At 60.5% G+C, this 57,671-nt stretch carries 46 protein-coding genes and 1 pseudogene (2 of these 47 only partly in view); 29 read left to right on the top strand and 18 right to left on the bottom strand.

What is annotated here, in order from left to right; genetic code table 11:
• The 5 genes from ACF6ZU_RS12410 to ACF6ZU_RS12430 form a co-directional block, all read left to right on the top strand.
• Nucleotides 1–3,744, top strand: partial view of a dermonecrotic toxin domain-containing protein gene (locus ACF6ZU_RS12410; protein WP_392892768.1) — the 3' portion only. Its footprint begins 864 nt before the window's first position; only the last 3,744 of its 4,608 coding nucleotides appear in the window; the start codon falls outside the window, past its left edge; its stop codon occupies nt 3,742–3,744.
• Nucleotides 3,745–3,839: 95 nt separating this feature from the next.
• The gene (locus tag ACF6ZU_RS12415; protein ID WP_392892770.1) at nt 3,840–4,832 is read left to right on the top strand and encodes an AraC family transcriptional regulator; all 993 of its coding nucleotides are present in this window, start codon (nt 3,840–3,842) and stop codon (nt 4,830–4,832) included.
• Nucleotides 4,833–5,102: 270 nt separating this feature from the next.
• Nucleotides 5,103–6,140, top strand: coding sequence for a histone deacetylase family protein (locus tag ACF6ZU_RS12420; protein ID WP_392892771.1), 1,038 nt, complete (start codon nt 5,103–5,105; stop codon nt 6,138–6,140).
• A gap of 5 nt (nt 6,141–6,145) precedes the next feature.
• Nucleotides 6,146–7,246, top strand: coding sequence for a polyamine ABC transporter substrate-binding protein (locus ACF6ZU_RS12425; protein ID WP_392892773.1), 1,101 nt, complete (start codon nt 6,146–6,148; stop codon nt 7,244–7,246).
• Between the two features lie 258 nt (nt 7,247–7,504).
• The gene (locus ACF6ZU_RS12430; RefSeq protein WP_392892775.1) at nt 7,505–12,091 is read left to right on the top strand and encodes a dermonecrotic toxin domain-containing protein; all 4,587 of its coding nucleotides are present in this window, start codon (nt 7,505–7,507) and stop codon (nt 12,089–12,091) included.
• An 8-nt stretch (nt 12,092–12,099) separates the two neighbouring features.
• Here ACF6ZU_RS12430 and ACF6ZU_RS12435 read toward each other — a convergent pair whose 3' ends face one another.
• Entirely contained in the window at nt 12,100–13,650 is a 1,551-nt protein-coding gene (locus ACF6ZU_RS12435; protein WP_392892776.1) for a PLP-dependent aminotransferase family protein, read from the bottom strand.
• Nucleotides 13,651–13,742: 92 nt separating this feature from the next.
• Between ACF6ZU_RS12435 and ACF6ZU_RS12440 the strand changes: the two genes are divergently transcribed.
• From ACF6ZU_RS12440 to ACF6ZU_RS12455, 4 genes are all read left to right on the top strand, one after another.
• Nucleotides 13,743–14,366, top strand: a complete 624-nt coding sequence (locus tag ACF6ZU_RS12440; protein ID WP_392892778.1) for an FMN-binding negative transcriptional regulator — start codon at nt 13,743–13,745, stop codon at nt 14,364–14,366.
• Between the two features lie 9 nt (nt 14,367–14,375).
• The gene (locus ACF6ZU_RS12445) at nt 14,376–14,822 is read left to right on the top strand and encodes a GNAT family N-acetyltransferase (protein ID WP_392892780.1); all 447 of its coding nucleotides are present in this window, start codon (nt 14,376–14,378) and stop codon (nt 14,820–14,822) included.
• 17 nt (nt 14,823–14,839) lie between these two features.
• A complete protein-coding gene (locus ACF6ZU_RS12450; RefSeq protein ID WP_392892782.1) occupies nt 14,840–15,511 on the top strand; it encodes a GNAT family N-acetyltransferase in 672 nt (223 codons plus the stop codon).
• Nucleotides 15,512–15,848: 337 nt separating this feature from the next.
• Nucleotides 15,849–17,834 (top strand): autotransporter domain-containing protein, encoded by a 1,986-nt coding sequence (locus ACF6ZU_RS12455; RefSeq protein WP_392892784.1) that lies wholly within the window; start codon nt 15,849–15,851, stop codon nt 17,832–17,834.
• Nucleotides 17,835–18,025: 191 nt separating this feature from the next.
• Here ACF6ZU_RS12455 and oadA read toward each other — a convergent pair whose 3' ends face one another.
• A complete protein-coding gene (gene oadA, locus ACF6ZU_RS12460) occupies nt 18,026–19,834 on the bottom strand; it encodes a sodium-extruding oxaloacetate decarboxylase subunit alpha (RefSeq protein WP_392892786.1) in 1,809 nt (602 codons plus the stop codon).
• A gap of 11 nt (nt 19,835–19,845) precedes the next feature.
• Nucleotides 19,846–21,261 (bottom strand): acetyl-CoA carboxylase biotin carboxylase subunit, encoded by a 1,416-nt coding sequence (locus ACF6ZU_RS12465; protein WP_392892788.1) that lies wholly within the window; start codon nt 21,259–21,261, stop codon nt 19,846–19,848.
• 190 nt (nt 21,262–21,451) lie between these two features.
• On the opposite strand from ACF6ZU_RS12465, the gene ACF6ZU_RS12470 reads away from it, so the two are divergent.
• Entirely contained in the window at nt 21,452–22,414 is a 963-nt protein-coding gene (locus ACF6ZU_RS12470) for a LysR family transcriptional regulator (RefSeq protein WP_392892790.1), read from the top strand.
• On the opposite strand, the gene ACF6ZU_RS12475 is transcribed toward ACF6ZU_RS12470, so the two are convergent.
• Complete coding sequence (locus ACF6ZU_RS12475; protein WP_008030742.1) at nt 22,356–22,565, bottom strand: PA3496 family putative envelope integrity protein; 210 nt, start codon at nt 22,563–22,565, stop codon at nt 22,356–22,358. The two genes, ACF6ZU_RS12470 and ACF6ZU_RS12475, sit on opposite strands and share 59 nt — an antisense overlap.
• Nucleotides 22,566–22,764: 199 nt before the next feature.
• Nucleotides 22,765–23,631 carry a transcriptional regulator HexR gene (hexR, locus tag ACF6ZU_RS12480; RefSeq protein WP_008027445.1) on the bottom strand — a complete coding sequence of 289 codons (867 nt, stop codon included), beginning with the start codon at nt 23,629–23,631 and terminating at the stop codon, nt 22,765–22,767.
• A 349-nt stretch (nt 23,632–23,980) separates the two neighbouring features.
• Here hexR and ACF6ZU_RS12485 point away from each other — a divergent pair, with 349 nt between their 5' ends.
• A complete protein-coding gene (locus tag ACF6ZU_RS12485) occupies nt 23,981–24,295 on the top strand; it encodes a hypothetical protein (protein WP_392892793.1) in 315 nt (104 codons plus the stop codon).
• A gap of 69 nt (nt 24,296–24,364) precedes the next feature.
• Here ACF6ZU_RS12485 and ACF6ZU_RS12490 read toward each other — a convergent pair whose 3' ends face one another.
• Nucleotides 24,365–27,232: an EAL domain-containing protein gene (locus ACF6ZU_RS12490; RefSeq protein WP_392892795.1), complete on the bottom strand. Its 2,868-nt coding sequence runs from the start codon at nt 27,230–27,232 to the stop codon at nt 24,365–24,367.
• Nucleotides 27,233–27,490: 258 nt separating this feature from the next.
• Between ACF6ZU_RS12490 and uvrD the strand changes: the two genes are divergently transcribed.
• The 4 genes from uvrD (at nt 27,491) to ACF6ZU_RS12510 (ending at nt 31,850) form a co-directional block, all read left to right on the top strand.
• Nucleotides 27,491–29,674, top strand: coding sequence for a DNA helicase II (gene uvrD / locus ACF6ZU_RS12495; RefSeq protein ID WP_392892797.1), 2,184 nt, complete (start codon nt 27,491–27,493; stop codon nt 29,672–29,674).
• 141 nt (nt 29,675–29,815) lie between these two features.
• On the top strand, nt 29,816–30,256 hold the full coding sequence (locus tag ACF6ZU_RS12500) for an EamA family transporter (RefSeq protein WP_392892799.1): 441 nt from the start codon (nt 29,816–29,818) through the stop codon (nt 30,254–30,256).
• A 178-nt stretch (nt 30,257–30,434) separates the two neighbouring features.
• A complete protein-coding gene (locus tag ACF6ZU_RS12505) occupies nt 30,435–31,307 on the top strand; it encodes a Tim44 domain-containing protein (protein ID WP_392892801.1) in 873 nt (290 codons plus the stop codon).
• Between the two features lie 135 nt (nt 31,308–31,442).
• Nucleotides 31,443–31,850 (top strand): SMI1/KNR4 family protein, encoded by a 408-nt coding sequence (locus tag ACF6ZU_RS12510; protein WP_003187120.1) that lies wholly within the window; start codon nt 31,443–31,445, stop codon nt 31,848–31,850.
• Nucleotides 31,851–31,871: 21 nt separating this feature from the next.
• Here ACF6ZU_RS12510 and ACF6ZU_RS12515 read toward each other — a convergent pair whose 3' ends face one another.
• Complete coding sequence (locus tag ACF6ZU_RS12515) at nt 31,872–33,635, bottom strand: cation:proton antiporter (protein WP_392892804.1); 1,764 nt, start codon at nt 33,633–33,635, stop codon at nt 31,872–31,874.
• A 285-nt stretch (nt 33,636–33,920) separates the two neighbouring features.
• Here ACF6ZU_RS12515 and ACF6ZU_RS12520 point away from each other — a divergent pair, with 285 nt between their 5' ends.
• Nucleotides 33,921–34,403: an acyl-CoA thioesterase gene (locus ACF6ZU_RS12520; protein WP_219094686.1), complete on the top strand. Its 483-nt coding sequence runs from the start codon at nt 33,921–33,923 to the stop codon at nt 34,401–34,403.
• 118 nt (nt 34,404–34,521) lie between these two features.
• Here ACF6ZU_RS12520 and pdxY read toward each other — a convergent pair whose 3' ends face one another.
• A complete protein-coding gene (gene pdxY / locus ACF6ZU_RS12525; RefSeq protein ID WP_392892807.1) occupies nt 34,522–35,394 on the bottom strand; it encodes a pyridoxal kinase PdxY in 873 nt (290 codons plus the stop codon).
• 120 nt (nt 35,395–35,514) lie between these two features.
• Here pdxY and ACF6ZU_RS12530 point away from each other — a divergent pair, with 120 nt between their 5' ends.
• Complete coding sequence (locus tag ACF6ZU_RS12530; protein ID WP_392893794.1) at nt 35,515–35,928, top strand: DUF3301 domain-containing protein; 414 nt, start codon at nt 35,515–35,517, stop codon at nt 35,926–35,928.
• Here ACF6ZU_RS12530 and ACF6ZU_RS12535 read toward each other — a convergent pair.
• Nucleotides 35,925–36,890, bottom strand: a complete 966-nt coding sequence (locus tag ACF6ZU_RS12535; protein WP_392892808.1) for a CobW family GTP-binding protein — start codon at nt 36,888–36,890, stop codon at nt 35,925–35,927. The two genes, ACF6ZU_RS12530 and ACF6ZU_RS12535, sit on opposite strands and share 4 nt — an antisense overlap.
• Nucleotides 36,891–36,917: 27 nt before the next feature.
• Here ACF6ZU_RS12535 and ACF6ZU_RS12540 point away from each other — a divergent pair, with 27 nt between their 5' ends.
• Nucleotides 36,918–37,274, top strand: a complete 357-nt coding sequence (locus ACF6ZU_RS12540; RefSeq protein WP_392892809.1) for an NADH:ubiquinone oxidoreductase — start codon at nt 36,918–36,920, stop codon at nt 37,272–37,274.
• 4 nt (nt 37,275–37,278) lie between these two features.
• Here ACF6ZU_RS12540 and ACF6ZU_RS12545 read toward each other — a convergent pair whose 3' ends face one another.
• Complete coding sequence (locus tag ACF6ZU_RS12545) at nt 37,279–37,929, bottom strand: DUF1826 domain-containing protein (protein WP_392892811.1); 651 nt, start codon at nt 37,927–37,929, stop codon at nt 37,279–37,281.
• A complete protein-coding gene (gene zigA / locus ACF6ZU_RS12550; RefSeq protein ID WP_392892813.1) occupies nt 37,929–39,137 on the bottom strand; it encodes a zinc metallochaperone GTPase ZigA in 1,209 nt (402 codons plus the stop codon). Before zigA ends, ACF6ZU_RS12545 begins: the two co-directional genes overlap by 1 nt.
• Before the next feature lie 143 nt (nt 39,138–39,280).
• Here zigA and ACF6ZU_RS12555 point away from each other — a divergent pair, with 143 nt between their 5' ends.
• Complete coding sequence (locus tag ACF6ZU_RS12555) at nt 39,281–39,658, top strand: glutamine synthetase (protein WP_392892815.1); 378 nt, start codon at nt 39,281–39,283, stop codon at nt 39,656–39,658.
• Here ACF6ZU_RS12555 and ACF6ZU_RS12560 read toward each other — a convergent pair.
• Nucleotides 39,655–40,851: an N-acetylmuramoyl-L-alanine amidase gene (locus tag ACF6ZU_RS12560; protein ID WP_392892817.1), complete on the bottom strand. Its 1,197-nt coding sequence runs from the start codon at nt 40,849–40,851 to the stop codon at nt 39,655–39,657. The genes ACF6ZU_RS12555 and ACF6ZU_RS12560 overlap by 4 nt on opposite strands.
• 85 nt (nt 40,852–40,936) lie before the next feature.
• On the opposite strand from ACF6ZU_RS12560, the gene folE2 reads away from it, so the two are divergent.
• From folE2 to ACF6ZU_RS12595, 7 genes are read left to right on the top strand one after another with little or no spacing between them, the layout of a single operon-like run.
• The gene (gene folE2 / locus ACF6ZU_RS12565) at nt 40,937–41,833 is read left to right on the top strand and encodes a GTP cyclohydrolase FolE2 (protein WP_392892819.1); all 897 of its coding nucleotides are present in this window, start codon (nt 40,937–40,939) and stop codon (nt 41,831–41,833) included.
• Nucleotides 41,830–42,498 (top strand): metal ABC transporter ATP-binding protein, encoded by a 669-nt coding sequence (locus tag ACF6ZU_RS12570; RefSeq protein WP_392892821.1) that lies wholly within the window; start codon nt 41,830–41,832, stop codon nt 42,496–42,498. The genes folE2 and ACF6ZU_RS12570 overlap by 4 nt, the downstream gene beginning before the upstream one ends.
• Nucleotides 42,498–43,364 carry a metal ABC transporter permease gene (locus ACF6ZU_RS12575; protein WP_392892823.1) on the top strand — a complete coding sequence of 289 codons (867 nt, stop codon included), beginning with the start codon at nt 42,498–42,500 and terminating at the stop codon, nt 43,362–43,364. The genes ACF6ZU_RS12570 and ACF6ZU_RS12575 overlap by 1 nt, the downstream gene beginning before the upstream one ends.
• An 11-nt stretch (nt 43,365–43,375) precedes the next feature.
• Nucleotides 43,376–44,251, top strand: a complete 876-nt coding sequence (locus ACF6ZU_RS12580) for a metal ABC transporter substrate-binding protein (protein WP_392892826.1) — start codon at nt 43,376–43,378, stop codon at nt 44,249–44,251.
• Nucleotides 44,248–44,808 carry a carbonate dehydratase gene (locus ACF6ZU_RS12585; RefSeq protein ID WP_392892828.1) on the top strand — a complete coding sequence of 187 codons (561 nt, stop codon included), beginning with the start codon at nt 44,248–44,250 and terminating at the stop codon, nt 44,806–44,808. Before ACF6ZU_RS12580 ends, ACF6ZU_RS12585 begins: the two co-directional genes overlap by 4 nt.
• Before the next feature lie 2 nt (nt 44,809–44,810).
• On the top strand, nt 44,811–46,148 hold the full coding sequence (locus ACF6ZU_RS12590) for a dihydroorotase (RefSeq protein WP_392892830.1): 1,338 nt from the start codon (nt 44,811–44,813) through the stop codon (nt 46,146–46,148).
• A 17-nt stretch (nt 46,149–46,165) separates the two neighbouring features.
• Nucleotides 46,166–47,071: a His/Gly/Thr/Pro-type tRNA ligase C-terminal domain-containing protein gene (locus ACF6ZU_RS12595; protein ID WP_392892832.1), complete on the top strand. Its 906-nt coding sequence runs from the start codon at nt 46,166–46,168 to the stop codon at nt 47,069–47,071.
• Between the two features lie 65 nt (nt 47,072–47,136).
• Here ACF6ZU_RS12595 and ACF6ZU_RS12600 read toward each other — a convergent pair whose 3' ends face one another.
• Nucleotides 47,137–47,658: a DUF3617 domain-containing protein gene (locus ACF6ZU_RS12600; RefSeq protein WP_392892834.1), complete on the bottom strand. Its 522-nt coding sequence runs from the start codon at nt 47,656–47,658 to the stop codon at nt 47,137–47,139.
• 39 nt (nt 47,659–47,697) lie between these two features.
• Between ACF6ZU_RS12600 and ACF6ZU_RS12605 the strand changes: the two are divergent.
• Both ACF6ZU_RS12605 and cls read left to right on the top strand, forming a co-directional pair.
• Nucleotides 47,698–47,766: pseudogene (locus ACF6ZU_RS12605) on the top strand (hypothetical protein); the annotation flags it as partial.
• 23 nt (nt 47,767–47,789) lie between these two features.
• Nucleotides 47,790–49,229: a cardiolipin synthase gene (gene cls, locus ACF6ZU_RS12610; RefSeq protein WP_392892837.1), complete on the top strand. Its 1,440-nt coding sequence runs from the start codon at nt 47,790–47,792 to the stop codon at nt 49,227–49,229.
• On the opposite strand, the gene cfaB is transcribed toward cls, so the two are convergent.
• From cfaB to hflK (ACF6ZU_RS12635), 5 genes are all read right to left on the bottom strand, one after another.
• Nucleotides 49,226–50,410: a C17 cyclopropane fatty acid synthase CfaB gene (cfaB, locus tag ACF6ZU_RS12615; protein ID WP_392892839.1), complete on the bottom strand. Its 1,185-nt coding sequence runs from the start codon at nt 50,408–50,410 to the stop codon at nt 49,226–49,228. The genes cls and cfaB overlap by 4 nt on opposite strands.
• Nucleotides 50,411–50,598: 188 nt before the next feature.
• Nucleotides 50,599–52,509, bottom strand: coding sequence for a heavy metal translocating P-type ATPase (locus ACF6ZU_RS12620; RefSeq protein ID WP_392892840.1), 1,911 nt, complete (start codon nt 52,507–52,509; stop codon nt 50,599–50,601).
• The gene (gene hflK / locus ACF6ZU_RS12625; RefSeq protein WP_392892842.1) at nt 52,506–53,564 is read right to left on the bottom strand and encodes a protease modulator HflK; all 1,059 of its coding nucleotides are present in this window, start codon (nt 53,562–53,564) and stop codon (nt 52,506–52,508) included. The genes ACF6ZU_RS12620 and hflK (ACF6ZU_RS12625) overlap by 4 nt, the downstream gene beginning before the upstream one ends.
• The gene (gene hflC / locus ACF6ZU_RS12630; RefSeq protein WP_392892843.1) at nt 53,561–54,601 is read right to left on the bottom strand and encodes a protease modulator HflC; all 1,041 of its coding nucleotides are present in this window, start codon (nt 54,599–54,601) and stop codon (nt 53,561–53,563) included. The genes hflK (ACF6ZU_RS12625) and hflC overlap by 4 nt, the downstream gene beginning before the upstream one ends.
• Nucleotides 54,598–56,556: a protease modulator HflK gene (gene hflK / locus ACF6ZU_RS12635; protein ID WP_392892845.1), complete on the bottom strand. Its 1,959-nt coding sequence runs from the start codon at nt 56,554–56,556 to the stop codon at nt 54,598–54,600. Before hflK (ACF6ZU_RS12635) ends, hflC begins: the two co-directional genes overlap by 4 nt.
• Before the next feature lie 215 nt (nt 56,557–56,771).
• On the opposite strand from hflK (ACF6ZU_RS12635), the gene lpdA reads away from it, so the two are divergent.
• On the top strand, nt 56,772–57,671 hold the 5' portion of the coding sequence (gene lpdA / locus ACF6ZU_RS12640; RefSeq protein ID WP_392892847.1) for a dihydrolipoyl dehydrogenase. The gene runs 501 nt beyond the window's last position; only the first 900 of its 1,401 coding nucleotides appear in the window; it begins with the start codon at nt 56,772–56,774; the stop codon falls past the right edge of the window.

A 57,671-nucleotide genomic window follows, 5' to 3' on the forward strand; every position in this document is an offset into this window, starting at 1 on the left:
TATCAGGCTTGCGCATTGATATCGATCCAGATCGATGTCATCGGCGCTCTTGATTTCGTCGGCCTGAGGCACACCCGACCGAAAAAACCGCTCCTCACCCCTGAAGTAGGTGTTACCAGCACACCCGCAGGTCCTGGACTGGAGTGGTTTAAAGACGCATTGCCTGACTGGCTCGGTTCGGCTTCCATTCCGGACATGAATAACTATGCCCGACACTTGAAGGACTTGGCGGTACTGCACAGCCAGAACGCGGGAAAGACCTATCTGGAAGGCATCCCGCCTATCGAGCAGTACGCACTAGACGCCATGAAAGCCAAAATGGACAAAGACCATCCAGACGCCACAAAGCCGGAGCTGTCCGCCGTGGAAATCCGCGTTCGCAGCCTTGTCGTTTGGGGAACATTTGTCGTCCCGGGCAAGTTCGACATTTCCAGATTCAGTGCAGCCGATCTCGCCTTGCAGAACCTCATTGCACTCCCGTCCGGAGACAAGTCCATTCATGCCACCGACGGTAAACAACTACCCGCGTGGATGACCGTAGAGTATGTGGAAGAGCTCGTAAGCGAAGCGGATATCGGCAGTGCCTACCCGACATTGATCAAGAACAAGTTGCTTGATGACGCAACAGAGTCGGCTCGCCGAAAAGACTTGTACACCCAACATCTGCGAATCCAGTTACCGCTGCTGGCCTTGCAGTGCAAGATTCGCGAGCAGGCCGGGATCGACGCACGCGGGTACCGCTATGTCGTCGCGGTGATGGAGCCTGTGGTCGCCGATCGGGTCGTAGAAGGACAGACCATCGTTATTCGTCCATTGGCTTTCGCTCCGCTACGCCGAAAAGATGGCTCCAAGGATGTGGTTGCCAACATGTTCGTGATCGGTCCTCAGGATCCGGCTGCCGGCCCATGCCTGTTGTATCGCCCGATGCTCGACCAGCCGTTGACCCAATACCCCTCACCCTCCAACCTCCTGTATGCCATACAGCAGTCCGCCAGCCTGCGGGAGTCTGTTCTGGCATGGTTGCCGGACGACGCTCGCAGTGACTACGCCGCCTACGTATTCCCAGATTCTCTGCCATCGCCTTGGGCAGCTATCAGGTTTCTGGTCGACAGCACTGCGCTCACGACGATGACCGGGCCAATCGCCTTGGGACAAGACGCCCTGAAGGGCGATCTGTTCGCAGCCCTGTTCAAGGCCAACACGGATGCATTGGTTGAGCTCGCCAATCGCCAATCGGTATCGAACGCAGAAAACCGTTGGGCCAGTTTCAAACGGGCCGGCTGGATGGTGTTCAACGCTGTCTTGCCTTTTTTGGGGCGCACCGTGGGTATTGGCGCCTGGATCTGGCAAGTGTTGGACCAGCTGCAAGCGCTGCATGACGCGCATGAGCGAGAAGACAAACAGGCGCAATGGGCAGCTTTCGCCGACGTATTGCTGAATCTCGGTATGGCGATCACGCTGCATATCGCGACCCATGGTCCATCAGGCAAACCCCTGGCGAACGATGAGCCGATGAATGTACGACCCGAGGTACCCGAGACAGTGAAGGTCAGTGTCACGCAACTGGCCAGCAGCACCCTCCATGAGGCATCCAGCTTCCAGCGAGCCCTGAATATAAGTGGCGCGGTGAATAGAACTCCCGACAGTCTGGGAACGGTACTGGATCGCTTTAAAATTACCCCGCCGGAGGGGCTTGGCAGCGCTCATAGCAAGGAAGGAATCCATAAGCATCTCTACGGACTCAACCAGAAGTGGTATGCGCCCGTAGGACAGCGATGGTTCGAGGTCTCTGTGGATGACAGCGGCAACGTCGCAATCATTGACTCCAGCCAACCCACACGATGGGGTCCTGCCCTGATCAACAACGCGAAGGGCGAATGGTTTGTCGATACACGCCTGCGCCTGCGCGGTGGTGGATGGCCAAGTGTGTCCAGGTCGGCACAGGCTCAAGCAACCGTCAAAGCCAACGAAATGCGTACAAAACTGACTGCATTCGAGAGCCGCAAGGCGATCATGCAGGCGGAGTTGCAACAGGCACACCAGGCGATGACTGATGCCCCTACCGCGACGGCTGAGGCCAAGCGCCAACTGTACCTTCAGAAGCTGGAGTCTCAGCGAGCCGAGTACGCCGCAGCGCTCGGTGATCTCAAATCACTGCATGCCTTTTCGCCAACGGCGGATTATCAGCAAAAGTCGCTTGGCTACCTGAATGCTCAACTGGAACTGATCCATGCCGGCATCCGCGAAGCCCTCACCACCTTCACCCCCAAAATGCGAACTGTTCTGAACCAAATCGAGCGTCAGGCTGAAGCTCCCCAAGATCGGCACTTCGAAGATGCTCAGCAAATACGTGAAATGAGCCAGGACATGATCACCCGCCTGGGGAGCATCGAATCTCGGGTCGCCGAACTCAGAGACTTTGAAAAAGAAGGGATGCGCTTGATCCAGCAGACCCGACAACGCCTGCCCTCGTACACGGTCGATGATCTCAAGGCACTCCAGATAACAATCTCGCGCAATCTGTGCCTGCCCGAACATACCGTCGCTACAATGACAAACGCGTGGTCCACGCTGGACAGGATCGTCGATAGCGCCGACATGGCCGTTCAAGTCTTGCTAACCACCCTGGACGAACGCAGTGTCTATCGCCTCGAAGAACGAATCGACACCCTCAACAATCTGATCGAACAATTCAACGTCATCGACGAACGTTTGACGGATTTCAACAGTATGCACTCCGGGGTTGTCCTTGAAGCACCGGTCACGCACCTGCGCCAACAGCTCAATGGCTTCAAAAACCGCGCCGCGCGCAACCTGATTACCGTGCTCGAAGAGAGAGATGCAATACGCGCTCGCCCCTCCCTTCCCGTGCCACCGCCAAGGCCAAAAAACAAATTCATCCGGACACGTTACAACGGGGTGCTCATCGGCCAGGCACGCCTTACCCCGCAAGGGTTGGAAACTGATCTGGTCGACATCACTTCTCCGCTCACTCAAAAGGTCATCGCAACCTTCCATCGCAAAAACTCGGATCACTGGGTTAAACACGTAGAAGATGTCTCGACCGTAAACGTTACGCCGGATCTGGATGCCAGTATCGGCCAAGGCCAGACACTGCTCGATGAATTACCTGCGTTCAACGCGCGCATGGTCGAACAAACGAAACAACCAGGACGCTCCCCCTTCGGTATCGAATACCTGTTTCACCAGCACGCCATGGAGCTGGAACAGGCCAGTAGCGCAATCGAGCACGCGTTGACCGGCAAAAATGCCACAGAGAGCAGTTCGACCTCGGCCGTCGGAGTAAATAAAGCGCTTCAGGTCGCCGTAGAAAAGATCTACCAGCAAGCCACCAGCAGCATGCTGACGCTGATTAAAGACCAACCGCCGACCCTCTCAGGCATTGAGTGGCTAAAAAACAGACAAGAAATAAAAATTGCGAAAACCATTAATCGGCGTCGCCTGAAGGGGGGCAAGACTCGTTATCTGGATGAATACGCAATTCGTGATCAGAAAAGCGGGAAAGATCTCTGGTATGCACATTTTCTGTATTCGACTGACTGGGTGCCAGCCAAGGCCTTTCTCTATGGACGCTTGAAAACCCCGAAGGAGCAAAGCCTGGGACTTGACGCAGACAGCCCCAAAGGACTGCATGCTGCACAACAACTTGCCTACTACCGCAGCATGATTGGCTTCGAACAGGCTCAGACGTTGTTTTTCGAGCTAAAAAAACAGCCACTATGAACATGAGGCAACATCTGGCGCCTTTGCCACCGTAAGGGCGCTGATTCACGGCACGCTACTTGCTCGATCCCGATCAAACGATTGCGGATATCCCCATGCTCCATTCCCACCTCACCACCCTTAACGCCGTTTCTCTGGTGCTCAACACGTTCAAGGCCGAGGGCCTGTCGAGCGAAGCGCTACTGGCCGGCAGTGGCATCAGCGCGGCGGACCTGAGCCGGGCCGACACGCGCATCACCACCAACCAGGAAATGCAGGTGTGCGCCAACGCGGTAGCGCTCAAGCGTGACATCGGCCTGGAGCTGGGCCGGCGCATGCACGTTTCCTGCTACGGCATGCTCGGTTATGCGCTGCTCACCAGTGCCACCTTCGGTGACGCTTTGCGCTTGGCGATGCGCTATCCGGCGCTGTTGGGAACACTTTTCGAGCTGAGCCTGGAGGACGACGGCGAGCGCACCTGGTTCGTCGCTGCCGATTACCGGGAGAGCCCGGCGATGGCGGTGTTCAATGCCGAATTCTGCCTGGTGTCGTTGAAAATCATCTGCGACGACCTGCTCGGGCATCCGCTGCCGCTGCTCGCCGCACGCTTCGAACACGCCGCCCCCGATTATGAGGCGACCTACGCCGAACACTTCGACTGCCCGCTGCACTTCGGCGCGCGGGACAACGCTTTCGCCTTCGACAAACAGTGGCTCGACCAACCCTTGCCACTGGCGGACGTCATCACTCATCAGGCCATGGCCGAGCGCTGCCGCAAGCAGAACCTCGAGTTCACCGGGCGTCAGGCGTGGCTGGGGCGGATTCGCCAGTTGCTCAGCGCGCAACTCAACGCGGCACCGGGCCTCGAAGGGCTGGCCGAGCAGATGAATTGCTCGGCGCGGACCCTGCGCCGGCACCTCAAGGATCTGGGCTGCAGTTATCAGGAGCTGCTCGACGAACTGCGCTTCGAACAGGCCAAGCAAATGCTGTGCGAGGATCAGCTGCCGATCTACCGCATCGCCGAAGCGCTGGGCTTCAGCGAAACCGCGAGTTTCCGTCATGCGTTTGTGCGCTGGAGCGGCGTGGCGCCCAGCCAGTTCCGCCCATGACACCTCCTTTGTAGGAGCCGGCTTGCTGCGGGCGGCGTTCCGACGATCCAGTCGACGCGGTCTGTCTGACATACCGAGTTGCCTGGATCGCCAGCAAGCCGGCTCCTACAGGTCCGTGCCCTGCTTAGGGGCATTGCGGTGTCATAAAGGGGCGAATTTCGGTCAATTGTTTTGGCCATATAAATCCCCTTTTGGCCTTTCCTGCCGTTTTCCAAAACCCCGCGCGCCGCAAGACTGTGTTCAACCGAATCAGCCTGCGGAGAACAAGAAATGCTGACGATCTACTCGGATGATCACCACCTGCACCACGGCCGTTGTGAATTGATCGACGGGCAACTCAAGCCCTGCTTCGAAATGCCCTCGCGCGCCGACCATGTGCTGGCGCGGGTGCAAAACCAGAACCTCGGCCCGGTAGAAGGGCCGAAGGATTTCGGCCTCGACCCGATCGCGCGCATCCACAGCCGCGACTACCTCGACTTCTTCAAAGGCGCCTGGGCCCGTTGGACCGAATTCAACACCGACGGCGACTTGCTGCCCTACACCTGGCCAGCCCGCACCCTGCGCCGCATCAAACCCACCAGCCTGCACGGCGAACTGGGTTACTACAGCTTCGACGGCGGCGCCCCGATCACCGCCGGTACCTGGCAAGCGGCGTACAGCGCAGCCCAGGTGGCGCTCACCGCCCAGGCGGAAATTCAGCGCGGCGCGCGCAGTGCCTTCGCGTTGTGCCGTCCACCGGGACACCACGCCGCCAGCGACTTGATGGGTGGTTATTGCTACCTCAACAACGCCGCCATCGCCGCTCAGGCGTTCCTCGATCAGGGCCACAAAAAAGTCGCGATCCTCGACGTCGATTACCACCACGGCAACGGCACCCAGTCGATTTTCTACGCGCGCAACGACGTGCTGTTCACCTCGATCCACGGCCATCCGGAAGCCGAATTTCCGTTCTTCCTCGGTTACGACGACGAACCGGGCGAAGGCGCGGGTGAAGGCTTCAACTTCAACTATCCGCTGCCCGCCGGCAGTGGCTGGGATACCTGGAGCGCCGCCCTGGAACAAGCCTGCAAAGAGATCGAAAAATACGGCGCCGATATCGTTGTCGTTTCCCTCGGTGTCGATACGTTCAAGGACGATCCGATCTCCCAGTTCAAGCTCGACAGCCCGGACTACCTGGCGATGGGCGAACGCATCGCCCAACTCGGCCTGCCGACGCTGTTCGTGATGGAAGGCGGTTACGCGGTCGAAGAAATCGGCATCAACGCCGTGAACGTGCTTGAAGGTTTTGAAAGCGCTCAAGGGAAATAACAACAATGAACAGACTCAAGCGTTTTATCGTTCCGGCCCTGAGCGCAGTCGTGCTCAGCGGCGCGGCACACGCTGAAGAACGAACGTTGCGCGTCTACAACTGGTTCGACTACATCACCCCCAAAGCGCTGGAAGACTTCAAGGCGCAGAACACCCAGACCAAACTGGTCTACGACATTTTCGACACCAACGAAGCCCTGGAAGCCAAGCTGCTGACCGGCAACTCCGGTTACGACGTGGTGGTGCCGTCCAATGTGTTCCTCGCCAAGCAGATCGAAGCCGGGGTGTTCCAGCCGCTGGATCGCAGCAAGTTGCCGAACTGGAATCACCTCGATCCCAAGCTGATGAAGCTGATCGAAGCCAACGACCCGGGCAACAAGTTCGCCGTGCCGTACATGTACGGCACCATCCTGATCGGCTTCAACCCGGACAAGGTCAAGGCCGCGCTGGGCGCCGACGCGCCGGTGGACAGCTGGGACCTGATCTTCAAGGAAGAGAACATCAGCAAGCTCAAGCAGTGCGGCGTCGCCCTGCTCGACTCGCCGTCGGAGATCCTGCCGCTGGCCCTGCAACACCTCGGCCTGGACCCGAACAGCAAGAAGCCCGAGGACTACGCAAAGGCTGAAGCGCTGTTGATGAAGATCCGGCCGTACGTCACCTACTTCCACTCGTCCAAGTACATGGCTGACATCGCCAACGGCGACATCTGTGTCGCCATCGGTTACTCCGGCAGCTTCTCCCAGGCCGCCAACCGCGCCAAGGAAGCCAAGAACGGAGTGACCGTCGACATGCGCCTGCCGAAGGAAGGTGCGCCGATCTGGTTCGACATGCTCTCGATTCCGAAGGGCGCGAAGGACACAGAGGACGCCTACACCTTCATCAACTACCTGCTGCAACCGCAGGTGATCGCGCCGGTCAGCGACTTCGTCGGCTACCCGAACCCGAACAAGGACGCCACGGCGCTGGTCGATCCGGCGATCCGCAACAACCCGAACCTGTACCCGACCGAAGCGGCGATGGCCACGCTCTATACCCTGCAACCATTGCCGCGCGATGCCGAGCGTGCGCGGACCCGGGCGTGGACCAAGATCAAATCCGGGACCTGATTCTGCCGCTGTTCGCACGCCACTGTAGGAGCGAGCTTGCTCGAGATGGACTCGAGAGCGACGCGTTTATTCAGAAAACACGCGTTATCGTTAACGTCCATCGCGAGCAAGCTCGCTCCTACAGTGAGGCATTACCCCGATCGCGGGTGCTTTTCGCCCGCGATATCTATGTACCACCGAACACACCGGACCGCCCTCTACCTTGCCTCTACCCGGCGCACACCCGAGCGCCTCAACGGTTAGAGAAGGAAACGGCTCATGTCCGAAAGCTCCACACCCAGCGCTGTCGATGTACTGACCCAGCTGGTAACCGGCCCGTCACTTACAGACGCGGCTTCGAAAGCATTGCGCCTTGCGCTGAAAAAACTGTACCCGAACCTGGAAATCGACCCGCAACTGACCATGGTGGTGACGCCCAACTGGGCGATCAAAGACGATCAAGTCATTCCCGATTTCCCTCAGGTCGAATCGCTCACCGATATCCTGGTGCGCGTCGGTTTGTCCGGCACCACCGTCACCCTCATCGAGGGCGAGCACTTTCTGACTTTGCAACCGGCCATCGAGCCGGCGACCCAACTGCCCGTCAAGATCGACGCCATCGCACTCCTGATCAACGAACTCGCACCGCTGATGTTCGTGGCGTATCAGGAACAACAGATCGATTACTGGAGCGGCCCCACCCGCGCCGGAGACCCACGCTGGTATCAGCTGTCGGACTCATTACGCGGCCTGTGGAACGTCGATCAGAGCCTGGGCTGGGACGCGGATCAGCAGGCAATGGCCAGGGCCGTCTACACCAAGCCCGACAAGCAACAGCGCCACCCTACGGACAAGTACAAAACCCGCGCCTGTCTCATCGACATCGATCAGCTGGACGGCGCTGTGCGTACGCACCTCAATGTGCTCGACATCGCCGTACTGATTGGCTCACTGGGCGACCGGACGCTGATCTTGACGCACTCGGTCACCCACGGTTTCCAGCGTTTCGATTCGCTCGATGCGCTGGGCGAAGCATTGGCGCAAGCACGCCTTACCCGCACGCCTGGCAGCAGCCTGAACTGGCGACTGCTCGAACCGGAAGGCAACTTCTTCGATCATCAAGCCTGCACACTGATTGCCCTGGAAGCGGATGCCATCGGTGCGATCAATTTTTTCCAGGGCTCGGCCAAGGCCGACCTCTACCCTCACCTCGGAACGGCCGGTCAGAGCGAAGAGCCACCCGCGCGACTGAAGCCCCATTTCGATCGAATGCAACCTTTGCTGCCGCCTTGGCTGGACTCGGCCTCCCCCACTGACCAGTCCAGTTACAGTCGACACCTGATGGACCTGACGGTCGTGCAGCACCAAAACGCCGGTAAAACCTTCCAGGACGATATCCTCGACATCCATGCATTTACCCTGGATGCGCTGGCGAAACAGATGCGCAAGGAGCACCCACAAGCGAGCACTGTGAAGCTCGACAGGATCGAGATCAGCATCACCAGCCTGGTGGTCTGGGGCACCTTCGTTTTACCGGGCCAGACCGACACCCTGACGTTATCGCTCACCGAGCTGGCCCTGCAAAACCTGGCCGGTTTGCCGAGCGGCATCAAGACCGTGCGCTACACGGACGATTCCCCCGTACCCGCCTGGATGACCGCGGACTACCTGGAAAAACTGGTGACCACGGTCGACATTGGTGCTACCTATCCCGCGATGCTCAAAGACCGTTTGCTTGATGACCCGACAAAAGCGCGTGAGCTCAAGCGGCTCTACACCGCGCAGCTGTCGGTGGAACTGCCGCTGCTGGCCTTGCAATACAAAATCCGCGGTCAAAGAGGGCTTGATGACCAGGGCTATCGCTACGTGGTCGCCGCGTTCGGCGCCGGCACGTCGGATCGGCAGGTGGACGGGCAAGAAATCGTCATCCGTCCATTGGCCTTCATCCCCCCGTATCGTACGGATACCACGCCTGATCAAGTCGCCAACATGTTTGTCATCGGGCCGCGCCAGGCAGATAAAGGCCCGTGCGTGTTGTACCGCCCCTTACTCAATCCGCCGCTGCTGCAATACCCGTCGGAAAGTAACCTGCTGTACGCGATCCAGCACTCCAGGTCACTCAGGGAATCGGTACTGGCCTGGTTGCCGGACAAAGCACGTTTCAACTACAGCCAGTACGTCTTTCCTACACAGTTTCCGTCGATCTGGATCGTGCCGCAGTTGCTGGTTGACCCGGCCATCGCACTCGATATGCGCGGACCTGTTTCATTGTCTGCCAGCGCCATTGAGAAGGACGTACCGGACACACTGTTTGACGCGACCGTTCAAGCCATGATTACCCAGGCGGATCGCCAGTCGGTATCTAACACAGAGGCGCGCTGGGCGACGCTCAAACACGGTGGCTGGCTGATGTTCAACGCGGCGCTGCCGTTCCTGGGACGCACTGTCGGCGCAGCCGCGTGGATCTGGCAGATGATGGACGATTTGCAGGCGCTCAGCGATTCAGGGAATGAGGCGCCCGCCAAGCTCGATTGGTCGGCGCTGACCGACCTGTTGATGGCGCTGGGCATGGTGCTCGCTCACCGCGCGGCGACTCGCGTACCCACGCGGCGCACTTCATCGGCACCACTGGAAACGGTTGACTCGCTCCTGGAAAAAATTCCGGAGAAGGTTGTTCCCGAAACGATCAAAGTCGTGCGCTTGCCGGACATTTCAAGCAGTGAACTTCCAGCCTCCCACGAAACATCGCTCAACGCGATCAACGCCTTGAATCGCTCGCGCCCAGGCATGGCATCGGTACTGGACAGTCTGAAAATCCCCAAGCCCGAAGCCTTGGGCAAACCGGCGACCGAGGGCGCTCATCAGCACCTCTATGCCCATGAAAACAAGTGGTACGCGCCTGTGGGTGAGCGCTGGTTCGAGGTAGAGATCAATGCGGGCGAGCAGGTACAAATCATCGATTCACGCCAGCAACCTTCGCGCATAGGACCGCTATTGATCCGCACCGCCGGCGGCCAATGGGTCATTGATCTTCGATTGCGCCTGCGCGGTGGCGGGCTAAGCAGTCGACGCAAGAAAATGCAGCAGGAAAACCGCGCAAAACTGAGCGAAAAGAGGGCCGCGCTCACCGCGTTCGATGATAAACAGAACGACATGCAACAGCAGCGCGCAGCGTCCCGCAAACTCATGCTCGACGCGCTCCCGGAGAACGCAGTCACTGCGCGTAAACAGTTCCTGGACACGCTCGATGAACAATTCAAAGAATATGAAGAACACATTCAGCAACTCAAGGCCCTGAACATCCTGGAGCCCATCCCCAATTACCGCACGGCGATGATCGATCGCTTGTCGCTGCAACTGTTTCTGAGGCAGTCGTGGCTCGATGTTTCTTCGGCGGAATTTGGTAGCAGCCTGCGCGCAACCATGGCGTTGCTCGACGAAGAAACCCCGACCCCCGCCGCAGAGCGGATCCCGGCCTTCGAAAAAATGACCGATCTGACCCAAGGCATCATCGAGAAGGTCGAGTCCGCCCAGTCACGCTTCAAAGAACTTGGTTTGCTGGGCAAGGAAGCCGTGGAGGTCAGCCAGTACTACAGGAAAAAGCTTCCCGCCTACTCGATGCATGATCTCAAACTGCTGCAAATCACCTTGGCGCATGAACTGTGCCTCAAGGCCGGCCCGGCAGAAGCGCTGGCAGAACCGCGGCGAACCCTCGAAACCCTGGTCAACGACGCGGCGCTGAACGTCCAGAGCGCTCAGACGCTGAGCACTGACGAAAGCCTGATCAATCTCGACGAGCGGATTGAGACGATGAGCAATCTGGCGGAGCAGTTTGCGGTGATTGACCAACGCTTTTTCGACTTCGTCGATGAGTACCCTGATCAGCTCGTCTCGGAGCGTCTTGATCAGGTACGCGCTCGCGTCACTGAGTTCAGCCAGGACACGGTTGACCAACTGGCGAATCTGCTTCGAGAGCGACGACTTCTCGAACCCGCCCCCGGCCCCGCCAAGCCGGCGGCGCCGCTGCCCAAAAAGGTCATCAAGACCCGGTACAAGGGCACACTGATAGGCGAACCGCGCAAGGATGCCAAAGGTCAACACACTGATCTGGTCGATATAAAAGCGCCGCTGACGGGAAAGGTCATTGCCACGTTTCATGAAAAAACTCCGGGGGTATGGCTCGTTCGGGACACGCCGAAAGCGCCACCGATCGAGGTAAAACCTGACCTGACCAAAAGCGTTGAATCCGGTCAGGGTTTGCTCAACGGTCTGGGCGCTTTCCAGCGGCGCATCGACGCTCACGTCAAGCGGGCGCAGCGCATTCCGGTGGAGATCGAAGAGATTTACCGACAGCAGGGCGCTCGCCTGCGCGATGCCGGGGAGGCCATTGATCAAGCCTTGATCGCGCGCAATCTCACCGATGATCCCGAGACAGGGGCCGGGACTTTGAGCAAAAACCTCGACACCGCCGCTACCGCAATCTATGCAAAAGGTCACGAGATTCGCGTACAGATGATCAAGCAACAGCCGCCGACGGCGGCCCGGGTCGAATGGCTCAAAAGCAAAAAAGAAGTCGAGATTCTGAAAAAGGGCACACGACGCCGGCTCAAAGGTCCTTCCAGGGATTATCTGGACGAGTACGAAGTGATCGACCACACAACCCGCAAGGTGCTGTGGTATGCCCACTTCCACTACGCCGATGCCAGCGCCGCCGTTGAAACATTCATCGCGGCACATTTGAAAACCACGACGCAAAGGTTGTTAGGCGGGGCGTTCGATGTGCGCGGCAACAGCGACCAAGAGCTCATTGCCATTTATCGCAGCGAGATCAGTCGTGCCCTGGCCAGCAGCGTGTTCTTTTCATAGCGCAACGTTCAAACCCGCCACACCTGCCGCAAACGTGCCAGGGCCGACTCGATCGCCGGCTCCGGCACCGCGGCAAAACCCAGCACCAGGCCGGCGCGCTGGTCGATTGGCGTGGTGGAGTCACGCAACCAGTAACTGCTCAGGCCATTGACTTCGACACCTACGCTGTCTGCCTGCTCGATCAGCTGTTGTTCGCGGGCCACGCTGTCCACCGCCACCGTCATGTGCAGCCCGGCGGAAACGGCAGGCAGGTTGCCCACGCCGGGGATAACCGTGGGCCAACCGCTCAGCAAGCAATTGCGACGACTCAGGGCGGCACGACGCATGCGGCGGATATGGCGCTGAAAGTGTCCGGCGGCGATGAATTCGGCCATCACCACTTGAGTGCTGACTTCAGAATGCCGGACATCCACCGCTCGACGCTGGGAGAAGGCCTGCACCAGTGCCGGCGGCAAGACCAGATAACCCAGGCGCAACGCCGGGAAAGCGACTTTGCCAAAGGTCCCGACGTACAGAACCCGTCCCTGCCGATCAAGCGCCGCCAGCGGTGCCAATGGCGCGCCGCTGTAACGGTACTCGCCATCGTAGTCATCCTCGACGATCCAGCCCTGGGTGCGCTCGGCCCAGGCGAGTAATTCCAGGCGTCGCGCCAGGCTCATGACCACCCCGGTCGGGTACTGATGGGACGGCGTGACATACGCGAGACGGCAATCGCTGAGCGCAGCCAGTTCTGAGCAGTCGATGCCCTCACTGTCCACCGTGACGCCGTGCAAGCGGGCACCCGCGACGGCGAACGCATGACCCGCCGCCCGATACCCCGGATTCTCGATCGCCACCCCGTCGCCCGGCTCCACCAGCAGCTGTGCACAAAGGCTGATTCCCTGTTGCGCGCCGCTGGTGATCACTATTTGTTCAGCGCTGCATTGCATGCCCCGCGAACTGCGCAAATAAGCCGCGATCAGCCCGCGCAAGCGCAGGTCGCCCGCCGGATCGCCGTAACACAGCTGCTGCAAATCCGGTTTGCGCCAGAAAGCCGCGTTCAGCTTGGCCCACACCTCGAAAGGAAACAGATCGAACGCCGGAACACCGACACGAAAAGCACGCGGAGGCCCCACCGGAGGAGTCGCCAAATGGTTCTTCTCGACCCGCTCCAAAGCACCGCTGTGGATAACTTTACTGGATGGAAGCACAGGTAAATCCAGCCAATTTGTGGATAAGGCTGTGGGTAACCCTGTTGACAAGCCTGTGGATATTTTTGTGGATAGTTTTTTTGCTGCTGGCGTGGTTTTCGGCAATTGCGCGACATAGGTCCCGTCGCCGACCCGCCCTTCGATAAAGCCTTCGGCATAGAGCTGATCGTAGGCCCGCACCACACTGTTGCGGGAAATCGCCAGTGCCGCCGCCAGATCGCGACTGGCCGGCAATCGCGTGCCGCCGGCCAATCGACCGTCGAGCACCCTCAGGCGCAACGCCTGATAGAGCTGGCGACTCAGGCCTTGACGGCGATCAAGTTCGATACCCGCCGGGTTGAACGACAAGGAAAGCGGCGCATCCGTCATGACAATGGACCTATGAAATTGGTCGGTAATGGCTCTTACAACAGACCAATAGCCTGCCTACGATGCAGGCATTCGCCAAGGAATATTTCGTCATGTACACGCCCCGCGCCTTTGCCATCGATGAGTTGTCCCAACTGCACGAACTGATCCTCGCCACCCGCCTCGCCATTTTGGTGACCCACGGCGAACACGGTTTGCAAGCCAGCCATGTGCCCGTGCTGCTCCATCGTGAACAGGGCCAGAACGGCACGCTGTACGGGCATCTGGCCAAGGCCAATCCGCAGTGGAAAGACCTGCGCGACGGCGCCGAAGCCTTGCTGATTTTTTCCGGTGCCGATGCCTACGTCAGCCCGGGCTTTTACCCGAGCAAGGCCGAGCACGGCAAAGTCGTCCCGACCTGGAACTACGTCGCCGTACACGCCTATGGTCGCGCCGAAACCTTCAGCGATGGCGGACGGCTGCTCGACATCGTCAGCACGCTGACGGATCGCCATGAGAGTGGCCGCGCCCAGCCGTGGACAGTGACTGATGCACCCACCGACTACATCGACGGCATGCTCAAGGCCATCGTCGGGTTTGCCGTGCCGATCGAGCGCCTGGAAGGCAAACGCAAACTCAGCCAGAACCGCAGCGCCGCAGACATCGCCGGTGTGCGCGAGGGGCTTGCCGCCAGCCCAGATGCGCAGGACCAGGCCCTCGCCCACTTGATGCGTTAAGGAATAAACATGAGCCCGATTGAAATCCGCCAGGTCACTGCCGACGATTACTCCGCATGGTTGCCGTTGTGGCACGCCTACCTGCGCTTCTACAAAACCGAATTGCCCGAGGCGGTGACGGACAGCACCTGGCAGCGCATGCTCGATGCCAACGAGCCAACCCACGCCGCTCTGGCCTGGGCCGATGGCAAAGCCGTGGGCATGGTGCATTTCATCTACCATCGCTCGAACTGGGCCATCGAAAATTCCTGCTACCTGCAAGACCTGCTGGTGGCGCCTGAAACCCGCGGCACCGGCGTCGGCCGCCAACTGATCGAATTCGTCTACGCCATGGCCAAGGCCGACGGTTGCAACAAGGTCCACTGGCTGACCCACGAAACCAACGCCACGGCGATCCAGCTCTACGAGCGCATCGCCGAACGCCCCGGTTTCATCCAGTTTCGCAAAGCTATCTAAGGTTCAAGGAGAACGACATGACCACTTCACTCGCAGACTGGAAAGGCGTCCCGGCGCCCACGGTTCAAACCCTCGAAGGGCGTTTCATCCGCCTGGAAAAACTCGACCCGGCACGTCATGGCGACGACCTGTTCAACGCCCTGCAAGGCCCCGGCGCCGACCCGAAACTCTGGGACTACCTGCCTTACGGTCCTTTCCCGGAGCGCAGCGCTTTCAATGACTGGCTGAACAACCACGCGGCCAACAGCGACCCGTATTTCTTCAGCGTGATCGACCGCGCCAGCGGCGAGGTGCAAGGCATCCTCAGCCTGATGTCGATCGTCCCGTCCCAGGGCCGCATCGAAATCGGCCACGTGACGTTTGGCGCGCCGATGCAGCGCTCGCCGAAAAGCACCGAAGCCGTGTATCTGCTGGCGAAAGAGTCGTTCGCGCTGGGCTATCGGCGTCTGGAATGGAAGTGCAACAACGGCAACGCCCGCTCCAAGTACGCGGCCGAGCGCCTGGGCTTCAGTTTTGAAGGCGTGTTCCGCCAGCACATGGTGGTGAAGGGACAGAACCGGGATACCGCGTGGTATTCGATTCTGGATTCGGAATGGCCGGTGGTTGGGGCGGGTTTTGAGCGGTGGCTGGCTGATGAGAATCAGTCGGGGTCGGGGCAGGTGAAGACGCTGGCGGAGTGCCGCGGGTAATCAGCGGCGTCGATACGGACGCCATCGCTGGCAAGCCAGCTCCTACGGGGTTTTGTAATCGACCCGATCCTATGTGGGAGCGAGCCTGCTCGCGAATGGCTTCACCCCGATTCTTGCGTAGACAAGGCTTGGGGGTTGTGTGAAATGTCCTCTCTTCAAGATGCGCTGTAGGGAAAAGCATCACTGCCACATCGGCAAAAATCATGACTGTCCCGCCACCAGCCTTTTTTCCACAAAACCATCCGACGCTACCCGCGCTGTGCAGCGGACCCGGCTGACATCCACGAAATCAGCCGCCTTTTAGAGTTTGGCCTCCTGTCAAAAGAGGCCACATTCGATGCCCGTTCAACACACATACCGACCCAAACATCTTGCCCTGGCGATAGCGATTACGGTCGGCTGCGCAGAGATTTCACTTGCTGAAACGCCTGCCGAGCCGCTTGCAGCAACAGACGAGTTGATTACCCGACTCGACGCTTTCATCAGCCGCGCAGACATCCAGCGAACGCCCATCAATAAAGCAACCGATTGGACCGCTTTGAAGCTGGACGAGCGCGATGATTTGGTCTCGGTGGCTAATAAAGGGGTCTCGAAAAAGTTAGCGGATGGCGGTGACGGCATGAACGTCTTACAGCTCAACGCTGCCAACGGAGGCTCCCTCGCCGATACCCGGAATTTCCGCATGCTGGAGGTTAAACAAGGTCGTTGGACAGCCAGTGGTGCCGGTGATTTTAACGATGGTGCGGTCGTACGCCCAGGCGCAGCGCTGATCAACAACGGTTCGATTGACGGCCATGTCTTTGTGGATGAAGGGGGCGTTTTCAGTGGAAAGGGAACGGTCGGTTCCCTGAACGTGCATGGGCAGCTTGTCGTCGATCGTTCGGTGGGAGCGCCAAGGGTAACGGGTGATTTGAGACTTTCCAGCACTGGCGTTCTGGCCTATGAGGCCAACGCCGATGGCCGTGGAGAAACGATAAAGGTCGATGGCGTTGCCAGCCTTGGCGATGCGACCCTGAAAATCGTCGCGGCCGGTGATTTTCCGCAGACCCGGCAATACACCCTTATCGAAGCGGGTAGTGTTGAGGGTCGTTTCGGCGCCATCGAAAATAGTCTCGCGTTCATGACACCTGAGTTGAGTTACGACGACCCGCAAGCCGTCAGCCTGACCTACACGCGGAACGAGGTGCCTCTGGACGACTTGGCAACCACTGAAAGCGCCAAGAATCTCGCCGCCAGTATTCAGGAGCCAGCGGCAAACCCGATCGATCCAATACCAGCCATCACACCCAATACCGCCGTCTCCGCCCTGCTCGGCTCTGACCGGGAAACCGCAACCTACGCCCTCGAAATTCTCGCCGGCGACAGCAACGGCAGCCTGGGTAAGGCGACTTTGAACAGCGACGCGCCGATGAGCGCCAGCCTGCTCTCGGCCATGCGCCAACTCGATTACACCGGCATTTCAAACAGTCAGTACGGCGCACCTCGTCTCGCGGCCGGCAGTGATGCCACGGGCAGAGTCTGGCTGCAGGCACTTGGGCACAGCGGAAAACTGAGTCGCGACTTTGATCCCTTGCAAACATCCACCCAAGGTCTGCTGTTGGGCGCCGACTGGCAAATCGATGAGCAATGGCGTCTGGGCGTGATGAGCGGCCAGTCACGTACGCGTCAGAAAAGCCGCGAACTCGACGGTAATCTGGACAGTTGGCACTTGGGCGCATACGCCCTGCGCCAGAATGGCCCGATGTCGTTGCGCCTGGGCGCCACGCACAACGCTCACGACGGAAGCAGCGCGCGCCGCGTGGAGTTTTCTGGGTTCAAGGATCGCCCCAAGGGCAATTACGACGCCAGTACCCAACAGGCCTTTGCCGAAGTCGGCTACAACCTTGGCCGCGCCAACACCAGCATCGAGCCGTTTGCCAGTGTTGGATACCAACGCTATCAGCGCGACAGTTTCACGGAAAAAGGGGGCGATGCATCCCTGAAGGTCCACGCTCAATCCGAGGAAAACTTCAGCAGCACCTTCGGCGTGCGCCTGGCGAAACTCAATGCGCTGGATAACGGAATGCGACTGACACCCCGGTTCAGCGCGGGCTGGAAACACACCTACGGCAAGGTCTACACCGAAACCCGGCAACGCCTGGTCACCGGCGGCAACGACTACAGCGTTTACAGTGCTCCGATGGATCGGGACAAACTGATGGTTGATGCGGGTGCGGACCTCAGGGTTTCCGCACGGAACACGCTGGGCCTGGGACTGACAGGGGAAGTGGGCAGCGATAGCCGCAGCCATGGCGTTATGGGCCAGTGGCAAATGACGTTCTGACCCACCACCGTACCTGTAGGAGTGAGCCTGCTCGCGATGCGGTGTATTAATCACCATCCATGTCAACTGACACACCGCAATCGCGAGCAGGCTCACTCCTACATGGGTCCGTGACGCCTTGAACAACGGGCAAAAAAAAAGGGGAGCACATGCCCCCCCGAGGTTTAAAGCGTTGTATCGCGGCTGTTAACTCAGCCTTCGATCTCGATCAGGATTTCGCCCGGATTCACACGATCGCCCTTGGCCACGTGGATCGCGGTGACCTTGCCGGCGATGGCGGCCTGGACTTCGGTTTCCATTTTCATCGCCTCGGTGATCAGCACGGCCTGGCCGGCTTTCACTTCGTCGCCTTCCTTGACCAGCACGTCGACGATATTGCCCGGCATGGTGGTGCTGACGTGGCCCGGTGCAGTGGCTTGCTTGCGCTTGCTGCTGCCGCCGCCGACGAATTCGTTGAGTGGTTCGAACACCACTTCTTCCGGCATGCCGTCGATGGACAGGTAGAAGTGACGCTTGCCTTCAGCCTTGACGCCGACACCGGTGATGTCGACGCGGTAGGTTTCGCCGTGGACGTCGATGACGAACTCGGTCGGCACGCCTTCGCCACCGGCAGAGGCCGCGCCGCCCGCTTCAGGAATCGGCAACAGCACTTCTGGAGTCAGCGTGCCGGCAGCGCGCTCCTCGAGGAATTTGCGGCCGATGTCCGGGAACATCGCGTAAGTCAGCACGTCTTCTTCCGACTTGGCCACGGCGCCGATTTCAGCACGCAGCTTGGTCATTTCCGGCTTGAGCAGGTCAGCTGGACGGACGTCGATCACTTCTTCGCTGCCGATCGCCTGGCGACGCAGTTTTTCGTTCACGGTGCCCGGCGCCTTGCCGTAGCCGCCTTGCAGGTAGAGCTTCACTTCGTTGGTGATGGTCTTGTAGCGCTCGCCGGCCAACACGTTGAAGAACGCCTGGGTGCCGACGATCTGCGAAGTCGGGGTCACCAGCGGCGGGAAGCCGAGGTCTTCACGAACGCGCGGGATCTCCGCCAGCACTTCGCTCATGCGATTCAGAGCGCCCTGCTCTTTGAGCTGATTGGCCAGGTTGGAGATCATGCCGCCCGGCACCTGGTTAACTTGCACGCGGGTGTCGACGGCGGTGAATTCGCTTTCGAACTGGTGGTACTTCTTGCGCACGGCGTAAAAGTACAGGCCGATCTCTTGCAGCAGTTCCAGGTTCAGGCCGGTATCGAACTCGGTGCCTTTAAGGGCCGCGACCATCGATTCGGTGCCCGGGTGGCTGGTACCCGATGCAAAGCTGGAGATGGCGGTGTCGATGTGGTCGGCACCGTTTTCGATGGCCTTGAGCTGGCACATCGCGGCCAGGCCAGCGGTGTCGTGGGAGTGGATGAACACCGGCAGCGACTGCTCGGCTTTCAAGGCCCGGACCAGTTCGCCGGTGGCGTATGGAGTCAGCAGGCCGGCCATGTCCTTGATCGCCACCGAGTCGCAACCCATGGCTTCCATTTGCTTGGCTTGTGCCACGAACGCGTCGATGGTGTGCACCGGGCTGGTGGTGTAGGCGATGGTGCCCTGGGCGTGTTTGCCCGCCGCTTTCACCGCTTCGATGGCCACGCGCAGGTTACGCACGTCGTTCATCGCGTCGAAGATACGGAACACGTCGATGCCGTTGACCGCGGCCTTGGCCACGAAGGCCTTGACCACGTCATCGCTGTAATGGCGGTAGCCCAGCAGGTTCTGGCCACGCAGGAGCATTTGCAGGCGAGTGTTAGGCAGTGCGGCGCGCAGCTGGCGCAGACGCTCCCACGGGTCTTCTTTCAGGAAGCGCACGCAGGCGTCGAAGGTCGCGCCGCCCCAGCATTCCAGCGACCAGTAGCCGACTTTGTCGAGCTTGTCGCAGATCGGCAGCATGTCTTCGGTGCGCATGCGGGTGGCGAGCAGCGATTGGTGGGCGTCGCGCAGGATTGTGTCGGTAACGTGGATTTTCTTGGTCATTGGAATATTCCTCACAGGCCTGCGTGGGCGGCGATGGCGGCGGCGATGGCCAGGGCCAGCTCTTCGGGTTTGCGCTTGATCGAGTAGTTGGTCAGTTCAGGATGGCTTTCAACGAAGCTGGTGTTGAACTGGCCGCTACGAAATTCCGGGTTACGCAGGATTTCCTGGTAGTACGCGGCGGTGGTCTTGACCCCTTGCAGACGCATGTCGTCGAGGGCACGCAAGCCACGGTCCATCGCCTCTTCCCAGGTCAGCGCCCACACCACCAGCTTCAGACACATGGAGTCGTAATACGGCGGAATGGTGTAGCCGGTATAGATCGCCGTGTCGGTACGCACGCCGGGACCGCCGGGCGCGTAGTAACGGGTGATCTTGCCGAAGCTCGGCAGGAAGTTGTTTTTCGGGTCTTCGGCGTTGATCCGGAACTGCAGCGCAAAGCCACGGTGCTGGATGTCTTCCTGCTTCACCGAAAGCGGCAGGCCGGACGCGATGCGGATCTGCTCGCGCACGATGTCGATGCCGGTGATTTCTTCGGTGATGGTGTGTTCCACCTGCACCCGGGTGTTCATCTCCATGAAGTACACCTCGCCCTCGGCGAGCAGGAACTCCACGGTGCCGGCGTTCTCGTAGCCCACGGCCTTGGCTGCGCGCACCGACAGGTCGCCGATGTAGGCGCGCTGTTCCGGGGTCAGTTGAGGGCTCGGGGCGATCTCGATGAGCTTCTGGTTGCGACGCTGGATCGAGCAGTCACGCTCGAACAGGTGCACCACGTTGCCGAAGCTGTCGCCGAGGATCTGCGCTTCGATGTGCTTGGGATTGACGATGCATTTTTCGAGGAACACTTCCGCCGAACCGAACGCCTTGGTGGCTTCGGAAATCACGCGCGGGAATGCCTGTTCGAGTTCTTCGCGGCTGTTGCAGCGACGGATACCGCGACCGCCGCCACCGGAGGTGGCCTTGAGCATCACCGGGTAACCGATGCGGTCGCCTTCGGTCAGCGCTTCGGCGATGTCCGCGACGTTGCCTTCGGTACCCGGGGTGACCGGCACGCCAGCCTTGATCATGCTGCGGCGGGCTTCGGTCTTGTCGCCCATGCGGCGAATCACTTCCGCCGCCGGGCCAATGAATTTGATACCGCGTTCTGCGCAGATGTCTGCCAGCTCGGCGTTTTCCGAGAGGAACCCGTAGCCAGGGTGCAAGGCATCGCAGCCGGTTTCCACGGCCAGGTTCACCAGCTTGCGCGGGTTCAGGTAACCGGCGAGCGGGTCAGCACCGATGCTGTGGGCTTCGTCCGCACGCTTCACGTGCAAGGCATGGCGGTCGGCGTCGGAATAGACCGCGACCGAGCGAATGCCCATCTCGGCGCAGGCGCGCACGATTCGCACGGCAATCTCACCACGGTTGGCGATCAGGATCTTTGTTATCACTTGGAGTTTCCCTTGAGCCGGTGGTACCCACGACCTGCTAGACCAGGTCGACGCGTGACCAAATGTTTCAATTTGGTCGCAGCTCCACACTAGCCCCCGCAAGGGATTAACAAAAATGATTAATTATTGGGTCAGGCATAAGTAAAGACTTATAGTTGAGGCATCAGTCGGCGGCGGGAGCTTCTAGATAATGCGTAAGTCATTGATGCGTATGACATTGCGTCAATTGCAGATCTTCAATGAGGTCTGTGATTTGCGTTCCTACAGCCGTGCGGCGGACGAAATGTCGCTCACGCAACCTGCCGTGAGCCTGCAGATTCGTCAACTTGAGGAGCTGATTGGTCAGCCTTTGTTCGATTACGTCGGCAAAAAGCTCTACATGACCGAAGCGGCTGAAGCGCTTCAGCGGGCGAGCCGGGACATTTTCGGCCGCCTGGAAAACCTCGACATGCAGCTGTCGGACATGCAGGGATCGCTGCAAGGCCAGCTGAAACTGGCGGTGGAATCCAGCGCCAAATACTTCGTGCCGCACCTGTTTGCCGCGTTCAAGCGCCAGCATCCGGAGGTGAACCTGCAACTGACCGTGGTCAATCGTGGTCAAGTGATTCGCCGTCTCTCGGACAACCGCGACGACCTGGTGATCATGTCCATGGTGCCGCAGGACATGGGGCTGGAGTTCTTGCCGTTCCTCAACAACCCGATTGTGGCCGTGGCGCCGCCGGATCACCCGCTGTGCCACATGGGTCCGCTGCGCTTGCAGGATCTGGAGCCTTACACGCTGCTACTGCGCGAGCCCGGTTCGGGAACGCGGCTGGCGTGCGAAGAGTACTTCAAGGAAAAGCGCGTGCACTTCAACCAGACCCAGGAAGTTTCCTCGGCCGAAGCCCAGCGTGAATGCGTGCTGGCGGGTCTGGGCGTCGCGCTGTTGACGCGCCACGCCCTGAACCTGGAGTTGGCGACCGGTGGCTTGATCGAATTACCGGTCGAAGAGCTGCCGCTGTTTCGCAGTTGGTGCCTGGTACAGGCCAAGGCCAAACGGCTGTCGCCGGTGGCTCACGCATTCCTTGCGTTTATCCGCAGCGAACGGGTGCAGATCAGCGCCCTGGTTGAGCGTTTCGACGGGAAGTTGCGGGAGCAGCCTGCCAGTAGTTGAGTTCCAGTTCCGGAAAATCACCGATCTCGGCCAGCAGCTGGCGGCGCTCGCAGCGATCTTCGATGGCGCGACGAAATTCCATGCGGCGCTGGTCTTCTTGTTGACGACGGGTTTTGACGGCGCTGTTGCGTTCTTCGTAGGGCTGGGCCATTTCGAGTCTCCCAAGTCGATTACGGGAGTTACAGAATGGGCGCGAGGGATGACGGTTTAGCGGCTTGTGCGTTACAGCCAGATGAAAGTTGGGGTATTTAACGTCGCTTTCGCGAGCAAGCTCGCTCCCAAAGGAAAACGCGGTCAACTGTGGGAGCGAGCCTGCTCGCGATTAAGGTCGGAACGACCTTACGACGACCTCAGTCGTCCAGGGCTTTCACCGATTTGGGCGACAACCGCAAGCTACGCAGACTGCGCTTGACGCTCTTGAGGTGGTTGACCAGGCTCGGACCGCGCGCCATGGCCACGCCCATCGCCAACACGTCGATCACCACCAGGTGGGCGATGCGTGAGGTCAGCGGCGTATAGATTTCGGTGTCTTCATGCACATCGATCGCAAGGTTGACGGTCGACAGCTCGGCCAGCGGTGTCTGGCTCGGGCACAGGGTGATCAGCGAGGCGCCGCTCTCGCGCACCAGGTTAGCGGTGATCAACAAGTCCTTGGAACGCCCGGACTGGGAAATGCAGATCGCCACATCGGTCGGCTTCAGAGTAACTGCCGACATCGCCTGCATGTGCGGGTCGGAATACGCCGCCGCCGTCAGCAGCAAACGGAAGAATTTGTGCTGCGCATCCGCCGCCACTGCACCCGAGGCGCCAAAGCCGTAGAACTCGACACGCTGGGCCTGGGACATGAGCGACACCGCGCGCTGCAGCTCCACCGGATCGAGCTTCTCGCGAACCTCCATCAGGGTGTGCAGGGTGGTGTCGAAGATTTTCAGGCTGTAGTCGGCGACCGAGTCATCCTCATGGATCGCGAATTGGCCGAAACTCGCACCGGCCGCCAGGCTCTGCGCCAGCTTCAGTTTCAGGTCCTGAAACCCGGAACAACCGATGGCGCGGCAGAAGCGCACGATGGTCGGCTCGCTGATGCCCACGCTGTGGGCAAGGTCGGCCATGGAGCTGTGCATCACCGCCGCCGGGTCAAGCAGCACGTGGTCGGCGACCTTGAGCTCCGACTTGCGTAACAGGTGGCGTGACTGGGCGATGTGTTGCAGCAGATTCAAGGGGCTGGACTCTTTGTTATTGGCAGGCGCCGGGGATGTAGCAAGCTTGTAGTTATACTACAAGAATTGGCTTTTTGCCTGCTCAATGCGTAACCGAATCCCTCGCTTTCAGGCGTGTGCGGTCCATGTAGCACCGATTATCGAACCGTCAGCACCACACAAAGCACACCACCATCAATAACAACAACTAATGACCGATCATTAAAAGTCGGAAAAATTGGTTATCAGCACTACAAAGCAATCAAATAGCAAAATTACATTTAGAACCAACGTGCTTCTCCCGCAAACAAGTTGATCTGGATATATTGATCGGGCAGGACGCAATCAACTTAATCAAAGGATCTACACTATGAGCATTAAAACAAAAAACTGGACCGCACAAATCGACCGCATGCCACATGCCCAGTCTTTCCGCACCTTCGGCATCGTAACCGTTGCAAATTCCGGTGTTACCCCTACTCTGGTTAAAACAGAACAGCAGGACAAATCTTATGACCTGCGGCTGGAGTTGAAACTTGAAACTTCCAGCGAAGTAGCGCTTCAAGTCGAAACCGACAAATTTGTTGAATATAAAGAACTGGGTGATTCTCAGGTCACCGGCGTCAGCATCTTTTATAAAGACAAGCTGCTGCACCGCATTGATAAAGTTCTGATCACGCACTAACAAGTCATTAATGCGTTTGGAGTTCCCATCAGGCACTGCAGTGCCTGGCGGGAGCTCCTCTGCTCGTCTTCAATCGATATTTTGCCCGCGTAGTAGCGTGGCCAGCCTCTGCGCCTCTATTGGCCGGCTGATCAGATACCCTTGCACTTCATCGCAACGCTCCACCTTCAAGAACTCAAGCTGTTCCTGATGCTCCACCCCTTCCGCCACCACCTTCAATGACAACCCGTGAGCCATCGCAATGATCGCCCGGGTAATTGACGCATCGACAGTGCCCTCCCCCAGACCGCGGATGAACGCCTGATCGATCTTCACGTAATCCACGGGGATGCGCTTGAGGTAACTCAGGGACGAATAGCCGGTGCCGAAATCGTCGATGGCCAGTTTCACCCCAAGATCACGCAACTGCTGGAAGGTAGCGATGATGTGTTCGACGCTGTCGAGCAACTGGCTTTCCGTGAGCTCCAGCTCAAGGTAGTGCGGCGCCAGGCCGGTTTCTTCCAGTACTTGGCGCACCAGACTGACCAGCTTGCCCTGGCGCAATTGATGCACCGACAAATTGACCGAAACCCGGATCGGTTCCAGCCCCTGGCGCTGCCATTCGCACGCCTGCCAGCACGCCTGACGCAAGACGAACTCACCGATCGGGCCGATCAGCCCGGTTTCCTCGGCCAGGCCAATGAAGTCCCCCGGCGGCACGCTGCCCATGGTCGGGTGATCCCAGCGCACCAACGCCTCAGCAGCGTTGAGTCGGCCTGTGGCGAGGCACAGCTTGGGTTGGTAAAACACCTTCAGCTGCTTTTCTTCGATGGCTTTGCGCAGCTGGTTTTCCAGCTGCAAACGCTCCAGCGTGCTGGCTTGCAGGCTCTCGGTGTAGAACTGGAAATTATTGCCGCCCAAGTGCTTGGCATGCTGCATGGCCATGTTCGACTGGCTCACCAGCGCGGAAATCTCCCGCGCATTGTCCGGCAGCATGCTGATGCCCATGGACGCACTGACCACCAGTTCGTGCCCTTCGACGGTCACCGGCACGCGCAATTTGGTCGACAGGCGCGTGGCCACCCGCGCCAGGCTCGACAGGCTGCCGTAGGCATCGAACAGCACCGCGAACTCATCCCCGGACAATCGCGCGATGGTGTCCGCCTCCGGCAGCGCATTGACCAGGCGCCGGGCCATTTTCTGCAACAGCTGGTCGGCAATTTCATGGCCGAGGCTGTCGTTGAGCAACTTGAAGCGGTCGAGGTTGATGTGCAACAACGCCAGGCTGCGGCCGCCCTGGCGCACACGCTGATGCGCCTCCCGCATGCGCTCGCGGAACAGCGAGCGGTTGGCCAGGCCCGTCAGCTCATCGTAATGCGTCAGGTAGCGCATGCGTTCTTCCGACTCGCGCCGCGCCGACAGATCGGCGAAGAAGCCCACGATATGACTGACATTTCCCCGGGTATCGCGCACGGCGTTCAATTGCAGCCATTGCGGATAGAGTTCGCCGTTCTTGCGGGTTTCCACCAGCTCGCCCTGCCAGCTGCCGTGTTGCTCCAGTGCCTGATGAATCGCGCCGTAGTGCCGACGGGCATCGCGGCTGCACGGCAACTCCACGACGTTGCGACCGAGCATGTCGTCGATGTCATAACCGGTTAAGCGGCTGAACGCCTGGTTGACCGCGATGAGGGCGTAGTTCGGGTCGAAAATCATGATGCCTTCGCTGGCGGCCTCGAACACCGTGGCCGCCAGTTGCTGCTGGGCTTCAAGACTCTTGCTGGCGCTGATGTCGCGACGGGTGCCGACCATGCGGATCACCCGACCGCTGTCGCTGCGCTCAACCGCGCGCCCCCGGTCTTCGATCCAGACCCAATGGCCATCGCCGTGACGCACGCGGTATTCGATCTGGTAATCCTCGCTGCGCCCCTTCAAATGCTCGACCAGCGCCCGCTTCAACGACGGCAGGTCTTCGGGGTGCAAACGCGGCTTGAGATGGCCGAGCATTGCCGTGACGAACTCCGGGTCGAGGCCGAACAACTCCTGGAGTTGTGTGTGGTGAACCTCGTCGGTTTGCAGGTTCCAGTCCCACAACCCCAGCTCACTGGCTTTCAATGCCAGCGCCAGGCGCGCTTCGCTTTTGCTCAAGGCCTGGTTGGCGGCGTCGAGCTCCAGGCTGCGCTGGGCGACGCGGCTTTCCAGGCCGATCTGGATTTCACGCAATTCGTCTTCGGCACGACGTCGCTGGTCGATTTCCCTGGCCAGTTCGTGATTCAACTGATCGCTGCAGCTTTGGGCTTTCTGCAAATGCTCGATCAAGGATTGATTCTGGAAGCGGCGCAGCAGCCCGCGATCGATCAGCCGATTGACCTGCCAGGCAACCACGCTCAACGCCCCCAGCAGAATCAGCCCGAACCAGCCCCATCCCTGCTCTTGCGCGTCACCGCCCCAAAACAGATAGGCGATGGCCGGCAGCAGGCACGGCAAGGTAAAGGACAGGAACGCGGGCAGGCTGACGGCATAGGCAACGCTGGCCGACAGGGCCGCCGCGCCAATCAGGCCGAACACCCAGGCTTGCTGGATGAAATTGTCGGCGGGCACCAGGGCTATGCCGGCGCCGGCCAGGGTCAGGCCGGTCATGGCCGAACCGAGCAGAAACATGCGACGCCAGACCGGGTGGGCCTGGCGATTGGGAATCGCCGAGTCGAAAGCGGCAACCTGAATCACCCGCAACGCCACCAGCGACAGCAACCATACCAGCCAGACGCTGACGAGGAAGTAGCGCTGTGGGCTCCAGAGCAATCCTGCGCACACCAGGCCATTGATCAGCATGAACAGCGTGGGCAGCAGCGAGCCTTGGTAAAGCAGGCGCGTGCGCTCGACCGCCATTTCCTGGGCGTACTGTTTGCGGATAACCCGAGGCTCCACAGTGGGGCCCGACAGGTCGGTGCTGAGGGTCATAGGCAATGTTCTTGTTCTTATAATGATGAGCATGAGCCCGAAACGTGGACGGAGCATACACAAGCCAATGCCCTTACCAAACTGCTCCAGATCATAAATTCGACAAAAGCCAGCAGGCCCTTTGCCCCCCGAAAACCCTGCAAGCGAGCCCCGCCAACGGCTGCAGCCAGTGACCGACCGGTCGTCCTGCGCGTAACTTTCATCGGCTAATGCAAAGCGGGGTTTGCCCGGTGTGGCGCGGCCCCCTAGAATGCCCCGATGCGCGATGACCTCTCCCTTCTGCTGAACTCCCTCAACGATGCCCAACGCCAGGCCGTAGCTGCCTCCGTGGGTCGTCAGTTGGTCCTGGCCGGTGCTGGTTCCGGTAAAACCCGAGTGCTGGTGCACCGTATCGCCTGGTTGATCCAGGTCGAGAACGCCTCGCCCCACTCGATCCTGTCGGTGACTTTCACCAACAAGGCCGCAGCCGAGATGCGCCATCGCATCGAGCAGCTGATGGGGATCAACCCGGCGGGCATGTGGGTCGGCACCTTCCACGGCCTGGCGCACCGCTTGCTGCGGGCGCACTGGCAGGAAGCCGGCCTGAGCCAGACCTTCCAGATTCTCGACAGCGACGATCAGCAACGGCTGGTCAAGCGGGTGATCCGCGAGCTGGGCCTGGACGAGCAACGCTGGCCGGCCCGTCAGGCCCAGTGGTTCATCAACGGGCAGAAAGACGAAGGTTTGCGTCCGCAACACATTCAAGCCAGCGGCGACCTGTTCCTGGCGACCATGCGCAGCATTTATGAAGCCTATGAGGCCGCGTGCCTGCGCGCTGGCGTGATCGACTTCTCCGAACTGCTGCTGCGCGCCCTCGACCTGTGGCGCGATCACCCGGGACTGCTGGCGCACTATCAGAAGCGCTTCCGGCATATTCTGGTGGACGAGTTCCAGGACACCAACGCCGTGCAGTACGCCTGGTTGCGCCTGTTGGCCAAGGGCGGCGACAGCCTGATGGTGGTGGGCGACGACGATCAGTCGATCTACGGCTGGCGTGGCGCGAAAATCGAGAACATCTATCAGTATTCCGACGACTTCCCGGACGCCGAGACCATTCGCCTGGAGCAGAACTACCGCTCCACCGCCGGGATCCTCAAGGCTGCCAACGCCCTGATCGCCAACAACACCGGGCGCATGGGCAAGGAGTTGTGGACCGACGGCGGCGATGGCGAAGCGATCAACCTGTACGCCGCGTTCAACGAACACGACGAAGCACGCTACGTGGTGGAAACCATCGAAAGCGCGCTGAAAACCGGCCTGGCACGCAGCGATATCGCGATTTTGTACCGCTCCAACGCCCAATCGCGCGTTTTGGAAGAAGCTTTGCTGCGCGAGCGCATTCCGTACCGCATCTATGGCGGCCAGCGCTTCTTCGAGCGGGCAGAAATCAAGAACGCCATGGCTTACCTGCGTTTGCTGGAAGGCCGTGGCAACGATGCGGCACTGGAGCGGGTGATCAACGTTCCCGCTCGCGGCATCGGTGAAAAAACCGTCGAAGCGATCCGCGACCACGCACGCCACAGTGATGTGTCGATGTGGGAAGCGATGCGCCTGCTGGTCGCCAATAAAGGCCTGACCGGTCGTGCCGCCGGCGCACTGGGCGCGTTTATCGAGCTGATCGAGAACCTCGCCGCCAAGTGCATGGACATGCCGCTGCACCTGATGACCCAGACCGTCATCGAGCAGTCCGGACTGATCGCCTACCACGAAGCGGAAAAAGGCGAGAAAGGCCAGGCCCGGGTAGAAAACCTTGAGGAACTGGTCAGCGCCGCGCGCAACTTCGAGAACAGCGAAGAAGACGAAGACCTGACGCCACTGGCGGCATTCCTCGGTCACGCCTCGCTGGAGGCCGGGGATACCCAGGCTGATGAGCACGAAGACAGCATTCAGCTGATGACCCTGCACAGCGCCAAGGGCCTGGAATTCCCTTACGTGTTCCTGGTGGGCATGGAAGAGGGCCTGTTCCCGCACAAGATGAGCCTGGAAGAACCCGGTCGGCTTGAGGAAGAGCGGCGCCTGGCCTATGTCGGCATCACCCGGGCCATGCAGAACCTGGTGATGACCTATGCTGAAACCCGACGCCTGTACGGCAGCGAAACCTACAACAAGGTCTCGCGTTTCGTACGTGAAGTGCCGAAAGGCCTGATTCAGGAAGTACGGCTTTCCAACAGCGTCAGCCGTCCGTTCGGTGGTGGCCAGCAGCAGAGCGCCAGCAGCCTGTTTGGCGGCAGCGAGATTCCGGACACCGGTTTCAGCCTCGGCCAGGCCGTTCGGCATTCGGTGTTCGGCGATGGTGTGATCCTGAACTTCGAAGGCGCCGGGGCTCAGGCACGGGTGCAGGTGAACTTCAGCGAAGGCAGCAAGTGGCTGATGCTGGGTTACGCGAAGCTGGAAGCGATCTGAAGGCTTTTCTGCAGGAGCGAACCTGCTCGCGATTGAGGGCACCGCGGGTTATCCGAAGTGCGGCTATCGCGAGCAGGCTCACTCCTACAGGTGTTGGGGGTTGAACCACTTCGGCAGGTTGATCTTATAAAGGCACGAACCATGGGCTCGGGTTTCTTTTCTTCCTGGACATTCTGGGCCCTGCTATCGGCAGCATTCGCGGCCATGACCGCGATCTTCGCCAAGATCGGCATCGAAAACGTCAATTCCGACTTCGCCACCTTGCTGCGCACCGTCGTGGTTCTCGTCAGCCTGGCCTTGATTTTGTACGCCACGGGCCAATATCAGTCATTAGGATCGATCTCGGCCCGCAGCTACCTGTTCCTGCTGTTGTCGGGCCTGGCCACCGGCGCCTCATGGATCTGCTACTTCCGGGCGCTGAAACTGGGACCGGCTTCGCTGGTAGCTCCGGTGGACAAGCTCAGCGTGGTGCTGGTGGCGGTGCTCGGCGTGATCCTGCTGGGCGAAAAACTCGACCTGCGCCAATGGGGCGGAATCGGCCTGATCACCTCCGGTGTGATCCTGCTCGCGCTACGGCGCTAGGCCCCGTCCTACAGAACTATTCAACTCGTCCTACAGACCAAAGTTAACAGGCCTGATTGCCCTGACTGAAGCTGAATGAAACCTGTCAGGCAAAAGCCCGAAACACTCTGCCGCTAGCCAGTAACACTTCAGCTGTGCAACATGGCGCGCGTGCCATCCACAAATGGGAATTCCCTTTATGAAACGTTTTCTTAGCATCGCCATGGCGTTGTGCATCGGCCTGACGATGAGCCTCGACGCCAACGCCAAGCGCTTTGGTGGCGGCAAGAGCTCCGGCGCTGCGCCGACTCACCAGACCAGCCAAATGGCTCCTTCTTCTGCTGCAGGTGGCGCTGCTGCCACTGCGGGCGCGGCCGGTGCCGCTGGCGCTGCCGCCAAGGCCGGCGGTGCTTCCCGCTGGCTCGGCCCTCTGGCCGGTATCGCTGCGGGCGGCCTGCTGGCCTCCATGTTCATGGGCGGCGGCTTCCAGGGCATGCAGATCTTCGACATCCTGATCATGGCGGTCATCGCCTTCCTGGTCTTCCGTTTCATCGCCGCTCGTCGCCGCAAGCAGCAGGAGCACCTGGCTCCGGCTGGCGCGCCGATGCAGCGTGAAGTGTTCGAACAGAAGCCGGCAGCCATGGGTTCGATCTTCGGCGGTTCGGCCGCACCGGTTGCCGCTCGTCCGGTGATCAACGCGCCAGCCTGGTTCAATGAAAAGAACTTCATTGAAGCGGCCCGCAACCACTTCCAGTCCCTGCAGCAACACTGGGACGCCAACGAAATGGACAAGATCGCCGAGTTCGTAACCCCGCAACTGCTTGAGTTCCTCAAGCGCGAGCGTGCCGACCTGGGCGACGGTTTCCAGTCCACCTACATTGATAACCTCAATGTTCAGCTGGATGGCGTCGACGACCGTGCCGACAAGACCATCGCCACCCTGACCTTCAGCGGTGTGTCGAAGACTTCGCGCTTCGACCAGGGCGAAGTGTTCAGCGAAAGCTGGAACATGGAACGTGCACAGGGCGAGAACCAGCCTTGGCTGGTCGCAGGTATCCGCCAGAACGGCTGATTCTTCCTGCGTTAAGCATGCTGTAATAAAACCCCGGACTCGTCCGGGGTTTTCTATTTCGCGGTTGCATCTATAGCAAGCTACTGTATAAACCGCCCCAACTAAACCGCGCCATCAAGCAAGAGGATCCCGGACGTGGAAGAAATCATCGAACAACTGCGTGAAGCCAACGAACCGGTACCGGTCCCCTTGGAGTTGCCCGACGAAGATCTGCTGGTCGAGATCGAAGAACAACTGTTCATCGACATTCCGTTTGTCTTCAGAGAATTTTTGCTGACCGTCAGCGACGTGGTCTACGGCAGCCTGGAGCCGGTGACCGTCACCGATCCGCAATCCCACACCTACCTGCCCGACGTTGCCGCCAACGCCTGGGATGCGGGTGTTGATCGCAGCCTGATCCCGATCTGCCAGGACGGCGACGACTACTACTGCGTCGAAGAAGACGGCACCGTGGTGCTGTGGCAGGCCGAAGAAGAGCTGATCGCCGAAGAAACCTGGGAGTCGGTGTGGCACTGGGCGCGAGACGTCTGGCTGGAGAGCTGAGACGTCTGACGCGCCGCGTGGTCAGTGCCCGGACGAATCCTTGTGGTTATCCAGGGTTTCAAGCAAGGCCACTTGCATCCGCGTGTGCACGCGGATGAACCAGCGCCAGAGCAACGCCGCCACAGCAGCTGCAACAACGACGATCAGCACCAGCAACTTGTTGGTCGGCAGAATACTGGCCGACAAGGCTGCCAGCAGCAGGAAGATCACCAGCAGCGAGAGAATCGGGATCACTTCGGCGATTACCCGACGCACTCGCTGCGTGTGGCGCCCAGCCATCTCCGCTTTGACACCCATCTCCGCCAGCAGCATCGATAGCGCCTTGAGCTTGCGATAGGCGGCAATCAGGAACGGCAGCGACAACAGCAATGCCCCGCCCCAGATCAACGCTTTCTGCCAGCTCGGATCGCTGATCCACTCCTCCAGGTACGTGGACATGCGCTCGGCGAAGAAAGCGCCTGAAAAGAAGATCGCAATCACCAGCGCCAGATTGACCCCCACCTGCAACAGGATCCGCCGGATCATCGACGCCAGCAGCGCCCCTTCGCCCTGAGGCTGGATGCTGCGCAGCCATTCGCCGTACATCCCCAACACCCGGCCCAGACGCTCCGGCATCACGGACGCCAGTTTGATCGACAAGGGATCGGCGGCGCGGATCAGGTACGGCGTCAGCAGCGTGGTGATGACCGACACCGCCACGGCAACCGGATACAGGAAGTTACTGGTGACCTGCAGGGTCATCCCCAGCGCCGCGATGATGAAAGAAAATTCGCCAATCTGCGAAAGCCCCATCCCCACGCGCAGTGAGGTGCGTCCGTCGTTGCCGGCGATAAAGGCACCGAGGCCGCAGGACAGCATCTTGCCAAGTACGACGGCCACGGTGATCACCGCAATCGGCCACGCGTATTGCAGCAATATCATCGGGTCGAGCATCAAGCCGATGGCGACGAAGAAGATCGCACTGAACAGGTCGCGAACCGGCTCGATCAGGCGCTCGATTTTCAATAACTGGCGGGATTCGGCCATGATCGCGCCGATCAGGAACGCCCCCAGCACCATGCTGTATTCGAGCTTGACCACCAGCAGACAGAAGCCGAAGCACAGGCCCAGCACCGTGATCAGCAACATTTCGTTGCTTTCGAACTTGGCCACGTAGGCCAGCAGTCGTGGCACCAGCAGGATCCCGACGACCAGCGCGACAATCATGAACAGCGACAGCTTGCCGACTGTGGAAAACACTTCGCCGGAACTGACCGTGCCGCTGACCGCGATGCTCGACAGCAAGGCAATAATGCCGATGCCGAGGATGTCCTCGACGATCAGCACCCCGAAGATCAGCTGCGCGAAGCGCTCGTTTTTCATCTTCAGGTCATTGAGTGCCTTGACGATGATGGTGGTCGAGGAAATCGCCAGGATTGCGCCGAGGAACAACGAATCCATGGTGTTCCAGTCGAACCAGCGGCCGATTTCGTAGCCGATCCAGATCATCAGCACGATTTCCAGGAACGCCGCGATAAACGCCGTGGCACCGACCTTGAACAGCTTGCGCAGGCTGAACTCCAGGCCCAGGCAGAACATCAGGAAAATCACCCCCAGCTCGGCGAGGGTCTTGATGGTTTCTTCGTCGTGGATCAGGCCGAACGGCGGCGTGTGCGGGCCAATGATGAAACCGGCAACGATATAACCCAGAACCACGGGCTGTTTGAGGCGATGAAACAGCACGGTCACCACACCCGCGACCAACATGATCACTGCCAGATCCTGAATAAAACTGATGGCATGCATGGCGTGGGGCTCCTTGGGTGACATTGCTCAGCCACCAGACGCGGGAAACGTCTGGTCGAGCGGTGTGATTAATTCGTTTTCCGCGTAGGAATTTCCCTTGGGGTGGGCTTTTGAAGGGTAACACCGCGACTTCCGGCAGAAAGGCGGTGCAATATATGGAAACAGATCGATCCGGCGTGACGGCGATCACCCGCCCGGCGTCCGGATAACTGTGGTTTGAAAAAACCGACCAGGCACCCGCAGAGGTGCATTCCTCCGAAACCTGTCTTGAACCGTGAGAACGCTATGGAACCCGGAAACGCCCAGCTGTCGATGACGGTATTGATGACCCCCGACATGGCCAACTTCTCTGGCAATGTCCACGGCGGCACCTTGCTCAAGTACCTCGACGAAGTGGCCTACGCCTGCGCCAGCCGTTACGCTGGCCGCTACGTGGTGACCCTGTCGGTGGACCAGGTGATTTTTCGCGAGCCGATCCATGTCGGCGAACTGGTAACCTTTCTCGCTTCAGTCAACTACACCGGCAACACCTCCATGGAGGTGGGCATCAAGGTGGTGACCGAAAACATCCGCGAGCGCTCGGTGCGCCACACCAATAGCTGTTTCTTCACCATGGTCGCGGTGGATGACGACCGTAAGCCGGCCGCCGTACCGCCGCTGCAACCACAGAACAGTGAAGACAAACGCCGCTTCATCCAGGCGCAGCAGCGTCGGCAGATTCGTCAGGAGCTGGAAAAGCGCTATCAGGAGATCAAGGGCGACGCCTGAGGTCTGTGGATAGTTTCAGATAGTCATCGCCGGCAAGCCGGTCTCGCTCCTACAGGGGATCTACACCGAAGACTCCTTGTGGGAGCGAGCCTGCTCGCGATTGGCTTCAACGCAGAAATCAAAGGCTGATCGCGGTGGCCTCAAACCGCACCCGCGGATGCGCAATCCGGTCCTGCGCCCGCACCAGTTCCAGCTCATAGCTGGCGCACGCCTGGGTTTCCAGCAGCACTTCATGCACCGCCGACGCGGCGAACTCAAACGCCGCCACCAGGCTATCCCCCAGCAGCACCCGAGCGAGGAACAGCCCGGACGTCAGGTCACCCACGCCCACCGGCTGACGCGGAAACGCCAGCAGCGGACGCCGCAAATGCCAGCTCGCTTCAGCCGTCACCAGCAACATCTCAAACACGTCCGCCGGTTTGCCGGGATAGGCCAGATGCTTGACCAGCACGGCTTTCGGACCGCGCGCCAGCAACGCTCGCGCCATGGCCAGGCAGTCGAACAGCGATAGCGGCTTGCGCCCGGAGAAGGTGTCCAGCTCCAGCTGGTTCGGGCACATGAAATCCGCCACGGCAGCCGCCTCTTCCAGCAGGAAATCGCTGACCTCGGCCGGCACGCTGCAGCCCTTCTCCGGATGGCCCATCACCGGATCGCAGAGATACAGCGCCTTGGGGTTCATCGACTTGATCCGCGCCACGCCCGTCAGGATCGCCCGGCCCTGGGCCGCACTGCCGAGGTAGCCGGACAGCACCGCGTCGCAGTTGCCCAGTTCGCCGATCGCCGCGATGCCTTCGACCAGCTCGGGGATCTGGTGCGGCGCCAGCACTTCACCGGCCCACTGGCCGTACTGGGTGTGGTTGGAGAACTGAACAGTGTTGAGCGGCCAGACATTCACCCCGACCCGCTGCATCGGGAAGACCGCGGCGCTGTTGCCGGCGTGGCCGAACACCACGTGGGACTGAATGGCGAGCAGATGGGGCGTACGTTTCATGCGGTGAGTTTTCCGTAAACCGATTGAAATTCAAGCCGCGCAGTATGCGACTAAACGCAGCCTGTACGACAGACCGGCGACGCAGTTAAGCTGGCACTATCTTGTTGGAGCACCCTGTTGATGCTGACCCTCGGAAATATCTTCGTGCTAATGCTGCTCGCCACCGGCGGTGCGTGGCTATGGCACAACCATGGCCTGCGCGAGCGTGCGCTGGAACGGGTGAAGCAGCATTGCGGCAAGCTCGGGATCGAGTTGCTGGACGGCAACGTCGCGCTGAAAAAAATTGCCTTCATCAAGGATGCCAACGGTCGGCGTCGCCTGGCCCGCGTGTACAACTTTGAGTTCACGGTAACCGGCGAGACTCGCCATAACGGCACCATCACCCAGTTCGGCGCCCATAGCGCGCAAATCGAACTGGCGCCCTACCCGATGCCGTTCGACGAAACGCCTCCGGTGGTCGACGTTGCGAGGCCGAGCGCAGACGTGATTGAGCTTAGCCAGTGGCGGCAAGAACACACAAAATGGCGTCCCTAATTCAACCGACAGTCGGCCAGTGCGCTCTGCAATGAATCAACCGCCTGAGGCTCACTGAAAATCAGCTCGATCCGCGAATCCCGGCGCCACTCGCTGGGTTGCCACGCCAGTGCCGAGTTATCCAGTGCATTGGCCGACAGCCAACCGTCGCGGCTGTGGATAACCAGCTTTGCCCGCCGCCAGGCGAGGCTTTCAAGCCAACGACCCACACGCGCCGAATCAAACGTCTGGCTCGGATGCCAGCGCCAGCCGATGCTCCAGCCGTCGTCCTGCGCCTGATGCAGGCAAATCGGCAGCGCAGGGTCGGTCCAGACCGCCGACATCTGCGCCAGGCCTTTGGGGGCGATGAAGTTATCCACACCCGCTACAGCCTTCGCTTCAAGGCCCGGTAATTCGCTCAATGGCAGCACTGCCTGCTGCGTCCAGTACAAACGATGCGCCGGTAGTTGCGCGACGATCCGCTGCCGATCACTGTCGACGAGGCCTTCGGACTTGTTCAGCAACAGCAGGCCGGCGCTGCTCAATGCCTCCTGCTGCGTGACCGGCAACGGTTTACCCGCCGCGAGCGCCTGGGCATCCAGCACCAGCACGCAGGGCTGAACAGACAGTACGCCGACCCACGGCGCCTCCTTCAATTGCCCGAGCAATTGCGCCGGATGGCCGAGCCCGGACGGTTCGATGAACAACCGGTCCGGCCGTGCCTTGCGCAGCAAACGTCCGAGGCCGATCTGGAACGGCGCACCATTGACGCAACACAAACACCCTCCGGCCACTTCACCCAGTGCGATACCATCGACGTCCCGGGTCAGCAGCGCGGCGTCGAGGCCGATCTGCCCGAACTCGTTGATCAGCACCGCCCAGCGTTCGTTCGCCGGGCGTTGCGCCAGCAGGTGCTTGATCAAACTGGTCTTGCCTGCACCCAATGGACCGGCAATGACGTGGGTGGGAATGTTCTGCAACATGGTCGAAGTTTTCTGAGGAGGTAAAGGATGCGGTTGATTGGCTGGACGTTGCTGTTGACCTTCGTTTCCGGCGAGGCACTGGCCCAGGCATGTGTGGTACATAGCACGGCTGAGCGACTCGACGTGAAAGTCTGCCAGCAGAACCGCAACATCCCGGAAAAGCTCTTCGCCGACGGATTCTGCCAGCCGAACCTGGCCGGGCAGAAAGTCGACGTACAGTACGTTGACCAATGCCCCGGTGGTGCATTCGGCGTGTGCAGCAACGCGCAAGTCGCCAATATGCCTTACCGGCAGGATATTCACTATTACGGCGTGGCCACCGACGCGGCGTACCTGAAGCCGTTCTGCGAAGGCCAGAGCCAGGGCAACTGGCTCAAGCCTTGAGCCGTCAGGCCAGCCAGTCGAGGGTCAGGATCACGCGGCGCTCGCCCGGCGCGAGCTGCGGCGAACGATGAATCAGGCCGAAGCCTTCGTTGCCATGCCATTTCTCGCCCTTGAGCAGTGCCACGGCGCCGCTGCCGATCTGCTCGATCAGTGAATCGGCCATGGGTTCGGCTTCGGGCTGGCTCAACAGACGGCGGTCCATCGCCCCTTCCTTCAGCCACTGACTGCCGACACCGGCATAGGTGGTGATCAGGCGCACCGGCACATGATCGACGTGGAAACGTGGGCACATGGCCTTGTCCAGCACCCGCAGGCGCACGCCGATGCGCCGGGCGCCCAGCAGACAGGCGAAGGCACTGACCAGCCAGGAAACATCGGCCACAAAACCTTCATACCCTTCAAGATCGGTGAAACCCGAGGCCAGCCCGTGCAGATTCGGTTCGGTGTCATCCTCTGGCAGCTCCAGAACCAGCGACTCGGCCAGTGGCTCGTTCAGGGACAACAGCAAGCGGCCGAAGTCGGCGATGTGTACCGGCAGCCGGCGCTGCCAGATCGCGAGGTTCACGCCATCGTCCAGAATCCGCGCGAGGGTTTGCGGCGTCTCGCCCTCGACCTGGCAAACGACGGGACGTAATTTCAGGGTCGGAGCCAGCATCACGCAGCGGCCTCTTCATGCCAGGGGCCGAACGGGTCGGGCAGCAATCGCCAGCCCTCGGCCCCCGGAACCATTTCTTCGTCAGTCAGCAGGCAAGCATCCAGCTCTGCGGTGAGTCGGGCGAAGTCGATGTTCTGGCCGATGAAGACCAGTTCCTGCCGGCAATCACCGGTGGCGGCGGTCCAGTTTTCCATGATCCCGGCGGTGCTTTCTTCGTCCTGCGGCCACTGGTTTTTCGGCACGAAACGCCACCAGCGCCCGGCAAAACCATGGCGCATCAAACCGCCGGCCTGGGACCAACTCCCCGCATCCGTCGGCTTGCTGGCCAGCCAGAAAAAGCCTTTGGAACGCAGCAGTTTTCCATTCACCCACGGGCGGTCGATGAAGCTGAAAAAGCGCTGCGGATGGAACGGGCGGCGCGCGCGATAAGCCGTGGACGCGATGCCGTATTCCTCGGTTTCCGGCACGTGTTCGCCACGCAGTTCCTGCAGCCAGCCCGGTGCTTGCGCGGCTTTTTCGAAATCGAATCGGCCGGTGTTGAGGATCTTGTTCAGCGGGACTTCACCCATGACCATCGGGATGATGTCGGCCTGAGAATTCAGGCGTTCGAGGATGGCGATCAACTCCTCGCGCTCGCGGCTGCTGATCAGGTCGATCTTGCTGATCAGGATCACGTCGGCGAACTCGATCTGCTCGATCAACAGATCGGTGATCGAGCGCTCGTCCTCTTCGCCCAGGGTTTCGCCTCGGGAAGCGAGGCTTTCGGCGGCCTGATAATCGAGCAGGAAGTTCATGCCATCGACCACGGTGACCATGGTGTCGAGCCGCGCGATGTCGGCCAGGCTCTGCCCTGCTTCGTCGCGGAACGTAAAGGTTTCCGCAACCGGCAGTGGCTCGGAGATGCCGGTCGACTCGATCAGCAGGTAATCGAAACGGCCGTCCTTGGCGAGCTGGCTGACTTCGTCGAGCAGGTCTTCGCGCAAGGTGCAGCAGATGCAGCCGTTGCTCATTTCCACGAGTTTTTCTTCGGCGCGGTTCAGGGTGACGTCACGCTGGACTTCGCTGCCATCGATGTTGATTTCGCTCATGTCGTTGACGATTACCGCGACGCGAAGATTGTCGCGGTTACGCAGCACATAATTGAGCAGCGTGCTTTTGCCGGCACCGAGAAAGCCCGACAGGACGGTCACGGGGAGACGATTGGGCATCAGGAGTTCCTCACAGGGATGCCCGGTCGCAGTGTCGGGCTTATTTTTACGTTACAGTATAACAATACATTCAAGCCACCCCCCTCTTGCCGCAAATGACAAAGGGCACGATGCTGGAGCCCGTTCGGTCCGTGAGAAATCCCATGCGTATTGCCCTGAAACTGGCGCTGCTGAGCGTTTCGCTGCTACTCGCCGTAGATGCCGTGGCACAGGTGCCAAACCTGGCCAAATGCACCCGAAGCGCCAACCTGCTGGCGTGCGTCGATGCCGACGGCAATGCCTACAGCGTCAACACCGTGGGCAGCACGATCTACTTGCGGGGCTTTGAACGGGCGGGTAAACGCTATTGGGCGCAGACCAATAGCCGCTACGGGCAATTGACGTTTTTCACCGGGATCGCTTCCGACGGCGAAGCCTGGGTTGGCTATAACCGTCGGGTGGGCTGGACCACCCTCAATCGGTTTTCCAGCTCCGGTGGCAGCAGCGCCAAGTTCACCTGTAGCCGAATCACCGGTTGCTAGGCCTGCGATTTTTTCTGTTCCTGCTGCCAGGCGAGGTAACTGTTGAGTGGCGGATTTTTCTGAAAGTAGCGCTGCAAGCCTTCGAACAAACCGTCAGCCACCGCTTGCTGGTGTCGCGCAGTCACAAGCCGCTGACTGTCACGGGCATTGGAAATGAAGCCGGTTTCCACCAGGATCGATGGCACGTCGGGCGACTTCAACACGGCGAATCCGGCCTGTTCCACGCGCTTCTGATGCAGCGTGGTAATACCCGCCAGGCTGCCGAGCACGGTGTTGCCCAACTGCAGGCTGGCGGCGATCGTGGCGTTCATCGACATGTCGAGAATCACCCCGGCGAGCATCGGGTCCTTGTCCTTGAGATTGAGCAGGCTGGTAGCGCCCAACAGGTCCGCGCCGTTCTCTCGCTGCGCCATGAAGCGCGCAGTGGCCGACGTCGCGCCCCCTTCAGACAAGCAATACACCGACGCACCTGAAGCCGTCAGGCGCGGCGCTGCATCGGCGTGGACCGAGATGAACATGTCGGCGTTGTGCTTGCGGGCGATTTCCACGCGCTTGCGCAGCGGCACGAAGAAGTCGTCGTTGCGCACCAGTTTCACGTCGAAGCCCTTCTCCCGCTTCAGCCGTTTGGCCAACAGCTGCGCGATGGACAGCACCACATCTTTCTCCCGTTCGCCTTTGGCGCCGACCGCGCCGGGGTCTTTGCCGCCGTGGCCTGGATCGACCACCACGATGATGTCGCGCTTGGGATGAGCCTTGTCGACCGGCGCTTCGGGCGCGGCTGCGATCTGCAGTGGCACGACAGTTTTCAGATCAAGCACCAGCCGATGACCTTGCCCGTCCTGTGGCGGCAACAGAAAGCTGTTGAGCTGCACCGGGCCGCTGAGGTCGAGGACGATCCGCGTATCGCCCTGGCCGAAGTGCCCGGAGCGGATCGAGCGAATCACCGTGTTGCCGAGGGCCAGCTGACTGAAATCGCCACTGAGGTTGGCGCCGCTCAGGTCAATGATCAGCCGCTCAGGCGCACTCAGGGAAAAGGTTTTGTACTGCACCGGCCCGCTCAGGTCGAACACCAGCCGCAACTTGTCATCCGAACGCCAGAGCCGCGCGTTGCGAATTTGCGTGGCACTCACACCAAAGGGCAGTGCGAAGGCCGCGCTGGCCAGGATCAGGTTGAGCAAGTGACGTCTGTGCATTTTGAAAGCCGCTCGTGAAAAAGGCGTAGTCGATTTTAATGTAATAACATAACATGTCGAACCGACTTCCACGATGGACCTGCTCATGAATGCGCTGACTCTGCCGGATATCGCCGCGCAGGCCTCACGCCAAGCCCTGCCACTTGAATGGGTGGGCATGTGCGGCATTGCACTTCCCGTTTTTTTCGATGGCCAGCGCTTGAGCGCGAAGGCCGATGCCGGCGTCAGCCTCGACGATGGAGACGCGCGTGGGATTCATATGTCGCGGTTGTATCTGGCGCTGGAATTGCTGGAGCAGGAAACACTGACACCCTCGCTATTGCGGCGCGTGTTGCAGCGGTTTCTTGATACCCATGAAGGTCTGTCCAACAGCGCTTACCTGAATATTCACGCGGACTTATTGCTCAAACGGCCAGCGCTGATCAGCCCGCTGTCCGGTTGGAAAACCTATCCCGTCAGCATTGAAGCGCGTTTGAAAAACGCAATGTTCCACGTGGAACTAAAAATAGACGTGCCTTATTCCTCTACGTGCCCCTGCTCAGCAGCGTTGTCCCGGCAGTTGATTCAGCAACAATTCGTCAACGACTTCGCCAACCAGTCACTGCAACACGCCGATGTATTGGCTTGGTTGGGTTCCACAAAAGGTATCGTCGCGACACCTCATAGTCAGCGCAGCCATGCACAGTTGAAGCTTCGTCTCGACGACTATCTGGATGACCTGCCGCTGATTGCGCTGATCAACGACGCCGAAGCCGCGCTCGGAACCGCCGTGCAAACCGCCGTGAAGCGTGCTGACGAACAAGCCTTCGCCTTGGCCAACGGGCAGAACCTGATGTTCTGTGAAGACGCTGCGCGACGCTTGAATCTGGCCCTGAAGCGCTCTCCTGGCATCAACGCTTTTCACTTGAAAGTCGTCCACGCGGAAAGCCTGCACGCCCACGACGCCGTCGCCGAAAGTCGATGGAACTGGGAGGCCGCATGATCCGTTGCCAGGCGTTGCGTTGGGGCGCCCCCGGACGGCCGCTCACGCCGCCCGTGGATTTTGAATTGCCCAAGGGCAGCCTCACCGCCGTCATCGGTGCCAATGGATCGGGCAAAAGCAGTTTGTTGAAGGTCATCGCCGGACTGCAAAAGCCGCTGACTGGCAAAGTGATGCTGGATGTTCCACGCAAAGGTTCCCTCTCGTTTCTCCCCCAGCAACAACACCTCGACCGGCAATTCCCCATCAGCCTGCAAGAGTTGGTGGCGGCTGGATTCTGGGGCACCAAGCAATCACCCGAGGTCCGTCACCAACGGCTGAAAGCCGTGCTGGAAAACTGGTGCCTGACGGGCCTGGAACAGCGCCCGTTGATGGCCCTCTCCGGTGGCGAATTGCAACGCGCCCTGCTCGCCCGTTTGAGCCTCGCAGAAGCGCCGCTTCTGTTGCTCGACGAACCCCATGCCGCCCTCGACGAACTCGGCCAGGAATTGCTGTGGAAGCACATCCACGCCTGGCGCGCGGAAGGGCGAACCCTCGTGGTGGTCTGTCATGACCTGGCCGCCGTTCGCCAACACATTCCGCAAACGCTGCTGATCAAAAGCAGTGGCTGCGTGCTCGGCCCGAGCATCGATCTGATCCGCCAACAACCACAAACGCAGGTGGCCTGATGCTCGCCGCCACGCAACTTTGGCAACCGTTCCACGAGTTCGTGTTCATGCGCCGGGCCCTGCTGGGCGGATTGGTATTGGCGTGCAGCACGGCGCCACTCGGCGTATTTCTGATCCTGCGACGCATGAGCCTGATCGGCGATGCGGTCGCTCACGGCATCCTGCCCGGTGCAGCGCTCGGCTTCTGGTTTGCCGGTTTGAGTCTTCCGGCGTTGACTCTCGGCGGGCTCGGCGCCGGCCTCAGCATGGCCGGACTCGCAGCATGGATCACCCGCCGCACCGGCCTGCGGGAGGATGCAAGCCTCGCCGCGATCTACCCGATTTCCCTCGCCAGTGGCGTGTTGATCCTTGGCATCGCCGGCAAACGCCTGGACCTGCTGCACCTGCTTTTTGGTTCGGCACTGGCGGTCGATGGCCCGACCTTGACCGGCATGTTGTGGGTCTCGGGGTTCAGCCTGATCGCCATGGCGTTCATCTACAAACCGCTGTTGCTCGACACCCTCGACCCACTCTTTCTGCAAACCGTCAGCCGCCTCGGACCTCTGGCACACGGCGTATTTCTCACCTTGGTGGTGCTGAACCTGGTGATCGGTTTCCAAGCCATCGGCGCTTTGATGGTGGTCGGTTTGATGATGTTGCCCGCTGCCGCCTCACGTTTCTGGAGTCGTCGCCTGCCCGTGTTGATGGTCATCGCCGCCCTGCTCGGCTGCCTCTCGGTATGGCTCGGCTTGCTGCTGTCGTTCTACTACTCGCTGCCCAGCGGCCCGGCAATTGTGCTGGTGGCTGGCGGTTTGTACTTGCTGTCCGTGGTATTCGGTCCGGTGCACGGTTTGCTGCGCCGCCCGCCTTTGCTCACATCCCAATGAGGTGTTGCCCGATGCGCGCTTTACTCGTGCTGTTCAGTTTGATGCTATCGATGTCGCTGTCCGCCGCTGAGAAACTTCAGGTGGTCACCAGTTTCAGCATCCTTGCCGACATGACCCATCAGGTCGGCGGCGACCATATCCAGATCACCAACATGGTCGGGCCGGACGCCGATGCCCACACCTACGAGCCAACGCCGGATGACGCCAAGGCTTTACTGAAAGCCAAGCTGATCATCAAAAACGGCCTGGGTTTCGAGCCATGGCTGGACCGCCTGGTGACCAGCACCGAAACCAAAGCCCCAGTCATCAGCGCCAGCCACGGCGTCATCCCACGCTCGCTGGATGAGGACGGCGAGACCGTTCCCGACCCGCACGCCTGGCACAATCTGGCGAACACCGAGCTGTACATCAGCAACATCACCAAGGCACTGATCGCCGCCGACCCGGCGAACAAAAAAGACTACGAACGCAACAGCCAGGCCTACCTGAAACAGATCTACGCCCTGCTCGCCGAAGCCAAGGCCAAGCTCGGTTCCCTGCCACCGGGCAACCGCAAGATCGTGACGTCCCATGACGCCTTCGGTTATCTCGGTCAGGCCTACGGCATCGACTTCCTGGCGCCGCAAGGGCTGTCCACCGAGCGCGAACCTTCCGCCGCCGAAGTGGCTGCGCTGATCACCCAGATCCGCCAGGCCAAGGTCAAAGCGGTGTTCATGGAAAACATCAAGGACGCGCGCCTGCTCAAGCAGATTGCCGATGAAAGCGGTGCACACATCGGCGGCACCTTGTACTCCGATGCGCTCGCCGCAACCGGTCCGGCCAGCACATTTGCCGGCCTGTTCAAATACAACCTCAACACCCTGTACGAGGCATTGAGCAAGCCATGATCCGCAAGAATCCCTCAGGTGATTTGCCGGTGATTGCCGAGTCGGCGTACGTCGACAAGACCGCGATCATCTGCGGCAAAGTGGTGATCGGCGAAAACGTGTTCGTCGGCCCCTACGCCGTGATTCGCGCCGACGAGGTGGACGCTACGGGCGAGATGGAGCCGATCACCATCGGCGCCAACTCGAACATCCAGGACGGCGTGGTGATTCACTCCAAGTCCGGCGCGGCAGTGACCATCGGCGAGTTCAGTTCGATCGCCCACCGCTCCATCGTTCATGGTCCGTGCGCTGTCGGCGATCGGGTGTTCATCGGTTTCAACAGCGTGCTGTTCAACTGCGCCGTCGGTGACGGCAGCGTGGTACGACACAACTCGGTGGTCGACGGGCGCGACTTGCCTGCCGACTTCTACGTGCCCTCCACCACCCGCATCGGACCCAACACCGACCTGTCGCAGTTCCCGCCGGTGAGCGTCAGCGCCTCGGAATTTTCCGAGGACGTGGCGCGCACCAACGTCGATCTGGTACGCGGCTACAAAGCCCTGCAAAACGAGTTCTGACCATGAGCACCGTGCTGATTCGCAATGCCCGACTGGTGAATGAAGGACGTGAGTTTGACGGTGATCTGTTGGTCAGCCACGGCCGTATCGTCAAGATCGCCCGCAGCATCGAAGGCGAAAATGCGGCCGTTGAAATCGATGCCGACGGGCAATGGCTGGTGCCTGGAATGATCGACGACCAGGTGCACTTCCGCGATCCCGGTGCGCCCGACAAGGGCAGTTTCTACACCGAGTCCAGAGCCGCGGTGGCCGGTGGCATCACCAGTTTCATGGACATGCCGAACACCCGCCCGGCGACCTTGAGCCTCGCCGAACTCGCCGACAAGAAGCGTCGGGCGGCGATCAATTCCGTGGCCAACTACGGCTTTCACTTCGGCGTCAGCAACGACAACCTCGACACCGTCGCCGGCCTCAATCCCTGCGAAGTGGCCGGGGTAAAAGTGTTCATGGGGGCGTCCACGGGCAACATGCTGGTGGACGACCCGAGGATTCTCGAGCGGCTATTCGCCGAAGTGCCGACGATTCTGCTGGCCCACTGCGAACACACACCGAGTATCGAAGCCAATGCGGCGAACCTGAAAGCGCTATTCGGCGAACACATTCCGCCCTCGGCCCATCCGCTGATCCGTAATGCCGGCGCGTGTTTTCGCTCGTCCTCATTGGCCGTGGATCTGGCCAGGCGTCACGGCACGCGTCTTCATGTTCTGCACCTGACCACCGCGCGGGAACTGGCGTTGTTCGAAGACAAGCCGCTGGCCCAGAAACGCATCACCGCCGAAGTCTGTCTGCATCACTTGCTCTTCGATGATCGCGATTACGCGGACCTCGGCAACCAGATCAAATGCAACCCGGCAATCAAGTCCCAGGCCGACCGCGATGCCTTGCGACACGCCTTGCTCAGCGATCGCCTGGACGTCATCGGCAGCGATCACGCGCCGCACACCAGGGCTGAAAAGCAACGTCCTTACAGTCAGGCACCGTCCGGCTTACCGCTGGTGCAACACGCCCTCCCCGCGCTGCTGGAATTGGTGGCGGATGGCGTGCTGCCGATCACTACGCTCGTGGCCAAGACCAGTCACCGTGTCGCCGATCTGTTCGCCATTCCCGACCGGGGTTATCTGCGCGAAGGTTATTGGGCGGACCTGGTGCTGATCAGACCCGAGCCTGACGGCGCTGCCGTGTCTCAGGAACCGATCCTGTCGCAATGCGGCTGGACGCCTTTTGCCCGTCGACGCTTTCGCCATAGCGTGAGCACCACGCTGGTGTCCGGACAAATCGCATGGCGTGACAAATGTCTTAATGACAACTGCCAGGGTTTACCTCTACGGTTTATGCGCTAGCACTCGAGAGCACCGACATGATCCACATCACCCTGAGCGATGGTTCATTGCGTGAATACGACCAACCGTTGTCGGTGTACGAGCTCGCCGCGAGTATCAGCCCCGGGCTGGCCAAAGCGGCAGTCGCGGGCCGGGTCGATGGCGTGTTGGTGGACTGCGAGTACATGCTCGAACGTGATGCCCGGGTCAGCCTCGTCACGCCGCAGGAGCCCGATGGGCTGGAAATCCTGCGGCGCTCCTGTGCCCTGATGCTGGCGATGGCCGTGAAACAGCTCTATCCGAAAACGCAATTGCAGAACGGCTCGACGCTGGGGGATGGCTTCTTTTATGAGTTTGCGTTCGAGCGACCTTTGAACCTGGTCGACCTTGCCGGCATCGAAGCGCGGATGAAAACGCTCGCAGCGACCAACCATTCGATCCGCCGCCGCGAACCCTCCACGCCATCGGCCTATCAGGAAAAGCTGACGCCCTACCTCCTCGGCGACTTCGAGTGTGTGTCGATGGGTCCACATGCACCCGCCACCCGCGTGTTGCAGGCCTTCGCACTCGAGCACATCAGCGGCACTTCGCCTCAGCGCATCTACGGCACCTGTTGGTCCTGCCAGCAGGAACTGGACGACTGGCGGGTGCCACCGCACGTCATGGTCGTCAGCATGGATGACCGGCAGGCGGGATACGCGCAGTCAGTGACCGAGACGTTGCGCAGAGGCGGCGTGCGCGCTCGCGCGGATCTGCGTAACGAGAAGGTCCGCCACAAGATTCGCGAGCACAGTCAGCAAGTGCCTTATCTGGTGGTGATCGGGGAGAAGGAACAAGCGGGCGGGTTTGTCAGTGTGCGCAGCCGCACCGGGGAGGACTTTGGCAGGATGGCGGTTGATGTGGTGTGTGATTGGCTTCGATCGACTGGGATTGCGGGGGTCTGAGAGGACGCCATCGCGAGCAGGCTCGCTCCCACATTGGATATGGGTGGAGCCTGCCCGCGAAGCTTTTAAGCTCTTGGTTTAACAGTCCCGCAATCCTGCCCCAACCACACCGCACGAGTATCCAGGCTACCCTTCTGCTGAATGCCGGTAGCGTTGAACGTGCCGTTCACCTTGGTGGTGAACTCGCGATCACTGAGGAAAGTCGCCACGCCCGCACCCTGCGCTTTCGGACAGCTGAAGCGGAATTTCCACTGGTTGCCGGTGCGTTCGGTGATCTCCTGCTTGCAGCCCGACTGCGGGTCGGTCAGCGGAATGTTGTCGGTCTTCACCTGCTCCGGCGTCAGGCAGGCGCGAATGCCTTTGCCGCCCATGGTGATGCCCTGCTTCTCCAGCTGTGCGCGCTGTTCAGGGGTCATCTGGCTTTGAATCTGGCCCAGGATCAATTGCAGATCCGGCAGGTTCTGGTCATCGACCTTCATGTTGCTCGAGGTCAGTTCCCACAAGCCTGGCTGCAGCATCTGCGCCTGAGCGGCCACAGGAAGTGCCAAACCAAAAGCCACGGCCAAACCCAACAGACGAACGTTCATCGTGTAACTCCTGATCAGTAGTGGCCGTTAGACGTCAGCCACGGGCTTCGGTTCATGGGCCAATTAAATAGCGACATTCTGCACGGAACATGGTCTGTTAAGCATTGAATCTTCAGGAGCAAGGCTGCCCCATGGATTATTTTGGACCGCATATTTTCGGTTATCTGATCGCGCTGGCGCACTCGTTAGGGCTGATCGCCGCGATCCATGCCGTTTTGACCGTTCGGACCGCCCAGGGCTCGATCGCCTGGGCCCTGTCGTTGTTGTTCATTCCTTACCTCACACTTATCCCGTACCTGGTCTTCGGCCGCAGCACTTTCGATGGTTACATCAAGGCGCGACGGCAGGCCAACGAGGAAATGCGCAAGGCCGTCTCCGAATTGAACTGGCGCCCCTGGGTGGAAGAAGCGCTGACTGCACGCGCCTCCAACGCTTACGACTCGCTGAGAGCGATGCCGAAGCTAGGACGGATGCCGTGCCTGGCGAACAACGAAGTCAGCTTGCTGATCAACGGCCAGGCGACTTTCGAGGCGATTTTCGACGCCATCAGCCACGCGAAAGAGGCGGTGCTGATTCAATTCTTCATCATCCACGACGACCGCCTCGGCCAACGCCTGCAAACCTTGCTGTTGAAAAAAGCTGCTGAAGGCGTCGCTGTTTATCTACTGTACGACCGCATCGGCAGCCACTCCCTGCCCCACAGTTACGTGCAGCCTTTGCGCGATGCCGGCGTCGAGGTCAAAGCCTTCGCGACGCGCAGCGGCTGGCTCAACCGCTTCCAGGTCAACTTCCGTAACCACCGCAAGATCGTCGTGGTCGACGGCGTGCTGGGCTTCGTCGGCGGGCACAACGTGGGTGACGAATACATGGGCGAGAAACCACCCCTCGCACCGTGGCGTGATACCCACGTGCGGGTTCGTGGGCCGGTGGTGGCCTGCATGCAGGAATCCTTCGCCGAAGACTGGTTCTGGGCGGCGCGTTCGCTGCCCCCGCTGATACTGCCGGAGGTGTACCCGGACGACGGTGTGCTCTGCCAATTGCTGGCCAGCGGTCCGGCCGATTCCTACGAAACCTGCTCACTTTTCTTTGTTGAAGCCATCCACGCGGCGACCGAACGCGTGTGGATCACCAGCCCCTATTTCATCCCCGACGAGGCGGTGTTCGCCGCCCTGAGGCTGGCGGTCTTGCGCGGTGTGGATGTGCGGTTGCTGCTGCCTTCACGACCGGATCATCGCATCGTCTATGCCGCGTCCAGCCTGTATGCCTTCGAAGCGGTGCGCGCCGGCGTACGGGTGTTCCGCTATGAACCCGGTTTCCTGCATCAGAAAGTGGTGTTGATCGACAGCGAAATCAGCGCCATCGGCAGCGCCAATCTGGATAACCGCTCATTCCGGCTGAACTTCGAAGTGATGTTGCTGACCGTCGACAGCAAATTTGCCGGCGAAGTGGAGCAGATGCTCACCGACGATTTCGCCCAGGCTCATGAAGTGGCCAAAGAAGAAAGCAGGGAGACCCACCGCCTGCAACAGGTCGGCATGCGGGTCGCCCGGCTTATTTCTCCGATACTTTAAGGGGTGTAGATGTCGTCGCGGGTCCAGGGCAGTTCATGGCTGCCATCGGGATGGGCCTTCACCGCGAGGATCTGGTGCAGGTTGATCCAGCCCTTGGCGAACGCGTAGGCGCAACCCGCCAGGTACAGCCGCCAAATCCGCAGCGCCTGCTCAGGCACCAGTTTGCCGGCGGCCTCCAGATTGTCTTCCAGGCGTTCACTCCAGTGATCCAGGGTGCGCGCGTAATGCAGGCGCAGACTTTCGACGTCGACGATCTCCAGCCCCGCTTCGCTGATCTCCGCAGAAATCATCGCCAGATGCGGCAGCTCGCCGTTGGGGAACACGTACTTCTCGATGAAATCACCGGCACCGCGCCCCACCGGACGGCCATCGGTGTGCTTGGCGGTGATCCCGTGGTTCATCACCAGGCCGCCCTCCTTCACCGCGCCGAACAAGGTTTGGCAGTACTCGGCGAGGTTCGCGTGGCCGACGTGCTCGAACATGCCGACACTCACCACCTTGTCGAAGCGACCGTCCTGGGGCAGATCGCGGTAGTCGAGCAGTTGCAGTTCCACCAGATCGTCCAGGCCTTCTTCGGTCACTCGTTCACGGGCCAGCGCCAATTGCTCCTTGCTGAGGGTAATGCCGAACACCTTGGCGCCAAACTCACGCGCGGCATAACGGGCCAGACCGCCCCATCCGCAACCTACATCCAGCAGATAATCCCCCGGTTGCAGACGTAGCTTGCGGCATAGATGACGGAATTTGGCTTGCTGGGCCTGTTCCAGGGTTTCGCTACCGGTCTCGAAATAGGCGCAGGAATACGCCATGTCGCTGTCGAGCCACAGTTGATAAAACGCGTTGGAAAGGTCGTAGTGATAGGAAATCGCTTCGGCGTCGGTTTCCTTGTCGTGAACGGTGCGCACCGGCTGGCTGTCCATGTCGCCCAGCAACGCCTGGCTCCATTCATCCACCACGCGGATCACGTCGCTGATGGAGCCTTCCAGCTCCAGTTTGCCTTCGACGAACGCTGCTCCGAGCGCGTCCAGGCTTGGGTGCGTGAACTGAGTGACCATTTGTGGGTCCTTGACCACAATCGTGACGCTGGGCGTCGGCCCCAGATTGAATTCATGGCCGTCCCAGAGTCGCAGGCGAAGCGGTAGCTGCAGATTCTGTAAGGCCGGTGGAAGTTGCGCGAGCATGGAATATCCCCCTTGTTTCAGACGTCTGATGTGAGGTTAGACCATCCTTGAAAAATAGCAGGCTATCGATTTCATAGCCCTTTTCTATGAACCGCGGCGTGGAAATCACCCGCCGCAAACTCACAGAAGTGATCACCCTTCCCTAGGTGACTGCAAATTCGGCGCACAGTTCTGAAAAGTTGAACCCCTCAAATCTCATCTTTCAACTTGAGCAACGGCTCCTGAAACCGCAGCAATCGTCCGGCGTTACCGAGCACCAGCAAGGTACTCAGGTTATGCAGCAACGCGGCAATCATCGCCCCGGCTGCACCGAGCCAGCCGAATGCAGCGAAGGCGACAATCGCCAGCGTCCAGCCCAGACCGATGATCACGTTCACTTGCAACGTGCTGCGGCATTGCCGGCTCAGACGCACGCAGGTGCCGAGGCGACGCAAGTCGCTGCCGATCAGCACGATGTCGGCCGACGCCAGGGCAATGTCGGCCCCGCCCGCGCCCATGGCGACGCCGACCACGCCCGCCTTGAGCGCCAGCGAATCGTTGATGCCATCCCCGACCACCATCGGCCGAAAGCCGCTGCCGATTTCCTTGAGCACGCGATTGAGCTTGTCTTCGGGCAACGCCTGGGCTTCGACGTCGCGAATCCCGACGTCCCTGGCCAAGGTGTCCGCGACGCTCTGGCGATCGCCCGTGAGCAACAATTGCCGACCCAGACCAAGGTCGCGCAACTCCTCCAGGGCGAACCGCGCTTCGGGTTTGACGCTGTCCGCCAGCAACAGCCAGGCGAGAAATTCGCCGTTAAGGGAAAGCCCGGCAATCGGGCCGTCATGGTCGGGAACTGCCGAAGTGGCAATCCCCAGATGGGCGAACAACTCTGGACGACCGAGGGCCGCTTCGCCCTGCTCCGTCATCGCCACCACACCGAGGCCCTGGCGCTCGTGGATGTCCGAGAGCAGCAGAACATGTTCCTGCGTGACCAGACCGGCGAGCGCGCGACTGACCGGATGGCTGCTGGCGGAACCGAGGCTGGCGGCGAGTTTCAGCACATGACTGCGGTCTTCCAGCGGGCTGTCGATGGATTGCAGGCGCAAGGTGCCGAAGGTCAGCGTGCCGGTCTTGTCGACCACCAGCGAGGTCAGGTCCGCCAGTTCTTCGAGAAACGCCGAGCTGCGAATCAGAATCCCGTGGCGAGCCGCCACGGCCACCCCGGCAATCGCCGTGGCCGGCGCCGACAACACCAGCGCACACGGACAGGCTGCCACCAACACCGCGAGCATCGCCTGCGCATCGTTGGTGACAAACCAGGTGACGGCGGCCAGCAACAACACCAGCACCATGTAACTGCCGGCGTAACGTTCCAGCAGTCGGGTGATTGGCGGCTTGGAACGTTCGGCGCTTTGCATCAGCGCGATGACTTTGCCGAGGGTCGATTCGCTGCCCGTACGCGTCACTTCAATACGCAACAAGCCGTCGAGGTTGATCGCCCCGCCAAACACCGACATGCCCACGCCCGCCTCCACCGGCACCGACTCGCCGGTGATCGAAGCGGTGTCGAGACTCGCCTGACCGGAGAGCACGCGGCCATCGGCCGGCACCCGATCCCCGGCGCGGACTTCCACCTGGTCGCCGGCCTTGAGGGTGCCGTTGTCCACCTCGAGGATGGACCCATCGGCCTGAACCTTGCGCGCGTGGCTGCGCGTCAATTTGCCCAGCGCATGAATCGCCTCCTGCGAACCGATCACGCTGCGCTCTTCCAGCACATGGCCGAAGATCATGATGATCGGCAGCAACGCGGCGGTCAGCAGGTCGCCGGTCGCCCAGGCGCCAAGCATGGCCAGGGCGATCAGTTGATCGGTGATCCCGTGCAGGCTCGGATAACGCAGGCTGTACCAGGCCGAACGCATCACCGGCACGGCGACCAGCAACGAGGCAACACCCAAGAGCAATTGACTGACACCGGTCTGCTCCGGCGACACCCAGCGCCAGATCAAACCGAGCGCCAACAAACCCAAGGCGAGCATGGCCAAGGTCAGTTGACGGGCGGCGCTGCGTTGTTCGGCCGAGGACAACAGGCTCGGTGCGGCGGCGGTTGACGAGGTCATTGTGCAGCTCCCTGAATGATCAGGCGGGAATCATCTTTCGGATTGACCGTGGTCACCGAGCCCGCCTGCCCGAGAATTTTCGGCATGCGCTCACGGTAAATGCGCAGCAGCATCTGCGGGTCAGTGCCTTGTTGTTGCGCCTTGGCCAGGCTCAACACGGTGGCGGTGTCGGCAGAGGCTTTGGCCAGCCGTTCACTCGCTTGCGCGTGAGCGACCTGCAAGGTGCGATCGGCTTGTTCGTTGGCGGTTTGCGTGAGTTTCTCGGCTTCGGTGCGGGCGTTTGCCACCGCCTTATCGGCTTGCTGACTGGCGGTCAAAACCGCGTTGAAGGCGTTGACCGCCGGCCCCGGCAAACTCGATTGCACGTCGACACGGGCCACTTCGATCCCCAGCCCCTGCCCGGTTGCAGTCAACTCGGCGAGCCGTTGATTGATGCCCTGCACCAGATCACCGCGCAGGCGCTCACGCCGTTCGGCCGCCTGGCTGTCCGCGCCGATCAGCTCCGGTCGCGCCACCAGGATGGTGTCCAGGTCACGGGCGGCGGTGAGTGCCAGGGCACTGCGCGTCACCAGGCGATCCAGTGCCGGCAGCACATGCTCACCCTGCAGGACGAACGCATAGGGTTCAGTGACTTTGTAAAACACCCGCACGTCCAGTTGCACGACGCCGGCGTCACCGGTCAGCAAATAACCGGAACCGGCGAGTGCATCGCTGAGCGGCGTGGCGAATGTGGCCACCCGATCAGCCTGCAAAGCCGCATCGCTACGCAGCAGATTTTCCACCCGCCGCTCGATCACTCGTTCAGCCGCCGGCAACAAAATCACCTGCTCAAATGGACGTGGCCATGCCAGCAACAGACCGGCATTCTGAATGCGATCCAGCGCGCCAAAGTGCAGCACCACCGCGCGACTCTGCGGATCGATTTGCCGAACATTGGAAAATGCCCACGCCAACGCGGCCAATACGGTGACCGCATACAGGGCAATAAAAGCCAGACGCCCGGCTTGAATCCAGGGGCTGCTTAATTCATTTGTTCCACGTGGAACCAAACTCATGGCTGCGACCCGGCTTTGCTTTCGAGGGTCGGCGGACCGTCGACCAAGACACGGAACGGCGCCGCGTCGGTGCGCAGAATCAGTTTGGTTCCCGGCGTAACGATGGTGCCCAAGGTGTCGAGAGAGCGCAGCAGGTTGTACAGCTGCGGCGAGCCGGCATAAGCGCGTCCGTAAATCTGTGCGGCTTCGACGCGGGATTGGGCTTCGATATCGGCGGCTTTTACCGTGGCATCGGCCTGGACGATGCGTGCATCCCGTTCGGCGCCAGAGCGAATTTGCGCCGCTTCGCGTTTACCGATCGCGGTGCGTTCGGTGGCAATTGTTTCACGCTCGGCACGCATGCGGTCGACCGTGGCGGTCAGGGTTACCGACGGCAAGGTCAAACGCTCGATGCCGACTTGCAGCACACGAACGCCGTAGGTGGTCAGCAATTGTTGGTCGATTTGCTGACGCAGCTGCGCTTCGAAGTCAGCGATGTGCACCTGGTTGGCATCGGTGTTCACCAGATTGGCCAGGTCAAAACTGCTGGCCGTGGTTTCCAGCGCCGAACCCACGAAGGTGCGAATCTGCCGCGCGGCTTCATCGGGCTGATTCTGCACGGCACGCATGAAGCGCTGCACATTGTCCGGATCACCCTGGACCTGCCACGCCACGTAGGCCTGAACGATGATGCGCAAACCGTCGCGCGTGCCGACATCCTGCAAACCGCTCGACGTCGTGCGCAGACGCAAATCAACCGGGATCGCCGCTTCAAACGGTGCGGGCCATCGCCACCCCAGTCCGGGTTCCAGCAACACCCGAGATGGATTGCCGAAACGGGTAATCACCGTCGCCTCGCCCGAGCGCACTTGCACCAGGCTCGCGGCGGCGATGGCGAATGCTACTAGCAACGCTGCCCAACCCATGCGACGCCACGGGAATGGGCCGGCCTCTTGCGGGTCGCCATGGTGATGATGGTGATGCCCGTGATGGTGCCCGCCATGGCCGTGATCGTGCCCGGTGTGGTCAGCATGATCGTGAGTGTGCGACTGGCTCATTTGGCAGCTCCTGGCTGAGCGGTTTGACGCGACGGCGCGGGGTCAGCCGGCAGCGTGAACGTACGGAGGTCGATGGTCGGCGCGTTGCTGCTGCCGCCCAGACGATGATCGATTACCAGCAATTTGGCGTTAGTCAGGCCTTGGGACAGCTGGCTGAAATACTGCTCCAGCACAAAGGCCTGGCCGGCGCTGGCGTAGGCTTTTTGCTCGGCGCTGAATTTCAGGCCTGCCGCTTGCGCAGCCGCATTGATTTCACGCGCGTTGGCCGTCGCCTGATCGCGGGCGATGCTGGCTTGCAATTGCGCCTGATTGGTCGCCTCTGCCGCGGCGCCGCGTTCGCGCGAGATCAACGCCTGCGCTCCGATCTGCGCTGCTTGCACGCCGTGATAGGCGTTGGCCGCGCCGGCCGGTGGGTGAATCGCTTCGACAACGGTGGCGAGAATTTCCACGCCGCTGTCGAGTGTTTGCAGATCCGCTTGCACGGCCTTGCCAATTTCTTCGGCGAGCCCTACCCGGTCTTCGCCGAGCAAACCGTCGAGGGTTCGCGAAGCGAAGTCGTGGACCAGAATCCGGCTGGCGGTGCTGCGGATCAGCGTCGGAACGTCAGCGCTGTTGTAGGTCGCGGCCAGTGCCGCCTGATCCGTCAGGCCGATGCGGTAGACGAAACGCACGTCCATGTTGACGATCTGAAAGCTCTGTTTGTCGGCACGGCTGCTGGCGATCACCTGGGACTTGTCGTTCACATGGCTGGCGTCCCACAAACGGTTGGCTATCGCCGGCGCCGGACCTTCAGCCGGTTCCGGTGTGATCGGCGCGGACACTTCGCCGACGCTGGTGGCCAATTCGTGGACCACACCGTTCTCGACACTCAACACCCGGCCCAACGGCCACGGCAAACCTGCATGCAAACCGGGGCCGAACACCTCCACCGGTTTACCGAAACGCTCGTAGATGCCGCGCCCTTGCAGCGGTATTTCGTGAATGCCGGTCAGCGACCAGCCGACTATCACCACCACCGCCAGCACCGGAACAAACGCCCGACGCATGTAGGTGAAGGCCCAAATCTGCCGCAGATCGATGCCGAATCGGTTATGCAGTTCGTGTTGCAGCGCCAGCAATGGTTGCGGCGGCCAGCGCAGCAGATCGGCGATGAAGCTGCGGGCCAGCAGCGTCGGCTCGAGTTGTTCGCGGCGAGGACTGAACAAGGACAGCACGGCACGCAGCAACAGTTCGACCGCGACCAATCCCGGCAGCAGCCCGATCAATACCGCCAGGCGCACCGGCCAGACCGACGTTTCGCTACCGAACAACAGGCACAGCGCGCTCAACACGAAACTGACGATGACCACGCGCGTCAGCTGCGCCAACGACCCCGCTTCAGGCCATTGCGCCGGGTTTTCCTGAGCGAGTTGTCGCTCCAGCACCAGCAAACCGAACGCCAGCAGCAACAACAATGCCGCGCCTACATTGGCCGAAAAGCCCAGGGCGGCGGCGGGCAAAGCGAGGTTCCACGCCTGCTCGACGCTGAACAGCGCCAGCACTGCCCAACCGCCAAGCCATAGCGTCGGCGCGCCAATCTGCACCAGCGTCCGGGACCATCGCTGGCTGATTCTTTCGAGCAGCTGTTCATACCAGCCAACCGGGGCCTCAGCCACCACCACTGCTTCGGGTACCGCGGTAGGGCTCATCGCCCTTACGCGCCATTGCGTCACCCACCCTGCCGATTGCAGCCCGGCAATCAGCACCAGCAGCGCGGCGCTCAGATTGCTGAGCAGCGCTGGCCAGAGGGACAGCGGCGCAAACAACCCGACTAAAAACCCCAGCACCAGGCCTGATAACGCCAGCACGCCGAGGCCAATCGCCAACTGGCGCAATCGCCGCCCCTGAAAGACGGCTTGCTGGAAGCGTGGCAGCCCGGCTACGGCAGCTCCCTCAATTTCGAGATCGACTTGCATACCACCCCAGTGTCTTCTTTGCTCACGTGGCAATTCGTTACGATATAACGAAAGTCGTGAAATTTTCGTACTAAATCGTTCTATCTAAAGATGCTCAACCTGTCGCTTGGCTGAAGCCTTGACCGAAAGGCCGGGAAACGCACATATTACGCTCGTAATTTTATTCAGGAACTACGTTTATCCAGCCCGATCCCCATCAATCCAGGAGCAAATCCATGAGCAACTATGACGTCGTGATTCTGGGCGGAGGCCCCGGTGGTTATAACGCAGCGATCCGCGCCGGCCAGTTGGGCCTGAAGGCCGCTTGCGTCGAAGGTCGCGCCACGCTGGGTGGCACGTGCCTGAACGTCGGTTGCATGCCGTCCAAAGCGCTGCTGCACGCCTCCGAGCTGTACGACGCTGCCATGGGTACGGAATTCGCCAACCTGGGGATCGAGGTCAAACCCACGCTCAATCTTGCGCAAATGATGAAACAAAAAGATGAAAGCGTTGCCGGACTGACCAAGGGCATCGAGTTTCTGTTTCGCAAGAACAAGGTCGACTGGATCAAGGGCTGGGGGCATATCGATGGCCCGGGCAAGGTCACGGTGACGGATAGCGCCGGTGGCAAAACCGAACTGAGCGCCAAGGACATCATCATCGCCACCGGTTCCGAGCCCACTCCCCTGCCCGGCGTCGAGATCGACAACCAGCGCATTCTCGATTCCACCGGCGCGCTTTCGTTGTCCGAAGTACCCAAGCATCTGGTGGTGATTGGCGCCGGGGTCATTGGCCTGGAACTCGGTTCAGTCTGGCGGCGTCTGGGCGCGCAGGTGACCGTCGTCGAATTCCTCGACCGGATCTGCCCCGGCGTAGACGGTGAGGCGGGCAAAACGTTGCAGCGTTCGCTAAGCAAACAAGGCATCACGTTCAAGCTGAGTTCAAAGGTCACGCGCGCCACGACATCGGCCAACGGCGTCCAACTGAGCGTTGAACCGGCAGCCGGTGGCACCGCCGAGCTGCTGGACGCCGACTACGTGCTGGTGGCCATCGGTCGCCGGCCTTACACCCAGGGCCTGGGCCTGGAAAACGTCGGCCTCGCCACGGACAAACGCGGCATGCTCGCCAACAAAGGC

Source organism: Pseudomonas migulae, from assembly GCF_043225285.1.
GTDB lineage: Bacteria > Pseudomonadota > Gammaproteobacteria > Pseudomonadales > Pseudomonadaceae > Aquipseudomonas > Aquipseudomonas migulae_C.

Excerpts from the sequence above, each read along its gene's own strand:
- ACF6ZU_RS12415 (WP_392892770.1), top strand. The coding sequence starts at position 3,840 with ATGCTCCATTCCCACCTCACCACCCTTAACGCCGTTTCTCTGGTGCTC.
- ACF6ZU_RS12420 (WP_392892771.1), top strand. The coding sequence starts at position 5,103 with ATGCTGACGATCTACTCGGATGATCACCACCTGCACCACGGCCGTTGT.
- ACF6ZU_RS12425 (WP_392892773.1), top strand. The coding sequence starts at position 6,146 with ATGAACAGACTCAAGCGTTTTATCGTTCCGGCCCTGAGCGCAGTCGTG.
- ACF6ZU_RS12430 (WP_392892775.1), top strand. The coding sequence starts at position 7,505 with ATGTCCGAAAGCTCCACACCCAGCGCTGTCGATGTACTGACCCAGCTG.
- ACF6ZU_RS12435 (WP_392892776.1), bottom strand. The coding sequence starts at position 13,650 with ATGACGGATGCGCCGCTTTCCTTGTCGTTCAACCCGGCGGGTATCGAA.
- ACF6ZU_RS12440 (WP_392892778.1), top strand. The coding sequence starts at position 13,743 with ATGTACACGCCCCGCGCCTTTGCCATCGATGAGTTGTCCCAACTGCAC.
- ACF6ZU_RS12445 (WP_392892780.1), top strand. The coding sequence starts at position 14,376 with ATGAGCCCGATTGAAATCCGCCAGGTCACTGCCGACGATTACTCCGCA.
- ACF6ZU_RS12450 (WP_392892782.1), top strand. The coding sequence starts at position 14,840 with ATGACCACTTCACTCGCAGACTGGAAAGGCGTCCCGGCGCCCACGGTT.
- ACF6ZU_RS12455 (WP_392892784.1), top strand. The coding sequence starts at position 15,849 with ATGCCCGTTCAACACACATACCGACCCAAACATCTTGCCCTGGCGATA.
- oadA (WP_392892786.1), bottom strand. The coding sequence starts at position 19,834 with ATGACCAAGAAAATCCACGTTACCGACACAATCCTGCGCGACGCCCAC.
- ACF6ZU_RS12470 (WP_392892790.1), top strand. The coding sequence starts at position 21,452 with ATGCGTAAGTCATTGATGCGTATGACATTGCGTCAATTGCAGATCTTC.
- ACF6ZU_RS12475 (WP_008030742.1), bottom strand. The coding sequence starts at position 22,565 with ATGGCCCAGCCCTACGAAGAACGCAACAGCGCCGTCAAAACCCGTCGT.
- ACF6ZU_RS12485 (WP_392892793.1), top strand. The coding sequence starts at position 23,981 with ATGAGCATTAAAACAAAAAACTGGACCGCACAAATCGACCGCATGCCA.
- ACF6ZU_RS12490 (WP_392892795.1), bottom strand. The coding sequence starts at position 27,232 with ATGACCCTCAGCACCGACCTGTCGGGCCCCACTGTGGAGCCTCGGGTT.
- uvrD (WP_392892797.1), top strand. The coding sequence starts at position 27,491 with ATGCGCGATGACCTCTCCCTTCTGCTGAACTCCCTCAACGATGCCCAA.
- ACF6ZU_RS12500 (WP_392892799.1), top strand. The coding sequence starts at position 29,816 with ATGGGCTCGGGTTTCTTTTCTTCCTGGACATTCTGGGCCCTGCTATCG.
- ACF6ZU_RS12505 (WP_392892801.1), top strand. The coding sequence starts at position 30,435 with ATGAAACGTTTTCTTAGCATCGCCATGGCGTTGTGCATCGGCCTGACG.
- ACF6ZU_RS12515 (WP_392892804.1), bottom strand. The coding sequence starts at position 33,635 with ATGCATGCCATCAGTTTTATTCAGGATCTGGCAGTGATCATGTTGGTC.
- ACF6ZU_RS12520 (WP_219094686.1), top strand. The coding sequence starts at position 33,921 with ATGGAACCCGGAAACGCCCAGCTGTCGATGACGGTATTGATGACCCCC.
- pdxY (WP_392892807.1), bottom strand. The coding sequence starts at position 35,394 with ATGAAACGTACGCCCCATCTGCTCGCCATTCAGTCCCACGTGGTGTTC.
- ACF6ZU_RS12530 (WP_392893794.1), top strand. The coding sequence starts at position 35,515 with ATGCTGACCCTCGGAAATATCTTCGTGCTAATGCTGCTCGCCACCGGC.
- ACF6ZU_RS12535 (WP_392892808.1), bottom strand. The coding sequence starts at position 36,890 with ATGTTGCAGAACATTCCCACCCACGTCATTGCCGGTCCATTGGGTGCA.
- ACF6ZU_RS12540 (WP_392892809.1), top strand. The coding sequence starts at position 36,918 with ATGCGGTTGATTGGCTGGACGTTGCTGTTGACCTTCGTTTCCGGCGAG.
- ACF6ZU_RS12545 (WP_392892811.1), bottom strand. The coding sequence starts at position 37,929 with ATGCTGGCTCCGACCCTGAAATTACGTCCCGTCGTTTGCCAGGTCGAG.
- zigA (WP_392892813.1), bottom strand. The coding sequence starts at position 39,137 with ATGCCCAATCGTCTCCCCGTGACCGTCCTGTCGGGCTTTCTCGGTGCC.
- ACF6ZU_RS12555 (WP_392892815.1), top strand. The coding sequence starts at position 39,281 with ATGCGTATTGCCCTGAAACTGGCGCTGCTGAGCGTTTCGCTGCTACTC.
- ACF6ZU_RS12560 (WP_392892817.1), bottom strand. The coding sequence starts at position 40,851 with ATGCACAGACGTCACTTGCTCAACCTGATCCTGGCCAGCGCGGCCTTC.
- folE2 (WP_392892819.1), top strand. The coding sequence starts at position 40,937 with ATGAATGCGCTGACTCTGCCGGATATCGCCGCGCAGGCCTCACGCCAA.
- ACF6ZU_RS12570 (WP_392892821.1), top strand. The coding sequence starts at position 41,830 with ATGATCCGTTGCCAGGCGTTGCGTTGGGGCGCCCCCGGACGGCCGCTC.
- ACF6ZU_RS12575 (WP_392892823.1), top strand. The coding sequence starts at position 42,498 with ATGCTCGCCGCCACGCAACTTTGGCAACCGTTCCACGAGTTCGTGTTC.
- ACF6ZU_RS12580 (WP_392892826.1), top strand. The coding sequence starts at position 43,376 with ATGCGCGCTTTACTCGTGCTGTTCAGTTTGATGCTATCGATGTCGCTG.
- ACF6ZU_RS12585 (WP_392892828.1), top strand. The coding sequence starts at position 44,248 with ATGATCCGCAAGAATCCCTCAGGTGATTTGCCGGTGATTGCCGAGTCG.
- ACF6ZU_RS12590 (WP_392892830.1), top strand. The coding sequence starts at position 44,811 with ATGAGCACCGTGCTGATTCGCAATGCCCGACTGGTGAATGAAGGACGT.
- ACF6ZU_RS12595 (WP_392892832.1), top strand. The coding sequence starts at position 46,166 with ATGATCCACATCACCCTGAGCGATGGTTCATTGCGTGAATACGACCAA.
- ACF6ZU_RS12600 (WP_392892834.1), bottom strand. The coding sequence starts at position 47,658 with ATGAACGTTCGTCTGTTGGGTTTGGCCGTGGCTTTTGGTTTGGCACTT.
- cls (WP_392892837.1), top strand. The coding sequence starts at position 47,790 with ATGGATTATTTTGGACCGCATATTTTCGGTTATCTGATCGCGCTGGCG.
- cfaB (WP_392892839.1), bottom strand. The coding sequence starts at position 50,410 with ATGCTCGCGCAACTTCCACCGGCCTTACAGAATCTGCAGCTACCGCTT.
- ACF6ZU_RS12620 (WP_392892840.1), bottom strand. The coding sequence starts at position 52,509 with ATGACCTCGTCAACCGCCGCCGCACCGAGCCTGTTGTCCTCGGCCGAA.
- hflK (WP_392892842.1), bottom strand. The coding sequence starts at position 53,564 with ATGAGTTTGGTTCCACGTGGAACAAATGAATTAAGCAGCCCCTGGATT.
- hflC (WP_392892843.1), bottom strand. The coding sequence starts at position 54,601 with ATGAGCCAGTCGCACACTCACGATCATGCTGACCACACCGGGCACGAT.
- hflK (WP_392892845.1), bottom strand. The coding sequence starts at position 56,556 with ATGCAAGTCGATCTCGAAATTGAGGGAGCTGCCGTAGCCGGGCTGCCA.